This is a genomic window from Burkholderia sp. MSMB1588 (genome assembly GCF_001546925.1).
In the GTDB taxonomy this organism is placed as follows: Bacteria; Pseudomonadota; Gammaproteobacteria; order Burkholderiales; family Burkholderiaceae; genus Burkholderia; species Burkholderia humptydooensis.
This window is the reverse complement of the sequence record NZ_LNJS01000001.1, coordinates 1,076,209-1,133,879: the sequence shown is the minus strand read 5'-3', so window position 1 is coordinate 1,133,879 and position 57,671 is coordinate 1,076,209. Positions and strand designations below refer to the sequence as shown.

Annotated in this window: 41 protein-coding genes, 2 tRNA genes, 3 rRNA genes and 3 pseudogenes (2 of these 49 only partly in view); 23 read left to right on the top strand and 26 right to left on the bottom strand. The window is 65.8% G+C overall.

The features are described 5' to 3' along the window. On the top strand, nt 1-624 hold the 3' portion of the coding sequence (locus WS92_RS16905; RefSeq protein ID WP_059932788.1) for an ABC transporter ATP-binding protein. The gene continues 147 nt to the left of window position 1, outside the view; only the last 624 of its 771 coding nucleotides appear in the window; the start codon falls outside the window, past its left edge; the stop codon is at nt 622-624. Nucleotides 625-665: 41 nt separating this feature from the next. On the opposite strand, the gene WS92_RS16900 is transcribed toward WS92_RS16905, so the two are convergent. Beyond that, entirely contained in the window at nt 666-1,133 is a 468-nt protein-coding gene (locus WS92_RS16900; protein WP_009892050.1) for an Lrp/AsnC family transcriptional regulator, read from the bottom strand. A gap of 144 nt (nt 1,134-1,277) precedes the next feature. On the opposite strand from WS92_RS16900, the gene WS92_RS16895 reads away from it, so the two are divergent. Both WS92_RS16895 and WS92_RS16890 read left to right on the top strand, forming a co-directional pair. Beyond that, the gene (locus WS92_RS16895; RefSeq protein ID WP_059932756.1) at nt 1,278-1,907 is read left to right on the top strand and encodes a cysteine dioxygenase family protein; all 630 of its coding nucleotides are present in this window, start codon (nt 1,278-1,280) and stop codon (nt 1,905-1,907) included. A gap of 69 nt (nt 1,908-1,976) precedes the next feature. After that, nucleotides 1,977-2,384, top strand: a pseudogene (locus WS92_RS16890) (NADPH-dependent FMN reductase); the annotation flags it as partial. 102 nt (nt 2,385-2,486) lie between these two features. Here the strand turns inward: WS92_RS16890 and WS92_RS16885 are convergent. From WS92_RS16885 to WS92_RS16870, 4 genes and pseudogenes are all read right to left on the bottom strand, one after another. Next, a pseudogene (locus tag WS92_RS16885) lies at nt 2,487-3,194 on the bottom strand (mechanosensitive ion channel family protein); the annotation flags it as partial. A 271-nt stretch (nt 3,195-3,465) separates the two neighbouring features. Next, entirely contained in the window at nt 3,466-4,107 is a 642-nt protein-coding gene (locus WS92_RS16880; RefSeq protein WP_059932758.1) for an NAD(P)-dependent oxidoreductase, read from the bottom strand. A gap of 138 nt (nt 4,108-4,245) precedes the next feature. Next, nucleotides 4,246-4,707, bottom strand: coding sequence for an Rrf2 family transcriptional regulator (locus WS92_RS16875; protein ID WP_015601183.1), 462 nt, complete (start codon nt 4,705-4,707; stop codon nt 4,246-4,248). Nucleotides 4,708-4,796: 89 nt separating this feature from the next. Further along, nucleotides 4,797-5,252 (bottom strand): BCAL1086 family glycoprotein, encoded by a 456-nt coding sequence (locus tag WS92_RS16870; protein ID WP_059932760.1) that lies wholly within the window; start codon nt 5,250-5,252, stop codon nt 4,797-4,799. Nucleotides 5,253-5,572: 320 nt separating this feature from the next. Between WS92_RS16870 and WS92_RS16865 the strand changes: the two genes are divergently transcribed. The 6 genes from WS92_RS16865 (at nt 5,573) to WS92_RS16840 (ending at nt 17,883) form a co-directional block, all read left to right on the top strand. Beyond that, entirely contained in the window at nt 5,573-7,534 is a 1,962-nt protein-coding gene (locus tag WS92_RS16865) for a PhoX family protein (RefSeq protein ID WP_059932762.1), read from the top strand. Between the two features lie 503 nt (nt 7,535-8,037). Beyond that, nucleotides 8,038-8,865 (top strand): IclR family transcriptional regulator, encoded by an 828-nt coding sequence (locus WS92_RS16860; protein ID WP_059932764.1) that lies wholly within the window; start codon nt 8,038-8,040, stop codon nt 8,863-8,865. A 291-nt stretch (nt 8,866-9,156) separates the two neighbouring features. Beyond that, nucleotides 9,157-10,485, top strand: coding sequence for an MdtA/MuxA family multidrug efflux RND transporter periplasmic adaptor subunit (locus WS92_RS16855; RefSeq protein WP_006029458.1), 1,329 nt, complete (start codon nt 9,157-9,159; stop codon nt 10,483-10,485). 13 nt (nt 10,486-10,498) lie between these two features. After that, a complete protein-coding gene (locus WS92_RS16850) occupies nt 10,499-13,609 on the top strand; it encodes an MdtB/MuxB family multidrug efflux RND transporter permease subunit (RefSeq protein WP_006029457.1) in 3,111 nt (1,036 codons plus the stop codon). Beyond that, nucleotides 13,610-16,912, top strand: a complete 3,303-nt coding sequence (locus WS92_RS16845; protein ID WP_059932766.1) for an efflux RND transporter permease subunit — start codon at nt 13,610-13,612, stop codon at nt 16,910-16,912. A gap of 341 nt (nt 16,913-17,253) precedes the next feature. Continuing rightward, nucleotides 17,254-17,883, top strand: coding sequence for an SDR family oxidoreductase (locus tag WS92_RS16840; RefSeq protein ID WP_015600710.1), 630 nt, complete (start codon nt 17,254-17,256; stop codon nt 17,881-17,883). Between the two features lie 81 nt (nt 17,884-17,964). Here WS92_RS16840 and WS92_RS16835 read toward each other — a convergent pair whose 3' ends face one another. Beyond that, a complete protein-coding gene (locus WS92_RS16835; RefSeq protein ID WP_015600667.1) occupies nt 17,965-18,513 on the bottom strand; it encodes a peroxiredoxin in 549 nt (182 codons plus the stop codon). Between the two features lie 290 nt (nt 18,514-18,803). Between WS92_RS16835 and cdpA the strand changes: the two genes are divergently transcribed. Together cdpA and WS92_RS16825 are read left to right on the top strand one after the other, a co-directional pair. Then, nucleotides 18,804-20,546, top strand: a complete 1,743-nt coding sequence (gene cdpA, locus WS92_RS16830) for a cyclic di-GMP phosphodiesterase CdpA (RefSeq protein WP_082743783.1) — start codon at nt 18,804-18,806, stop codon at nt 20,544-20,546. A gap of 34 nt (nt 20,547-20,580) precedes the next feature. Further along, on the top strand, nt 20,581-22,038 hold the full coding sequence (locus WS92_RS16825; RefSeq protein WP_059932770.1) for an HDOD domain-containing protein: 1,458 nt from the start codon (nt 20,581-20,583) through the stop codon (nt 22,036-22,038). 209 nt (nt 22,039-22,247) lie between these two features. Here WS92_RS16825 and WS92_RS16820 read toward each other — a convergent pair whose 3' ends face one another. From WS92_RS16820 to WS92_RS16785, 7 genes are all read right to left on the bottom strand, one after another. Then, the gene (locus tag WS92_RS16820; RefSeq protein ID WP_059932772.1) at nt 22,248-23,036 is read right to left on the bottom strand and encodes a c-type cytochrome; all 789 of its coding nucleotides are present in this window, start codon (nt 23,034-23,036) and stop codon (nt 22,248-22,250) included. Continuing rightward, on the bottom strand, nt 23,033-24,658 hold the full coding sequence (locus WS92_RS16815) for a b(o/a)3-type cytochrome-c oxidase subunit 1 (RefSeq protein WP_059932774.1): 1,626 nt from the start codon (nt 24,656-24,658) through the stop codon (nt 23,033-23,035). The genes WS92_RS16820 and WS92_RS16815 overlap by 4 nt, the downstream gene beginning before the upstream one ends. Continuing rightward, complete coding sequence (locus WS92_RS16810) at nt 24,645-25,202, bottom strand: cupredoxin domain-containing protein (protein ID WP_006029448.1); 558 nt, start codon at nt 25,200-25,202, stop codon at nt 24,645-24,647. Before WS92_RS16810 ends, WS92_RS16815 begins: the two co-directional genes overlap by 14 nt. A 27-nt stretch (nt 25,203-25,229) precedes the next feature. Continuing rightward, the gene (locus WS92_RS16805; protein ID WP_004526488.1) at nt 25,230-25,412 is read right to left on the bottom strand and encodes a hypothetical protein; all 183 of its coding nucleotides are present in this window, start codon (nt 25,410-25,412) and stop codon (nt 25,230-25,232) included. A 7-nt stretch (nt 25,413-25,419) separates the two neighbouring features. Then, nucleotides 25,420-26,712 carry a c-type cytochrome gene (locus tag WS92_RS16800; protein ID WP_006029447.1) on the bottom strand — a complete coding sequence of 431 codons (1,293 nt, stop codon included), beginning with the start codon at nt 26,710-26,712 and terminating at the stop codon, nt 25,420-25,422. After that, the gene (locus tag WS92_RS16795) at nt 26,712-27,428 is read right to left on the bottom strand and encodes a c-type cytochrome (RefSeq protein WP_059932776.1); all 717 of its coding nucleotides are present in this window, start codon (nt 27,426-27,428) and stop codon (nt 26,712-26,714) included. The genes WS92_RS16800 and WS92_RS16795 overlap by 1 nt, the downstream gene beginning before the upstream one ends. A gap of 411 nt (nt 27,429-27,839) precedes the next feature. Then, on the bottom strand, nt 27,840-29,084 hold the full coding sequence (locus WS92_RS16785) for an aspartyl protease family protein (RefSeq protein WP_006029445.1): 1,245 nt from the start codon (nt 29,082-29,084) through the stop codon (nt 27,840-27,842). Nucleotides 29,085-29,601: 517 nt separating this feature from the next. Here WS92_RS16785 and WS92_RS16780 point away from each other — a divergent pair. Beyond that, nucleotides 29,602-30,627, top strand: a complete 1,026-nt coding sequence (locus WS92_RS16780; protein WP_059932793.1) for a sulfonate ABC transporter substrate-binding protein — start codon at nt 29,602-29,604, stop codon at nt 30,625-30,627. 152 nt (nt 30,628-30,779) lie between these two features. Here the strand turns inward: WS92_RS16780 and WS92_RS16775 are convergent. The 3 genes and pseudogenes from WS92_RS16775 to WS92_RS16765 all read right to left on the bottom strand — a co-directional run bounded on the left by WS92_RS16775 (nt 30,780) and on the right by WS92_RS16765 (nt 34,221). Then, nucleotides 30,780-31,329 (bottom strand): annotated as a pseudogene (locus WS92_RS16775) (transposase). A 334-nt stretch (nt 31,330-31,663) separates the two neighbouring features. Beyond that, nucleotides 31,664-32,938 (bottom strand): phosphoglycerate dehydrogenase, encoded by a 1,275-nt coding sequence (gene serA, locus WS92_RS16770; protein ID WP_041861891.1) that lies wholly within the window; start codon nt 32,936-32,938, stop codon nt 31,664-31,666. Between the two features lie 239 nt (nt 32,939-33,177). Further along, complete coding sequence (locus WS92_RS16765; protein WP_059932780.1) at nt 33,178-34,221, bottom strand: AraC family transcriptional regulator; 1,044 nt, start codon at nt 34,219-34,221, stop codon at nt 33,178-33,180. Between the two features lie 185 nt (nt 34,222-34,406). Here WS92_RS16765 and WS92_RS16760 point away from each other — a divergent pair, with 185 nt between their 5' ends. Further along, nucleotides 34,407-35,480, top strand: coding sequence for a fatty acid desaturase (locus WS92_RS16760; RefSeq protein WP_006029440.1), 1,074 nt, complete (start codon nt 34,407-34,409; stop codon nt 35,478-35,480). Between the two features lie 155 nt (nt 35,481-35,635). Here WS92_RS16760 and WS92_RS16755 read toward each other — a convergent pair whose 3' ends face one another. The 7 genes from WS92_RS16755 to WS92_RS16715 form a co-directional block, all read right to left on the bottom strand. Continuing rightward, complete coding sequence (locus WS92_RS16755) at nt 35,636-37,486, bottom strand: M24 family metallopeptidase (protein ID WP_015601382.1); 1,851 nt, start codon at nt 37,484-37,486, stop codon at nt 35,636-35,638. Between the two features lie 491 nt (nt 37,487-37,977). After that, complete coding sequence (locus WS92_RS16750) at nt 37,978-39,192, bottom strand: M24 family metallopeptidase (RefSeq protein WP_059932782.1); 1,215 nt, start codon at nt 39,190-39,192, stop codon at nt 37,978-37,980. A gap of 621 nt (nt 39,193-39,813) precedes the next feature. After that, nucleotides 39,814-39,926 (bottom strand): 5S ribosomal RNA (gene rrf, locus WS92_RS16740). A gap of 183 nt (nt 39,927-40,109) precedes the next feature. After that, a 23S ribosomal RNA gene (locus WS92_RS16730) occupies nt 40,110-42,989 on the bottom strand. A gap of 395 nt (nt 42,990-43,384) precedes the next feature. Continuing rightward, nucleotides 43,385-43,460, bottom strand: a tRNA-Ala gene (locus tag WS92_RS16725). Between the two features lie 38 nt (nt 43,461-43,498). Further along, a tRNA-Ile gene (locus WS92_RS16720) sits at nt 43,499-43,575 on the bottom strand. Nucleotides 43,576-43,639: 64 nt separating this feature from the next. Next, nucleotides 43,640-45,170 (bottom strand): 16S ribosomal RNA (locus WS92_RS16715). Together the 16S, 23S and 5S rRNA genes with 2 tRNA genes alongside form the textbook arrangement of a ribosomal RNA operon. Nucleotides 45,171-45,782: 612 nt before the next feature. Here WS92_RS16715 and WS92_RS16705 point away from each other — a divergent pair. From WS92_RS16705 to WS92_RS16690, 4 genes are all read left to right on the top strand, one after another. Next, nucleotides 45,783-47,000: a DUF2863 family protein gene (locus WS92_RS16705; RefSeq protein WP_006025136.1), complete on the top strand. Its 1,218-nt coding sequence runs from the start codon at nt 45,783-45,785 to the stop codon at nt 46,998-47,000. A gap of 202 nt (nt 47,001-47,202) precedes the next feature. Then, nucleotides 47,203-48,042, top strand: coding sequence for a response regulator transcription factor (locus tag WS92_RS16700; RefSeq protein ID WP_059934748.1), 840 nt, complete (start codon nt 47,203-47,205; stop codon nt 48,040-48,042). A 66-nt stretch (nt 48,043-48,108) separates the two neighbouring features. Continuing rightward, complete coding sequence (locus tag WS92_RS16695) at nt 48,109-48,783, top strand: energy-coupling factor ABC transporter permease (protein ID WP_015600792.1); 675 nt, start codon at nt 48,109-48,111, stop codon at nt 48,781-48,783. 169 nt (nt 48,784-48,952) lie between these two features. Then, nucleotides 48,953-49,576 carry a BspC domain-containing protein gene (locus WS92_RS16690; protein ID WP_059934747.1) on the top strand — a complete coding sequence of 208 codons (624 nt, stop codon included), beginning with the start codon at nt 48,953-48,955 and terminating at the stop codon, nt 49,574-49,576. A gap of 224 nt (nt 49,577-49,800) precedes the next feature. Here the strand turns inward: WS92_RS16690 and WS92_RS16685 are convergent, their stop codons facing one another. Together WS92_RS16685 and yaaA are read right to left on the bottom strand one after the other, a co-directional pair. Then, complete coding sequence (locus WS92_RS16685) at nt 49,801-50,955, bottom strand: M14 family metallopeptidase (protein ID WP_059934746.1); 1,155 nt, start codon at nt 50,953-50,955, stop codon at nt 49,801-49,803. A gap of 58 nt (nt 50,956-51,013) precedes the next feature. Next, nucleotides 51,014-51,796, bottom strand: a complete 783-nt coding sequence (gene yaaA, locus WS92_RS16680; protein WP_059934745.1) for a peroxide stress protein YaaA — start codon at nt 51,794-51,796, stop codon at nt 51,014-51,016. A gap of 57 nt (nt 51,797-51,853) precedes the next feature. On the opposite strand from yaaA, the gene WS92_RS16675 reads away from it, so the two are divergent. Both WS92_RS16675 and WS92_RS16670 read left to right on the top strand, forming a co-directional pair. Next, entirely contained in the window at nt 51,854-52,444 is a 591-nt protein-coding gene (locus WS92_RS16675; RefSeq protein WP_059934744.1) for a PIN domain-containing protein, read from the top strand. Between the two features lie 38 nt (nt 52,445-52,482). Next, nucleotides 52,483-53,655 (top strand): pyridoxal phosphate-dependent aminotransferase, encoded by a 1,173-nt coding sequence (locus WS92_RS16670; RefSeq protein WP_015601606.1) that lies wholly within the window; start codon nt 52,483-52,485, stop codon nt 53,653-53,655. A gap of 44 nt (nt 53,656-53,699) precedes the next feature. Here WS92_RS16670 and WS92_RS16665 read toward each other — a convergent pair whose 3' ends face one another. Continuing rightward, nucleotides 53,700-54,356 (bottom strand): glutathione S-transferase, encoded by a 657-nt coding sequence (locus WS92_RS16665; protein ID WP_059934753.1) that lies wholly within the window; start codon nt 54,354-54,356, stop codon nt 53,700-53,702. Nucleotides 54,357-54,609: 253 nt separating this feature from the next. Between WS92_RS16665 and WS92_RS16660 the strand changes: the two genes are divergently transcribed. The 4 genes in view from WS92_RS16660 to WS92_RS16645 are tightly spaced (at most 45 nt apart) and all read left to right on the top strand, a layout consistent with a single transcriptional unit that may run on beyond the window. Continuing rightward, complete coding sequence (locus WS92_RS16660; protein ID WP_015602198.1) at nt 54,610-55,401, top strand: oxepin-CoA hydrolase, alternative type; 792 nt, start codon at nt 54,610-54,612, stop codon at nt 55,399-55,401. 9 nt (nt 55,402-55,410) lie between these two features. Next, nucleotides 55,411-56,124, top strand: a complete 714-nt coding sequence (locus WS92_RS16655; RefSeq protein ID WP_006025126.1) for a histidine phosphatase family protein — start codon at nt 55,411-55,413, stop codon at nt 56,122-56,124. A gap of 27 nt (nt 56,125-56,151) precedes the next feature. After that, the gene (locus WS92_RS16650) at nt 56,152-57,258 is read left to right on the top strand and encodes a phosphotransferase (protein ID WP_059934743.1); all 1,107 of its coding nucleotides are present in this window, start codon (nt 56,152-56,154) and stop codon (nt 57,256-57,258) included. A gap of 45 nt (nt 57,259-57,303) precedes the next feature. Continuing rightward, nucleotides 57,304-57,671 carry the 5' end (the start) of an acyl-CoA dehydrogenase family protein gene (locus WS92_RS16645; protein ID WP_059934742.1) on the top strand. Its footprint extends 859 nt past the window's final position, so 368 of the gene's 1,227 nt are visible here — the first part of the coding sequence; the start codon lies at nt 57,304-57,306; the stop codon falls past the right edge of the window.

Below are 57,671 nucleotides of genomic sequence, written 5' to 3'. Positions count from 1 at the left end.
CGCGCGATCGCGGGCTTCGAGCCGGTGCGCGCGGGCGAGATCGTGCTCGCGGGCGCCGCGCTCGCGAGCCGCGACGCCGACGTGCCGCCCGAGAAGCGCCGCGTCGGGATGATGTTTCAGGACTACGCGCTGTTTCCGCACTTGTCTGCGCAGCAGAACGTCGAATTCGGGCTGCGCCGCACGCCGAAGACGTCGCGCCGCGCGCGCGCCGCGCAGATGCTCGAGCTCGTCGGCCTGGCCGACGCGGCGAACGCGTACCCGCACGAGTTGTCCGGCGGCCAGCAGCAGCGGATCGCGCTCGCCCGCGCGCTCGCGCCGTCGCCGGAGCTGCTGCTGCTCGACGAGCCGTTCTCGAATCTCGACGTCGACACCCGCGAGCGGCTCGCGTTCGAAGTGCGCGACATCCTGAAGGCGGCGGGCCACACGGCGCTCTTCGTCACGCACAACCAGGCGGAAGCGTTCGCGCTCGCGGACCGCATCGGCGTGATCGACGACGGCCGGCTCGCGCAATGGGATACGCCGTACAACCTCTATCACCGCCCGGCGAACGCGTTCGTCGCGGATTTCGTGCGGCGCGACGCGCTCGCCGACGAGCGCCGGCGCGCGCTCGAGCGCGGGCGCTGAGCCCCGCGCGCCGGGCGCAGCGCGCCGCCCGCCCGGTTCGATCAGCCCGCGCCGCCGTCGCGCACCGGCAGCGCGGTCGAATACTTGATCTGCTCCATCGCGAACGACGAGCTCACGTCGAAGAGCGGCACCGAGCGGATCAGCTTCTTGTAGATGCGGTCGTAGTCGTCGATGTCGGCGACGACTACGCGCAGCAGATAATCCGTCTCCCCGCTCATCCGGTAGACCTCGACGACTTCCGGCATGTCGCGCACCACCTGCGTGAAGCGTGCCGCCCACTCCTCGGTGTGCTGGTTCGTGCGCACGGCGACGAACACCGTCGTCCCCACGCCGAGCTTGCGCGGGTCGCACAGCGCGACCTGCGCGCGAATCGCGCCCGTCTCCTTGAGCCGCTGAATCCGCTTCCAGCACGGCGTCTGCGACAGATTCACCCGCTGCGCGAGCTCGGCGATCGGCAGCGTCGCGTCCTCCTGCAGCAGTTCGAGCAACTTACGATCGATCGCGTCCATTTCCCCAGTCCCTAGCGAATAGAAAATTATTCTATTCATTATCCGCATGAGGGAACAATATGGAATCCGTTTCTCCAGGTCGACCGGTATAAATACGTACCGACCCGCGCAAGTCGCCGCGGGCAATGGACGACCGAGTCAACGATGAATCACGCCGCCTCCTCCCCCCCGCATGCACCGGATACGCATCCGAAGCCGCGCGAGCGCGCCGCGCCGGCGCCGACGCCGATCGCGCGTTTTTGCGCGCGGCTCGACGCCGCATTCGACGCGCTCGCCAACGAAGCCGCGCCGTCGCGGCATCCGGCGTTCGCGCGCGAACTGCGCGCCGCGCTCGCCGAAGCCGCCGCGGCGCCCGACCTCCTCACGCCCGCCCAGCGCGAGAGCGGCGCGGAGGGCTATCGCCGCCACCTGCTCGCCGCCGATCCGGCCGGCCGCTATGCGGTCGTGTCGCTCGTCTGGGAGCCGGGCCAATGGAGCCCGGTGCACGGCCATCATGCTTGGTGCGGCTACGCGGTGCTCGAAGGCGGGCTCACCGAGATCGTCTACCGCTGGAGCGACGCGGCCTGCTGCGCGATCGACGCGCGCAAGCGCGCGCGGCCGACGGGCGCGGTGTCGTATGTGCGCGCGGGGCGCGAGGCGATCCACCGGCTCGGGCATGCGGGCGCGAAGCCCGACGCGCCCGCGATCTCGCTGCACGTGTACGGCGTCGCCGGCAAGCAGGTGGCGACGCACGTGAACGACGTCGTCGCGGTCGACGCCGGCGCGTATGCGTGACGAGCCCGCGCTTGCCGGCGCTCGCGCGAGCACTGCGGCGGCGCGCCCCACGCGGCGCCGCGCCGCCTGATAGACTCCGGCGCGTCCTTCACGAAGCGATCCCCCAGCCCCACGGCGCACACCATCGACATCCTGGCCATCTCGGGCAGCCTGCGCGCTGCGTCGACCAACACCGCCCTGCTGCCAGCGGCCGCCGCGCTGGCGCCCGTCGGCATGCGCGTCGCGCTGTTCCAGCGGCTCGGCGAATTCCCGCTGTTCAATCCGGATGTCGAGCATCCGATGCCGGAACCGGTCCAGGCGTTTCGCGACCGGCTGAACGCGGCCGCCGGCGTGCTGATCGCGAGTCCCGAGTATGCGCACGGCGTGACGGGCGTGATGAAGAGCACGCTCGACTGGATCGTCGGCTGCGAAGCGATGGTGTACAAGCCGGTTGCGGTGTTCAACGCGTCGGCGCGCGCGGCGCACGCGGACGCGGCGCGCTAATTCCGCGCCGCGGCGCGCGAGCGTGCTCGAACAGGCCCGAGCCCGGCTTCGCCGCGCACGCGCGGGCGGGGCGGCGAACCGGGCACAGCATGCGCGTCACGCGCCTTGCGCGCCCCGCTTGCCCGCCGCATCCGCGCGGACATCGGCATGCGGTCCGACGCGGCCGTCGCCCGCTTCGGCACTCGTCTCGGCGCGCCCGGCCCGCCCTTCGCCGCCGCGCGTCGCGTCACCGACAGCCGCGACGCCGCCCGCCGCCGTCGTATAGACATGCATTCGCGGCAACGGAATCTCGATCCCGGCATCGTCCATGCGCTGCTTGATCCGCGCATTGAACGCGCGCATCACCGTCGATTGCTGCTGCGGGCGCGTGCGGATCTGCCCCTTGACGACCATCCAGTTCGGCTCGAAGCGATCGAGCCCCCAGACCTCGACTCCGCCGAGCATCGACCGGCGCACCGCGGCGTCGCTCCACAGATCCGCGCCCGCGTCGCGCACGATCCGCAGCACACGGTCGAGATCCGCGGAGAACGGCGCGCGCACTTCGAACACCGCGTAGCCGTAGTCGCGCGACAGGTTCTTGACGATCTTGATCTGCGAGAACGGAATCGAATGGAGCGCGCCCTGCCCGTCGCGCAGCCGCACGGTGCGGATCGTCAGATGCTCGACGGCGCCCGCGTGGCCGCCGTCGACATCGATCCAGTCACCGACCGAGATCGTGTCCTCGACGATAATGAAAAGCCCGGTGATCAGATCGGACACGAGCGACTGCGCGCCGAAGCCGACCGCGAGCCCGATCACGCCCGCGCTCGCCGGCGACGGCGCTGCCGCCGCCGCGCCCGACGCCGGCGCGGCGGCGTCCGACGCGGCGGCGGGCGCGATCAGCTTCTGGAACGCGGCAAGGCCCGGATTGGCCGCGGCCCGCGCGGCGTGCGGCGCAACGGCGAGGGCGAAGCCGGCGAGAACGATCGCCAGCGCGGCGCCGCGAGCGAAGAGCAGGCGAGGCGAAATCGGCATGCGATCGTACAAGTGGTGACGACGATCGCCAGTGTAGCCCCAACGGGCGCCCGCGCCGCGATCAGTAAGCGGCCGTCGCGATCTGCCGGACGAAGCGGTTCTGCTCGATCTCGTCGACGAACGCGATCGCATAGTCCTCGGCCGAGATCTTGCTGTTGCCTTGCGCATCGACGATCAGCCTGCCCGCGCCGGTGCGGAACCGGCCGGTGCGCTCGCCGGGCGCGATCAGCGCGGCGGGCGAGAAGAACGTCCAGTCGAGGTCCTGCACGGTCGACAGGTAGTCGTACGCGTCGCGGTGCGCGAGCGCGACGGCCCTGTACGCGTCCGGAAAGCCCTCGGTATCGACGAGCTGCCTGCCGGGCGCCACTTCGAGCGTGCCCGCGCCGCCCACGACGACGACGCGCGTCACGCCCGCCTTGCGCGCCCCGTCGACGAGCGCCTTCGCGACCGCGACGACCTTCGACGCATCCTCCTGCTTCGGCCCGTAGGCGCTCGCGACGACGTCCTGGCCTTCGAGCGCGGCGGCGATGCTCGCCGGATCGAACAGGTCGGCCGCTTCCGCGGCAACGTTCTCGGCGCTCGCCGCCGGATTGCGCGACAGCGCCGTCACCCGATGGCCGCGGCGCGCCGCTTCGGCCGCGATCCGCGAGCCGATCATGCCGGTTGCGCCGAACAGGGCGATGTTCAAAGTACGTTGCGTCATGTCGATTCTCCTGGTTGGCGAATATGTAACTCAAATAATTACATATTCATTCGAAAAAAGAGGGATCCACGATCCCCATCATAGTCAACTCGACCCGGCAGCGGCGCGATCACGCCGCGCGCCGGCGGCCGAATGCGCTCAACCGCTCGCCTGTTGCCCCCGGCCCGGCTGCCCGGACGCTTCCGAGCGCAGCACGTCGGCCGTCACGTCGGCGAGCGTGCGCGTAGCGAGCGACGCCTCCATCGCTCGCTGCGCGTCGCCGATGTAGCCGGTCAGCACGCCCTGGATGTGCCGCCCGACGAGGCACGCCGGATTCGGCGCCTCGCGGTGCAGCGCGAACAGTTGCGCATCGTCGACCGCGCGGCAGACGTCGAGCAGCGTGATGCGCGACGGCTCGCGCGCCAGCAGCGCGCCGCCGCCCGCGCCGAGCTGCGACGTCGTGAGCCCCGCCGCCGCCAGCATCGACAACAGACGGCGAATCAGCGCCGGGTTCGTGTTCACGCTGCCCGCGATCATGTCCGACGACAGCGGCACACCTTCCTGCAACGACAACAGCGCGAGCACGTGGACGGCAAATGCGAACCGGCTGCTCGTATTCATGATTCACCTGCGGCGGCATGCATTCGCACCCCGCCTTGACGACAATATGTAACCATCATAATTACATTTAGGCGGACAGGCAAGTGGATTTATTGACTCGCCGCGGCGCCACTCGCGGCGGACGCGCCCGACGCGCCGAGCGCGGCCGTCTGGCTCCACTGCTGCAGCTTGCGGCCGGCCGCCTCGAGGCTCGTGCCGGCCGCGGCGGCCGCCTGCCCGAGCACGGCGGACGCAGCGCCCTGCGCGGCGGCCGACACCGAGCTCGCCGTGACGAGCGGCACGGCGGACGCCGCCGATGCGACGCCCTGCTTCGCCGCCTGGATCTGCTGATTGACGAAGCTCGCGACCTGATCGAGCTGCCGAGTCGTCTGCTGGGCCGCGTGGGCGGCGGCGCTTGCCGCGTTGTCGGGCGGCGCGCTCGCCTCCTCCGGCTTCTTGCAGCCGGCAAGCGCGGCGGCGACGGCGGCCGCGAGCGCGACGGCGCGCAGCCGGCGGCGGCCGGCGCGGGAGAGATTGGCGGTTGCGTGGGCGATCTCGATCGTCATGGCGAATGGCGCGGCAAAGCGGCTCCGAGTGGCGAAAGGGCCATGATACGACGCGCCGGCGCGCCCTCGGCGGCTTCCGGTTCTTTTTTACATGTCGTTGCCGCACCGGTAGCGGCGCGCGCGGCGCTCCGCCCGGACGGCATCCTCCCGCGAAATCCACGCTGGCGCGCACGGCGCGAGACGTCCGCCAATCCGTACAAAATCAATTCAAAAAACTTTCATTTATGAAAATTACACTTTCAGCTTGTTTTCGTCGCCGTCCGCCGCGCCCGCCGCCGGCGCGCCGTCGATTTCCGTCGCCCACAACAACTGGATTTCCCATGCCCGCGCTGCCCAATCCCTCCCGCCGCCATGCCCTGAAGATCCTCGCCGGCGCGCCGATGCTGCCGCTCTCCGGCGTCGCGCTCCCCGCCCTGCTGTCCGGCTGCGGCGGCGACGACGACGTCGCCGCCGCGCCGCCCGCCGCCGGCTTCGCGGCGGCCGCGTTCTCGTCGATGGCCGCGCCGACGCTCGCCGACCCGGCCGCGATGGCGACGACGACCGTCGGCTCGACGCTGTCGGTCTCGTTTACCGACGGCTCGACGCGCAACTACAAGCTCGCGTACCGGCCATTCTTCGTGACGGGCGATCGCGTGCCCGACGGCAAAGGTGGCACGATCCTCGCGGGCGGCTATTACGACGCCAACAACCAGCCGATCATCGATCGCTCGGTTCCGGGCCGGGAGCGCCAGTTCTATTCCGACTGCCCGGACGGCAGCTCGCTCCTCACGCTCGAGAACGCGAGCGTAGCGGGCGTGAAAGGCAGAACGGTATTCGCCGTCGTGCAGTTCGAATACACGACGCGCGACCTGGCAAGCGCATCGCAATACGGCCGGCTGCCGTCGCCGATCGCCGTGCTGACGCTCGACCAGGATCCGGCGACTGGCGCGCTCAAGCTCGTCAAGTACCACAACGTCGACACGTCGGCCGCGCACGGCCTCTGGATCACGTGCGGCGCGAGCCTGTCGCCGTGGAACACGCATCTGTCGAGCGAGGAGTACGAGCCGGACGCGACAAAGGCCGCGAGCGACGCTCAATTCAAGGCGTTCAGCAAGAACACGTTCGGCAGCGAGACGGCCGCGAACCCCTATCACTACGGCCATCTGCCGGAAGTCACGGTGAACCCGGACGGCACGGGCTCGATCCGCAAGCACTACTGCCTCGGCCGGATCTCGCACGAACTCGTGCAGGTGATGCCGGACCAGCGCACGGTGCTGATGGGCGACGACGCGACGAACGGCGGCCTCTTCATGTTCATCGCCGACAAGGCGGCCGACCTGTCGGCGGGCACGCTGTACGTCGCGAAATGGACGCAGACGTCGTCGGCGGGCGCAGGCGCGGCAACGCTCACGTGGATCAATCTCGGCCACGCGACGAGCGCGGAGATCAAGGCGCTCGCGAACCAGTTGAAGGCGGCCGACATCATGGACGTCGCGACGAAGGACCCGGGCGACGCGTCGTTTGCGAAGATCAACTTCAGCGGCGCGTTCAACTGGGTCCGCATCAAGCCCGGCATGACGAAGGCCGCGGCGTTCCTCGAGACGCACCGTTATGCCGCATACGCGGGCGCCAGCATGGGCTTCACGAAGCTCGAAGGCACGACGGTCAACGCGAAGGACAAGGTGCTGTATTCGGCGATGTCGTACATCCAGAAGTCGATGGTTCGCGGCAACGCGGCCGCGTCGCCGGACATCGCGCTCGATCGCGCGATCAACGCGGGCGCGGTGTACGCGCTCAACATGCGCGGCGGCCAGCGCGACACGTCGGGCGCCGCGATCGCGAGCGACTGGGTGCCTGTCGACATGAGCGCGCCCGCGGCGCTCGTCGGCGAGGATCTCGCCGCGGCCGACGCGCTCGGCAACATTGCGCACCCGGACAAGATCGCGAATCCGGACAACCTGAAGTTCTCGGAAAAGCTGCGCACCCTCTTCATCGGCGAGGATTCGGGGATGCACGTGAACAACTTCCTGTGGGCGTACCACGTCGACACGAAGCAGCTCTCGCGCGTGCTGTCGTGCCCGGCGGGCGCGGAATCAACGGGCCTGCACGCGGTCGACGAGATCAACGGCTGGACCTACGTGATGAGCAACCTCCAGCACGTCGGCGACTGGGAATCGCCGCTGCACGACAAGGTGAAGGGCGTGCTCGATCCGCTCGTGCGCGCGAACTACAAGGACCGCTTCGGCGCGAGCGTCGGCTATCTGACGGCAGAGCCCACGGCGATCCAGCTCAAGAAGGCGTGATACCGGATTTTCTTCGTCGTCACGGCTGATTCGCCGGCGCCTGGCACCGGATTGGCGCGATGCCCTCGTGGCGTCGCGCTTTTTTTATGCGCGCTTGCCGCGCGCCGCCCATTCAATCCCAATATATGGGAACACCCTTCGGGCTGCGAACAGGTAAAAAAAAGCGCCACGGAGACCGTGGCGCTAAAAAAGTTCTAGCCATTCCGAGGGCCGTGCTAGAACCTGAGAGACTGCATCGAACGTCGTTCCCATCTAAACTAGCGAAACAACGTTTCGAAATTAGGAGACATTTTTTCCGTTTCCGGACGACAAGTCAAGCGAAAAATACATGCCTCCATCTCATTTTCGGCGCTGCACGATCCGACATTTCCCTAATAAACTCGGGGTAATCCAGTAAATATTGCGCATTGCGAAAGAAAGTGGCAAGCCGCGCACACTTTCTCGACATTCGTCTTACAATTGATAAGAATCTGAAATCAAGTTTCGAAAAAAGAGAGATTCCCGTGACGACACGCTCCAACGCCCAAGCCCTCTCCCGAGAACGGGAAGCCACCACCGACGAAATAACGGCCCTCGCGCGCGGTTTGGCGGTCCTGCGCCGCATCGCGATCTCCGATGCTCCGGTCAGCAACCGCGAACTGGCAGAATTGACAGGCATCCCGAAGCCAACCGTGTCGCGCATCACGGCGACGCTCGTCAGCGCGGGCTTCCTGTTCCAGTTGCCTGACAGCGAGCGCTTCGTGCTGACGGCGTCGGTGCTCGAGCTCAGCAACGGCTTCTTGCGCAACTTCGACATCCGTGCACGCTCGCGGCCGTTCCTCGTCGAACTCGCCGAAAAGACATCGCTGTCCGTCCACCTCGCGGTGCGCGACCGCCTCGACATGGTCGCGATCGACGTGATCCGCCCCCGCTCGGCCGTGCTCGTCACGCGGCTCGAAACGGGCTCGCGGATGGACGTCGCGCGCACGGCGGTCGGCCGCGCGTACCTCGCCGCGCTCGAGGACGCCCCGCGCCGCGAGCTGATCGGCGCGCTGCAGGCGGCGGCGGGCGACGACTGGCCATTCGTCGTGTCGCGGCTGAATGCCGCGCTCGCCGACATCGCCCAACACGGCTACGCGATCGCGATCGGCGAATGGCGCGAGGAACTGAACGCGATCGCAGCGGGCTTCGTCGCGCCGACGGGCCAATGCTACGCGGTCAACTGCGGCGGCTCCGCGCACCAGTGCACGCCCGACTTCCTGCGCTCGGTCGCGGTGCCTGCGCTGCGCGAGTGCATCGCGAAGATCACGCGCGAGATCGGCGGCGCCGCGTGGCCGAATCTCGCACGTTGACATGGATGGCGCAGTGCCGCGACAGACCGCGCCGCGCACGCGGGCCCGCGTCATCGCCGCATGTCATCGCCCGTTCATCTGTAACGATCGTAATTCGCGGAAAGATAGGGTGCTGGACTGTAACCGTCGTAGGGACGTAGCATCATGCAACCCCGCGCCACAACCGGCGCGCCCCGCTCTTTTCTCTTTTACGTCGCGGCCGGGCCGCAAGCCGGCCCGGTCGCGACGACCGCGAACGCGGCCCGTGCGCGCCTGTCGTATGCACTGCACGCCGACCTCCAGATCGAACCGATGGACAATCAAGAAAAGCCCACGCCCCGCTCTTCCGCTCACCCGCCGTCCGGTCCCAGCCCGCGCCGCCCCCGCCGCAAGCTGATCGCGCTCGGCGCGCTCGCGGCCGTCGTGATCGGCGGCGTGCTGTGGTGGCATCCGTGGAAGAGCGGCGGCAGCCCGAGCGCCGAGAGCCAGCCAGGCGGCGCACGCAAGCGCGGCGGCCCCGCCGCGCTCGCGAACCTGCCGCAGCCCGTCCAGGTCGCCGCCGCCGTGCGCGGCGAGATGCCCGTCGTCCTCAACGCGCTCGGCACCGTCACGCCGCTCGCGAACGTGACCGTCAGGACCCAGTTGTCCGGCTATCTGCAATCGGTGTCGTTCCAGGAAGGCCAGATCGTGAAGAAGGGCGACGTGCTCGCGCAAGTCGATCCGCGCCCGTACCAGATCTCGCTCGCGAACGCGCAGGGCGCGCTCGCGCGCGACGAGGCGCTCCTCGCGACCGCGCGCCTCGACCTGAAGCGCTACCAGACGCTCGTCGCGCAGGATTCGATCGCGAAGCAGACGGCCGACACGCAGGCGTCGCTCGTCAAGCAGTACGAAGGCACCGTGCAGATCGACCGCGCGGCGATCGATTCCGCGAAGCTCAATCTCACGTACGCGCGGATCACGGCGCCCGTGACGGGCCGCGTCGGCCTGCGTCAGGTCGATCCGGGCAACTACGTGACGCCGTCGGACACGAACGGCATCGTCGTCATCACGCAATTGCAGCCGATGAGCGTGATCTTCACGACGTCCGAAGACAACCTGCCCGCGATCCTCAAGCAGATGAGCGCCGGCGGCAGGCTGTCGGTCACCGCGTACAACCGCAACAACACGACGCCGCTCGAGACGGGCGCGCTCGACACGCTCGACAACCAGATCGACACGACGACGGGCACCGTGAAGCTGCGCGCGACGTTCGAGAACAGGAACAGCCTGCTGTTCCCGAATCAGTTCGTCAACGCGCGCCTCCTCGTCGACACGATCCGCGACGCGACGATCGTGCCGACGTCGGCCGTGCTCACGGGCTCGATCGGCCAGTTCGTCTACGTCGTGAAGCCGGACAACACGGTGAGCGTGCGCAAGGTGAAGCCCGGCCCCGTCGACGGCGAGCGCACGAGCATCGTCGAGGGGCTCGCCGTCGGCGAGCGCGTCGTGACGGACGGCTCCGACCGGCTGCGCGAGGGCTCGGCGATCACGATCCCGGCCAACCAGCCGAAGCAGGCGTCGGGCGCGAAAGGCGCATCGGCCGCGTCGGGCGCGCACGGCGGGCGCCGCCACGGCGGCGCGTCGCAGGCCCAGTCGCAATGACGCCGGCTGACCGATGAATCCGTCCCGCGTCTTCATTCTTCGTCCGGTCGGCACCGCGCTCCTGATGGCGGCGATCATGCTCGCCGGCCTCGTCGCGCTGCGCTTTCTGCCGCTCGCCGCGCTGCCCGAGGTCGACTATCCGACGATCCAGGTCCAGACCTTCTATCCGGGCGCGAGCCCCGAGGTGATGACGTCGTCCGTCACCGCGCCGCTCGAGCGGCAGTTCGGGCAGATGCCGTCGCTCAACCAGATGTCGTCGCAAAGCTCGGCGGGCGCGTCCGTGATCACGCTGCAGTTCAGCCTCGACCTGCCGCTCGACGTCGCCGAGCAGGAAGTGCAGGCGGCCATCAACGCGGCGGGCAACCTGCTGCCGTCGGACCTTCCCGCGCCGCCCATCTACGCGAAGGTCAATCCGGCCGACGCGCCCGTGATCACGCTCGCCGTCACGTCGAAGACGCTGCCGCTCACGCAGGTGCAGGATCTCGCGGACACGCGTCTCGCGATGAAGATCTCGCAGGTGTCGGGCGTCGGCCTCGTCAGCCTGTCGGGCGGCAACCGGCCGGCCGTGCGGATCCAGGCGAACCCGCTCGCGCTCGCGTCCTACGGCCTGAACCTCGACGACCTGCGCACGACGATCTCGAACCTGAACGTCAACACGCCGAAGGGCAACTTCGACGGCCCGACGCGCGCGTACACGATCAACGCGAACGACCAGTTGACGAGCGCCGACCAGTACCACGACGCCGTCGTCGCGTACAAGAGCGGCCGGCCGGTGATGCTCACCGACGTCGCGAAGATCGTCGCCGGCTCGGAGAACACGAAGCTCGGCGCGTGGGTCGACGCCGAGCCCGCGATCATCCTGAACGTGCAGCGGCAGCCGGGCGCGAACGTGATCCAGACGGTCGACAACATCAAGGCGATCCTGCCGAAGCTGCAGGAATCGCTGCCCGCCGCGCTCGACGTGCAGATCGTCACCGACCGCACGACGATGATCCGCGCCGCCGTGCGCGACGTGCAGTTCGAGCTCGGGCTCGCGGTCGCGCTCGTCGTGCTCGTGATGTACCTGTTCCTCGCGAACGTCTACGCGACGATCATCCCGAGCCTGTCGGTGCCGCTGTCGCTGATCGGCACGCTCGCCGTGATGTACCTGTCGGGCTTTTCGCTGAACAACCTGTCGCTGATGGCGCTCACGATCGCCACGGGCTTCGTCGTCGACGACGCGATCGTGATGATCGAGAACATCGCGCGCTACGTCGAGGAAGGCGATTCGGCGCTCGAGGCGGCGCTGAAGGGCTCGAAGCAGATCGGCTTCACGATCATCTCGCTGACGGTGTCGCTGATCGCCGTGCTGATTCCGCTCCTCTTCATGGGCGACGTCGTCGGGCGGCTGTTCCACGAGTTCGCGATCACGCTCGCGGTGACGATCGTGATCTCGGCCATCGTGTCGCTCACGCTCGTGCCGATGATGTGCGCGAAGCTGTTGCGCCACACGCCGCCGCCCGAAAGCCACCGCTTCGAGGCGAAGGTGCACGCGCTGATCGACCGCGTGATCGCGCGCTACGGGCTCGCGCTGCAGTGGGTGCTCGACCGGCGGCGCTCGACGCTCGTCGTCGCGGTGCTCACGCTCGCGCTCACCGCCCTCCTCTACGTCGTGATTCCGAAGGGCTTTTTCCCGACGCAGGACACGGGCGTGATCCAGGCGATCACGCAGGCGCCGCAGTCGGTGTCGTACGGCGCGATGGCCGAGCGCCAGCAGGCGCTCGCCGCCGAGATCCTGAAGCATCCGGACGTCGTGAGCCTCACGTCGTTCATCGGCGTCGACGGCTCGAACATCACGCTCAACAGCGGCCGGATGCTGATCAACCTGAAGCCGCGCGACGAGCGCAGCGAATCGGCGAGCGACGTCATCCGCTCGCTGCAGCGGCAGGTGGCGAACGTCACGGGCATCTCGCTGTACATGCAGCCGGTGCAGGATCTGACGATCGACTCGACAGTCAGCCCGACGCAGTACCAGTTCATGCTGACGAGCCCGAACCCGGACGAGTTCGCGACCTGGGTGCCGAAGCTCGTCGACCGGCTGAAGAAGGAGCCGTCCCTCGCCGACGTCGCGACCGATCTGCAGAACAACGGCAAGTCGGTCTACATCGAGATCGACCGCGCGAGCGCCGCGCGCTTCGGCATCACGCCCGCGACCGTCGACAACGCGCTCTACGACGCGTACGGCCAGCGGATCGTGTCGACGATCTTCACGCAGTCGAACCAGTACCGCGTGATCCTCGAAGCGGAGCCGCGGATGCAGCACTACACCGATTCGCTGAACGGCATCTACCTGCCGTCGGCGGGCGGCGGCCAGGTGCCGCTCTCCACGATCGCGACGTTCCACGAGCGGCCCGCGCCGCTCCTCGTGACGCACCTGTCGCAGTTCCCGGCGACGACGATCTCGTTCAACCTCGCGCCGGGCGCGTCGCTCGGCGAGGCGGTGAAGGCGATCGACGCGGCCGAGCGGGAAATCGGCCTGCCGGCGTCTTTCCAGACGCGCTTCCAGGGCGCGGCGCTCGCGTTCCAGGCGTCGCTGTCGAACCAACTGTTCCTGATCCTCGCCGCGATCGTCACGATGTACATCGTGCTCGGCGTGCTGTACGAGAGCTACATCCACCCGATCACGATCCTGTCGACGCTGCCGTCGGCGGGCGTCGGCGCGCTGCTCGCGCTGATGATCACCGGGCACGACCTCGACATCATCGGGATCATCGGCATCGTGCTGCTGATCGGCATCGTGAAGAAGAACGCGATCATGATGATCGACTTCGCGCTCGAGGCGGAGCGCGTCGAGGGCAAGCCGCCGCGCGAGGCGATCTACCAGGCGTGCCTGCTGCGCTTTCGGCCGATCCTGATGACGACGCTCGCCGCGCTGCTCGGCGCCGTGCCGCTCATCGTCGGCTCGGGCGCGGGCTCCGAGCTGCGCCAGCCGCTCGGCATCGCGATCGCGGGCGGGCTCATCGTGTCGCAGGTGCTCACGCTCTTCACGACGCCCGTGATCTACCTCGGCTTCGACGCGCTCGCGCGCCGCATCCGCGGCTTCTTCGAGCGTTCCGGCCGCCCGGCCGCGCATCCGGACGCGTAAATGAACCTGTCGCGCCCGTTCATCACCCGCCCCGTCGCGACGACGCTGCTCGCGCTCGGGATCGCGCTCGCCGGCCTGTTCGCGTTCGTCAAGCTGCCCGTCTCGCCGCTGCCGCAGGTCGATTTCCCGACGATCCTCGTGCAGGCGTCGCTGCCCGGCGCGAGCCCGGAGACCGTCGCGACCAGCGTGACGAGCCCGCTCGAGCGGCATCTGGGCTCGATCGCGGACGTCGCCGAAATGACCTCGATGAGCTCGGTCGGCAACGCGCGGATCGTGCTCCAGTTCAACCTGAACCGCGACATCGACGGCGCCGCGCGCGACGTGCAGGCCGCGATCAACGCCGCGCGCGCGGATCTGCCCGCGAGCCTGAAGAGCAACCCGACGTACCGCAAGGTCAACCCGGCCGATTCGCCGATCATGGTCGTGTCGCTCACGTCGAAGACGGCGTCGCCCGCGAAGCTGTACGACGCCGCGTCGACGGTGCTGCAGCAGTCGCTGTCGCAGGTCGACGGGATCGGCCAGGTCAGCCTGAGCGGCTCGGCGAACCCGGCCGTGCGCGTCGAGCTCGAGCCGCAGGCGCTGTTCCACTACGGGATCGGCCTCGAGGACGTGCGCGCCGCGCTCGCGTCCGCGAACGCGAACAGCCCGAAGGGCGCGATCGAGTCCGGCCCGCACCACTATCAGCTATACACGAACGACCAGGCGTCGAAGGCCTCGCAATACAAGGATCTCGTGATCGCGTACCGCAACGGCGCGGCCGTGAGCCTCTCGGACGTGTCGAGCGTCGTCGACTCGGTCGAGGATCTGCGCAATCTCGGCCTCATGAACGGCGAGCGCGCGGTGCTCGTGATCCTGTACCGGTCGCCCGGCGCGAACATCATCGACACGATCGAGCGCGTGAAGGCCGCGCTGCCGCAACTGACGGCCGCGCTGCCCGCCGACATCCAGGTCACGCCGGTGCTCGACCGCTCGCGCACGATCCGCGCATCGCTCGCCGACACCGAGCACACGCTGCTCATCGCGGTGAGCCTCGTCGTGATGGTCGTGTTCCTGTTCCTGCGCAACTGGCGCGCGACGCTGATCCCGAGCGTCGCGGTGCCGATCTCGATCATCGGCACGTTCGGCGCGATGTATCTGCTCGGCTTCTCGCTGAACAACCTGTCGCTGATGGCGCTCATCGTCGCGACGGGCTTCGTCGTCGACGACGCGATCGTCGTGCTCGAGAACATCGCGCGCCACATCGAGAACGGCACGCCGCGGCTGCAGGCCGCATTCGACGGCGCGCGCGAGGTCGGCTTCACGGTGCTGTCGATCAGCCTGTCGCTCGTCGCGGTGTTTCTGCCGATCCTCCTGATGGGCGGCATCGTCGGGCGCCTGTTCCGCGAATTCGCGCTCACGCTGTCGCTCGCGATCGCCGTGTCGCTCGTCGTGTCGCTCACGCTCACGCCGATGATGTGCGCGCGCCTGCTGCCCGAAGCGCACGATCCGCGCGACGAGGGCCGCGTCGCGCGCTGGCTCGAGCGCGGCTTCGAGCGGATGCAGCGCGGCTACGAGCGCACGCTGTCGTGGGCGCTGCGCCATCCGCTCACGATCCTGATGACGCTCGTCGCGACGATCGCGCTCAACATCGCGCTGTACATCGTCGTGCCGAAGGGCTTCTTCCCGCAGCAGGACACGGGCCTCATGATCGGCGGCATCCAGGCCGACCAGACGACCTCGTTCCAGGCGATGAAGCTCAAGTTCACCGAGATGATGCGCATCGTCCGCGCGAATCCGAACGTCGCAAACGTCGCGGGCTTCACGGGCGGCGCGCAGACGAACTCGGGCTTCATGTTCGTCGCGCTGAAGGACAAGCCGCAGCGCAAGCTGTCGGCCGATCAGGTGATCCAGCAACTGCGGCCGCAGCTCGCCGGCGTCGCGGGCGCGCGCACGTTCCTGCAGGCCGCGCAGGACATCCGCGCGGGCGGCCGGCAGAGCAACGCGCAGTATCAGTTCACGCTGCTCGGCGACTCGACGGCCGAGCTGTACAAGTGGGGGCCGATCCTCACGGAGGCGCTGCAAAAGCGCCCCGAGCTCGCCGACGTGAACTCCGACCAGCAGCAAGGCGGCCTCGAGGCGATGGTGACGATCGACCGCGCGACCGCCGCGCGCCTCGGCATCAAGCCGGCGCAGATCGACAACACGCTGTACGACGCGTTCGGCCAGCGCCAGGTGTCGACGATCTACAACCCGCTCAACCAGTACCACGTCGTGATGGAGGTCGCGCCGCAGTACTGGCAGAGCCCGGAGATGCTCAAGCAGATCTACGTCAGCACATCGGGCGGCAGCGCGAGCGGCGCGCAGACGACGAACGCGGCGGCGGGCACCTACGTCGCGACCTCGACGCGCGCGTCGACGGCCGGCGCGGCCGCGCAGAGCGCCGCCGCGATCGCCGCCGATTCGGCGCGCAACCAGGCGCTCAACTCGATCGCGTCGAGCGGCAAGTCGAGCGCGTCGTCGGGCGCGGCGGTGTCGACGTCGAAATCGACGATGGTGCCGCTCTCCGCGATCGCGAGCTTCGGGCCGAGCACGACGCCGCTCGCGGTCAACCATCAGGGCCTGTTCGTCGCGACGACGATTTCGTTCAACCTGCCGCCCGGCGTGTCGCTGTCGAAGGCGACGCAGGTGATCTACCAGACGATGGCCGAGGTCGGCGTGCCGCCGACGATCCAGGGCAGCTTCCAGGGCACCGCGCAGGCGTTCCAGGAGTCGCTGAAGGATCAGCCGATCCTGATCCTCGCCGCGCTCGCGGCCGTCTACATCGTGCTCGGGATTCTGTACGAGAGCTACATCCATCCGGTCACGATCCTGTCGACGCTGCCGTCGGCGGGCGTCGGCGCGCTGCTCGGCCTGCTGCTCTTCAAGACCGAGTTCAGCATCATCGCGCTGATCGGCGTGATCCTGCTCATCGGCATCGTGAAGAAGAACGCGATCATGATGGTCGACTTCGCGATCGACGCGTCGCGGCAAGGCAAGTCGTCGTTCGACGCGATTCACGAAGCATGCCTGCTGCGCTTCCGGCCGATCATGATGACGACGATGGCGGCGCTGCTCGGCGCGCTGCCGCTCGTGTTCGGCCACGGCGACGGCGCGGAGATGCGCGCGCCGCTCGGGATCGCGATCGCGGGCGGGCTCATCGTGTCGCAGATGCTGACGCTCTATACGACGCCCGTCGTCTATCTGTACATGGACCGGCTGCGCGTGTGGGCCGAGAAGCGCCGGAATCGCCGGTCGTCGGGCGGCGCGGCGGTCGCGAGCGAGTGACGCGGGCGATGCCGCCGTGTCACAAATGCTTACGCCTGATACGAAGCCCATCGCCTATTCATAAATGACGGGCAACGATGCGCGCGTGTGCGCGGCGAAAGCCTCACCCGCCATTGACGAACAGGCGGCGCACCGCCCGCGAGCGCCGCCCGCAGCCGCGATCGGCCGGGTCCGGGCGCGCGCCGCCATGTGCGCGAGGCCGCCTTCGCGCGCCGGACCTTGATCCGAATCTCGTTTCGGCACCACCGATCGGACGCGAATTCGGCATACACTTGGACGTTCGACGTCAGCCCCTCGCCTGGAGGGCGCCATTGACGCAGCGCAATGCAAGGAGCGGTTTCATGTCGATGAAGGTACTGCTGATTGGCGCGTCCGGCCGCACGGGCCGCGCGCTCGCGGACCTGCTGCTCAAGCAGCAGGATTTCGAGGTCACGGCGCTCGTGCGCCGGCCGGATTTTGCGCTGCCGGGCGCGAAAGTCGTCGTTGCCGATCTGACGGGCGACTTCTCGTCCGCGTTCGACGGCATCACGCACGCGATCTACGCGGCGGGCTCCGCCGAGTCGGAAGGCGCGACCGAAGAGGAACAGATCGACCGCGACGCCGTCGCGCGCGCGGCCGACTATGCGAAGGCGCACAACGTGCAGAAGCTCGTCGTGATCAGCTCGCTCACCGCGTACTGGCCGCAGCGCAGCCCCGAGTTCCTGCGCCACTACTCGCAGATGAAGCGCGAGGGCGACGACCGCGTGATCGCGTCGGGCATCGACTACGTGATCCTGCGCCCAGGCCCGCTCACCGACGATCCGGGCGTCGGCAAGATCGCGCTCACCGAGGAGCGGCTCGACAACGCGCCGCCCGTCGCGCGCCAGGACGTCGCTTGGGCGGCGATCGAGGCGATCAAGCTCGGCATCTCGAAGAAGATGGTCGGCTTCGTCGGCGGCGGCGTGCCGATCGAGCAGGCGCTGCGCGCATAAGCGGGCGCGCGGCGGGTTTACCGGCGCCCGCGCGCCGGACCTTCGCCGCCCAGGCCGCATCAAAGCCGCATCAAAGCCGCATCAAGGCTGCCGGTGCGACGCCGCCCACGCCTTCACCGCGTTCAGCGTGTTCTCGACGTGCTTGTCGGGCGACAGGCTCGTGTACTCGTAGAGCACCTTCCCGTCCGGCGAAATCACGTACGACACGCGGTTCGCCTTCGAGATCGCCGGCAGCTTCGCGTCGTACTCGCGGATGATCTTCGCGTCCGGATCGGCGGCGACCGGGAACTTGCTGCGGCATTCGCTGACCGAAAACTTCGTCAGCGTGCCGATGTCGTCCGCCGACACGCCGATCACCGTCGCGCCATACTGTTTGTAAGCGTCGACCGCATCGGCGAACGCATGCGCCTCGATCGTGCAGCCGGTCGTGAACGCGGCCGGATAGAAGTACAGCACGACGGGGCCTTTCTTCAGCGCGTCGGCGAGCGAATACGTGTAAGTCTTGCCGCCGAGCGACGCCTGCGCGCTGAAGTCGGGCGCCGCGTCGCCCACCTTCAGTACCGCGTGCGCCGCAACCGCGTACAGCGCGAAGAGCGCGGCAGCCGCGCCTGATGCCAGTTTTCGATTCATCTGAGTCCTCGTCTTCGAATGTCCATATGTTCAACAGGGTTTAGCGCCCGGCAAGCCGTCCGATCGCGTTCGCATCCCGAACTGACGCACGTGACGAAATGCGCCAGTTCCTTTCTTCCCTGACACTAAAGAATCGGCACAATGCGCCGTTATTGCGTCCGGACACCGGTTCCAGCCCCTTCACGCCAGCGAGATACATGGAAGCCATCAGGAACAAAACGCCCCGCAAGGGCTCCTGGCGCGCCGCACTTCACAAGCTCCGCCGCTTCGCTTGGTCGGGCGGCGCGCTGATGCCCGCGCGCGCCGGCACGCCGCGCGCCGACGATACGGTCCGAAGCTGGCTGGAGCAAACCGTCGGCGCGGTCGATTTCCTCGCCCACGTGGACCGCGATCTGCGCTTCCTGTACGTGTCGGACGCAAGCCTGCGCTTCATCGGCTATCACCGCGACTATCTGCACACGCTGACGCTGCGCGACCTGATCCCCGAGCAGGATACCGCGGCGCTCGACGGCCTGCTCGCGCGCGCGTCGGCGACGGGCGACGTCGAGAAGGCGACGCTGTGCCTCGTGAAATCGCTGACCTACCCGCTCGACGTCGAGGTGCGCGCGGTGAAAAGCCGCCACCACGGCGTCGACGGCTTCGCGATCGCCGCGTTCGACGTGTCGTCGTGGCGGGCGATCGAGGCGCGGCTCACGTACGAGCTGCACCACGATCCGATGACGGGGCTCGACAACCTGTCGGCGCTCTTGCCCGCGCTGATGCGCGCGCAGAAGATGGCCGACGAAGGCGGCGGCTGCACGGCGCTCCTGCTGCTCGATCTCGACGATTACCAGCGGATCAACCGCGCGCTCGGCTACGACGCGGGCGACGCGCTGCTGCGCGACACCGCGCAGCGGCTGCAGCGGCTCGCGACGCGCGGCGAGCGGCTCGCGCGCGTCGCGAGCGACAAGTTCGCAGTGATGCTGAGCGCGCCCACGCGCATCGCCGCGATCGACGCGGCCGAAGCGCTCGCGCGCCAGTTGCAGACGGCCGTCCAGCAGCCATACGCGTATGACGGCCAGGCGGTGCACCTGTCAGCGAGCGTCGGCATCGCGATCGACCCGGACACGCGCGCCGCGTCGAAGCACGCGCAGCACCACAGTCCGTTGTTGCGGCGCGCGGACCGCGCGCTCGCGCAGGCGAAGGCGGCGGGCGGCAACGCGCTCGCGTTCCATCAGCCGACCGACGATCCGGCCGACGCCGAGCGCCTGAAGCTCGAGGCCGATCTCTACAACGGCGTGCGCAACGGCGAGTTCTCGCTGCATTTCCAGCCGATCACGAAGAGCCACACGGGCGCCGTCGTCGGCGTCGAGGCGCTGATCCGCTGGCACCACCCGGTGCACGGGCTCGTCGCGCCCGCGACGTTCATTCCGCTCGCCGAATCGATCGGCCTCATCAACTATCTCGGCAACTGGGTGCTGAAAGCCGCGTGCATGCAGCTCGTGTCGTGGGACCGGCAGGGGATCGCGCTGCAGTACGTGGCCGTCAACGTGTCGCCGCAGCAGTTCCGCGACCCGCGCTTCACGCAGAGCGTGCGCGACGCGATCAAGCTGACGGGCATCGATCCGCGCCGCATCGTCCTCGAAATCACCGAGAGCCTGCTGATGCACGATCCGAACCATGCGAAGACGCTGCTCGAGGAAGTGACCGAGCTCGGCATCCGGTTCGCGGTCGACGATTTCGGCACCGGCTATTCGAGCCTCGCTTACCTGCAGAGCTTCCCGCTCGCGAAGCTGAAGATCGACCGCAGTTTCGTCGAAAATCTGTTGACGTCGAGAAACGACCGCGCGATCGTGTCGGCGGTCGTCGGCCTCGCGCAGACGCTCGAGCTCGAGCTCGTCGCGGAGGGCGTCGAGACCGAGGCGCAGCGCACGCTGCTGACCGAGATGGGCTGCAACCACATTCAAGGCTGGCTCGTCTGCCAGGCGCTGCCGTCGGACGAACTCGCGCAACGCTTCGAGGCGCAGGAGCTCTATCTGCACGCAGCCGCATGACGCACGCAGCCGGCTTTCTCAATCACTGATTCGTATGTCAATCACCGCACAACTGCCGCGAACGGCGCTGCTCGACAAGCTCTGGGCCCGGATGAACGAGCGCGGCGATTTCCCGCTGCTGTCGGACGCGCTGCGCGCGACGATGGCCGCGATGAAGAGCGACGATCTCGACTTCACCGCGCTCGTGCGCGTCGTGCTGTCGGACTTCGCGCTGACGCAGAAGGTGCTGCGGCTCGCGAATTCGGCGATGTACATGGCGTTCGGCGGCAACATCACGACCGTCACGCGCGCGCTGATGGTGCTCGGCATGGACGCCGTCGGCCATCTCGTCGTCGGGCTCAAGCTCGTCGACCACTTTCATCACAGCGCGCCGCGCCGCATCGACGCGAAGCTCGAACTGAACCGCGCGCTGCTCTCGGGCTGCGTCGCGCGCAAGCTGACCGAGCACGTCGATCTTCGCGCGGGCGAGGAAGCGGTCGTCTGCACGCTGATGCGGCAGGTCGGCAAGCTGCTCGTCGTCTGCTATCTCGACGCGGAGTGGGAAGAGATCCGCCAGCGCGCGGCCGAGCACGACGACGACGACGAAGCCGCGTGCCGCGCGGTGCTCGGCGTGGACTACGACGAGATCGGCCTCGAGGCGGCCTCGCGCTGGCGGCTGCCGGAGCTGATCCGCGCGGGCATGACGCGCTTCGACGCCAACGACAGCGCAACGCAGGACGTCCAGTGGCTGCGCGCGGTCAGCCACTGCTCGACCGACGTCGCGACCGCGCTCACGTCGATGCACGCGCAGCAGCGCGACGCGCGGATCGCGGCGCTCGCGCACCGCTTTCACGGCGTGCTCGGCACCAGCGCCGACGAGCTCGCCGAGATCGCCGCGTCGCTGTCGCGCGAGGAGACGAGCGACACGGTGATGCGCGAGATCGTCGAGCTGCGCGCGAGCGCGGACGAAATCGCCCGCGGCGCGTCGACCCCGCAGGCGTGCCTCGAGGCGGGCCTCGCGGATCTGCGTGCGCTGCCGTCCGAGCACGTGCTCGGCCCGGTGCTCGCGCTTGCGTCCGAAAGCGTGCTCGCGGGCCTCGCGTTCACGCGCACCGTGATGTTCGTGCGGCATGACGACGGCGTGTTCGCCGCGCGTCTCGGCTTCGGGCCGGACGTCGACGCGGCGCTCGAGCAGTTGCGCTTTCACGAGACGTTCGAGCCGGACGTGTTTCATCTCGCGATCACGAACTCGGTCGGCATCTTCATCGAGAACGCACACGATCCGAAGATGGTCAAGCGGCTGCCCGCGTGGTATCTGGACGCGTTCGACGATGCGCGCGCGTTCGTGCTGCTGCCCGTCGCCGCGGAGCAGACCACGGTCGCGTTGCTGTACGGCGACTGGGCGGTCGGCCAGCCGGCGCGCAAGATCTCGCAGCAGGAAATGGGCGTGCTCAACGAGCTCGCGGCCGAGCTCGGCCGCTTCTTTCACGGCGCGCAGGGCGACGGCCGGTAACGCGCGCGATCGCGCTCGGCCGACGGGCGATCATGCCTCGCCGCCGCCCCGCCCTCTCCGATCGACGCCCAACAGGAACGGCAAACGGACGCCTTCCCGTTTGCCGTTCCTGTTCGCACCGGCGCGGTCGATCGCACGGCACCCTCCGCCGCTCCGGCGCTGCGCGGCCTCCACGGCCTGCGCCGAAGCGCAACCGCGGCCGCGCCCCGCTACGGCCGCCCCGCGTAATACCGCGCGGCCGCCGCGATCTCGGCGGGCGTCATCTGCCGCGCGACGTTGCGCATCTGCTCGCTGATGTCGTTGTGCCGCGCGCCCGTCGCGAACGCCTGCAACTGCGCGTTGATGTAGACCTCCGGCTCGCCTTCGAGCCTCGGCCCGCCGACCTTGTTGTCCATTCCGCCATGACACGACGCGCACGGCGCGATGTTGCGCATCGGCGCGCCGCTCGCGACGATCTTCGGCGGCGTCGCGGCGAGCGGCGTCACGGTGCGCGGCAGATATGAGTAGAACGCGGCGAGATCGCGCATGTCCTGGTCGCTCAGATTGACGACCATCGGCGCCATCACCGCGTTGGTGCGCGCGCCCGTCTGGAAGTCCTTCAACTGCTTGTAGATGACGGCCGCGTACTGGCCCGCGAGGTTCGGCGAATTCGCGTCGCTCATCCCGCGCGCGCCGTGGCACATCGTGCAGCGCATCGCGAGCGTCGCGCCGCGGCCGATCGACAGGCTGTCCGCGCCCACCATCATCTGCGGCGTGACGACGACCGTGCTCGTCTTGACGGCCGAAGGCGCCGGCGCCTGCTGCGACGGCAGCCACGCGCGCGGCACGCCGGCCGCGCTGCAGATCGCGTTCCAGATGCCCTGGAACTGCGCGTCCTTCTGCACCGACGGCAGCCAGACGAAGCCGATCAGCACCGACGCGGCCACCGCGAACAGCGTGAGCCCGACGCTGACCGTAAACCAGCGGTTGCGAATCGAAAACAGACGTTCCGTGCTCATCGCTGCGCCCCCATGTAGATCGCCGGCACCGACGGTTGCTTGAGCGACATCAACTGCGCGATCGGATAGCCGTAGTTGACGACCGTGAGGCCGATCATCAGCGCGATCCACAGCCCGAAGCTGTTGAGCGCGACGGGCAGCGTCTTCGGCTCGTGGACGGCCGAGCTGAACGTGAACTCGGCCGGCTTGACCTTCGCGCCGCGATGGCTGCGTATCAGCACGACGAAGAACAGCACGGCCGACGCGACGAGGATCAGCGCGCCGACGACCGACATGGTCACCCACGCCGCCTGCGGCGCGAGCGCCGGATCGCTGTAGTCGTAATAGGCCATCCGGCGCGGCATGCCGAGGATGCCGACGTAGTGCCACGGGAACGTCGTGACGATCATCCCGACGAACCACAGCCAGAGCTGCGTCTTCACGAGCCGCAGGCTGCCGAGCGCGCGGCCCGTCAGGTGCGGCCACAGTTCGTACGCGATCGCGAAGTACATGATGACGACGGCGCCGCCGAAGATCAGGTGGAAGTGCCCCGTGATCCACTGCGTGTTGTGGATCGTCGAATCGAGCTGATAGCTCATGTTGATGAGCCCGCCCGCGCCGCCGAAGCCGAGCATCACGAACGAGAACGCGACGGCGAGCATCATCGGTTCATGCCACGGCAGCGCGCGCAGCCAGCCGAACGCGCCCTTGCCGCCGCGCAGGCGCGCAGCGATCTCCACCGACGCGCATACCGTGAACACCGTGAGGAGCGTCGGCACCGCGACGAGCGCGGTGAACACCGATTGCAGGAACTTGAAGCCCGAGCCGACCTGCGGATCGGCGAACAGGTGGTGCACGCCGATCGGCATCGCGCCGACGAGGAACAGGATGAACGAGATGCGCGCCATCCCGTCGCTGTACAGCTTGCCGCCGATCGCGCGCGGCACGAGCGTGTAGTACGCGATGTACGCGGGAATCAGCCAGAAGTAGACGATCGCGTGCAGCGTCCACGAGAAGAACACGCGCGCGAGGCCCGCGTCGATCGTCGAGCGGAGCCCGACCGCGACGGGCAGGATCTGGAACAGGATCTCGATCGCGGCGCCGACCGCGGTCCAGCCCCACAGATACGCGCCCGCGACGTTCGCGAACATCGCGAGCGGAATCGGCGTGCCGGGATTGCTCTTCTTCCACGCATAGAGGTTCACCGACATCAGCGCGACCCAGATCCACGAGCCGACGACGACGAGCACGACGCCGAGGTAGTAGAACGGATTGCCGATCATCGGCGGATAGAACGTGTAGAGCACCGACGACAGGCCGAGCGACACGGGCGTCATCGCGACGACCGAGCCGACGGCGATCAGCCAGAAACCCGTCCACGCCCAGCGGCGGCCGACGAGCGGCATCTTGAGCGCGAGCTCGCTGATCGCGTAGCCGAAGCCCATCGCGATCAGCGTCGGGAACACGTAGCCCATCACGGAGCCGTGCGCCGTCACCGAACGGTAGTAGAGCTCGGGATTGCCGAGCCACGGATGCAGCGGGCTGCGCGCGAGCATCTGCCACGCGCCGAGCAACAGCGCGACGCCGAAGACCGCGAACGCGAGCCAGAAATGGGCGAGCACCAGTCGATTATTCTTTAACACAGCTCAGTCTCCGCGCGCTGGACGCCAGTTTGTCGAATTCCGCACGGTCAATGACCTTGACGTGCGCCCACATCCCCTCGTGGCCCGTGCCGCAATACTCGTGGCACGGCATCAGGTGATCCCTCGGCGTGTCGAAGGTCGTCCTGAACGTCGCGACGTAGCCGGGCTCGAGCATCGAATTGATGTTGGTATCGGTGATGAGAAAGCCGTGCACGACGTCCGCGCTCGTCGCGCGGAACGTGACGGGCGTATTCGCCGGCACGAGGATGCACTGCGGCGTGAACGAGTACTGCTGGCCGATCACGCGCACCGTGACCGAGCCGTCCGGCTCGCGCGCGGTGCCGAGGTTGCTCTCGACGAATTCGCCGGAAACGTGCAGCGTCGTCGGATCGATCGTCTCGACGCGCGACGGCGGCATCATCGCCCAGTGCAGGCCGGTGTACACCATCATGGCGACGAGGACGATCATCAGGCCGACGGCCAGGATCGCCCACCTGCGCTCGATCCGGGCCGCGAGCTGCGCGCCGTCGAGACGGTCTGGCATAGGTTGTTTGGACATGGGAGCCGCTTTTTATTGGATCACGCCGCGAGGCAGGAAGACGAGAAAGTAAAAGGCGAACCACAGCGCGATCACGATCGCGGTCGCGGTGCCGGCGAGCGCGAGCGCGCCGCGCGGCCCCGACCGGACGATCTCGTCGACCGCGTCGTCGTGCGGTTCGGGGTCGCCCCCGTGTCGTTGGGAAGTGTCGCTCATGATGTCCTCAATAGAGCGGAGCGGAGCGCAGCGCGTTGGCTTCCTTCGCGGAAACCGGCGTGCCGCGGTTGCCCCAGGCGGTGCGAATGAACGTCGTCACGGCGGCCACCTCGTCGTCCGACAGCGACTGGGCGAAAGGCGGCATGCCGTAGGGCTCGGGATTCTTCGCGGTGCCGGGCGCATAGCCGCCGTTCAGCACCATGCGGATCGGATTCACCGCGGACGTCATCTGGATCGACTGGTTGCCCGCGAGCGGCGGGAACGCCGGCGTCTTGCCGCGCCCCGTCTTGCCGTGGCAGCTCGCGCACTGCGTGTCGTAGATCTTCGCGCCGATCTTGTAGAGGCGCGCCTGCTCCGATGCGGCCATCGTCGTCTTCGGCGCGGACTCGGCCTCGCTGCCGCGCTGCGGCAGCGACTTCAGATAGACGGACATCGCGCGCACGTCGTCGTCCGACAGGTACTGCAGGCTGTCGTAGACGACCTCGGCCATCGGCCCGTACACCGCGCCGCGATGCGACGCGCCCGCCTGCAGCAGGCCCGTGATGTCGGCGATGCTCCAGTCGCCGAGCCCAGCTTCCCGGTTCGACGTGAGCGACGGCGCATACCACGCCTGCATCGGGATCAGCCCGCCTTCGAACGCGTTCGACTCGGAGCTGCCGCCGAGCGCGTTGATCGCGGTGTGGCACATCGAGCAGTGGCCAAGCCCCTGCACCAGATACGCGCCGCGGTTCCATTCGGCCGATTTCGCGTGGTCCGGCTGATACTCGCCTTCCTTGAAGTACAGCGTGCGCCAGCCGATCAGCAACTGCCGGTTGTTGTACGGAAAACGCATGTCGTGCGGCCGGTTCGCGAGCTTCACGGGCGGCACCGAGCGCAGGTACGCAAAGATCGCGTCCGAATCCGCGCGCGTGACCTTCGTGTACGCGGCGAACGGCATCGCCGGATACAGCAGCGAGCCGTCGCGCGAACGGCCGGTGTGCATCATCGCGTAGAACTCGTCGGCCGTCCATTTGCCGATGCCCGCGTCGTTGTCGGGCGTGATGTTCGGCGAGTACAGCGTGCCGAACGGCGTCGGCATCGCGCGGCCGCCCGCGAAGAGCTTCTCGCCCGGCACCGTGTGGCACGCGACGCAGTCGCCCGCGCGGGCGAGGTACTCGCCGCGCTTGAGGGTCGCCGCGTCCGCGGCGGGTTGCGCGTGTGCGGCGGATGCGGCGAGCGTCGCCGCGAGCAGCCCGAGCGCGGCATTCGCGCACGCGCTGCGGAGTTTGACGATCCAATGCTTGTGCACCGAGGCCTCCATTAACGCGGTTCGCTACCGCATGCGAGCGGCATGTCGAGCGAGCCCGCGGGGGCGGGCGACGGGTTCGCGGGCGCGGGCTGCGAAGCGAGCCACGCGGAGATGGCGGTCACGTCCGTGTCGGTGAGGCGCGACGCGACCTGCTGCATGCAGTCGGGCGCATACGACGTGCGCGTGCCGTAGCGCCATGCGCCGAGCTGCGCGCTCAGGTATTCGGCATGCAGGCCGAGCAGCCCCGGCACGGCGGGCTCCATGCCCGTGAGCGACGCGCCGTGGCACGACGCGCACGCTGGAATCTTGTGCGACGGATCGCCCGACTTGACGAGCTGCCGCCCCCGCTCGAGCACCGCCGGCGCGGCGGCGGGCGCCGCGATCGTTGGGAACGGCGGCCGCCGGCTCGCGAAGTGATCGGCGATCTTGCGCAGGTACGCGTCGGGCAGATACGCGAGCAGGTAGTTCATCGGCGGATACTTGCGCCGGCCGTCGCGGAACGCGACGAGCTGGTTGTACAGATAGCCGGCGGGCTTGCCGGACAGGCGCGGAAAGTAGTCGTTCGACGTCCCCTCGCCCTGCCGGCCGTGGCAGGCGGCGCAGGCGAGCACGCGCGCCTCCATCGAGTCGGGCGCGCGCTCGGCCTGCGGTTCCTGGGATAGCGCCGTCTGGCTCAGCAAGCCGCACAGTACGGCGAGTACAGCGGTGGGTCTCGAGGTCACTGTCATCCTCTCCGGGAAGGCGTGCAGTTCCCGCCGGCGACGCGAGCCGCCCCTGCGGCTCGTGAGGTAAGCGGGTACGCCCGGCACCATCGCTTTCATTGGTCTCATGGGAACTTGTTGTTCAAATTTTCGATGTCGCGAAAATCTCATGAGCGCCGTTGCTTTGCGTTGATTCATGTCAATCTAATACTTCTTTACATTGGTAGTCGATTGGCCGAGCGATCGCAAATCTCATGTCTTCTGGAATTTAGCCGGTCGCGGGAAAAGCGCAATGTTTCACGGCGCGCCGCGCGGCATTTCGATTTTTCTCTTATGCGGCAATGCGTTACGCGCGCCAAACGCGCACGTGCCGGGGGCGTCGCGGCAAGTGAAACGCGGCGCTTTCGGCCGCGTGCGCGGCCCCGTTCGTGACGTGCGTCAAATTCGCACGGCGCGGCGCGAACCACCGCGCTCGATCACGATATCGAGCGAGCCCGCGGGTGCGGTGCTCAATCGGTCGCGCACGTCGTCGATCGCCGACGGGTCGACGCGCTTGCCGTCGATCTCGACGAGCACGTCGCCGTTCTCGAGACCGTAGCGGCCGAGGTCCTCCGGCCGGTTGTGGAACAGCTCGACGCGGCCGTCGACGAAGCGGATCGCGATCGTGCGCAGCGGCCGGGAATCGTCCTGCGTGAAGCCGCTCGCGTCGTAGCAGAACTCCATCGTGCTCGGCACGAACATGTAGCGGTCGAGCCGCGCGAGAAAGTTCATCCCGAGCATGTCGCCGCCGCCTTCGGCGACGCGCAGGCTGCCGACCGGCCGGCCGTCGAACGACAGCCCGCTCACGAAATGGTCGCGCGACTGGCCGACGCCGTTCGCCGACATGCTCGGCACCGCGCCGCCGAGCGGCGTCGCGGCCTTGCGGCTCGCGAGGTACGCGAGCGTCGGCGCGGACGCGATCGAATAGCGCGCGCCGGTATCGAAGCGGAACATCGCCCACTGATCGCGGAAGTCGACGCTCACGGCGGGCGACTGACCGAAGCTGTCCTGGTACGGGACGCAATGCGCGAAACGCTGCCCGGCGGGCGGATGGCGCCAGACGGTCAGCGTGCCGCTGCGATTGTCGGCGACCCAGCTCAACTGGCGAAAGATCTCGATGCCGACGATGCCGTCGATCTGCGTGCCGAACACCTGCGACAGCAACGACAGATCGAGGCCGAGCCAAGGATAGAAGCTCGGCACCTCGTAGCTGCCGAGCGCGATCGGCAGCGGCTGCCACAGGCGCACGCGCGCTTGCGGCAGCACGCCGTCCGCGGTCGTCAGGCCTTTTTCGAGCATCGTCCGGTACGCGATCGGAATCTGATCGTCGGTCGACGGCTGCGTGATCGACTGCGCGAGCCGATTGTCGATCGCCGTGTGGCTCGCGCCCGTGTCGACGAGAAAGTGATAGGTCTTGCCCGCGATCGCGACGGGCACGACGAACCCGCTCTTCGGCTTGAACGATACGCTCAGCACGGGCGTGGCGCCGCCGCGCTGCGGCTCGGCGCGCTCGCCGCAACCCGCCGCGAGCAACGCGGCGAAGCAGACGAGCGCGACGGCCGCCGACGCGCGCGGCGCGCGGCGGCGGAAGGCGGAGGCGGCGCGACTCGGCGCCGGCGTCGAAGCGAATGCGTGTCGAACCATGGATGACGGATGCGTGATGCGAAGTGAAGGTGGACGGAGATTGCGTGAGGCGACGGATCGCGACGAATCGCTTCGGATGCCGCCTGCCGCGCCGCGCGGGCAACGCGCGTCCGCTCGATGAAAACCATATGTAAGGATCGACGATTCTATAGAAACGCGCCGCCGCGCGTTGTCGACTTTTGTTCGCCGGCTTGCGCGGGTTCTCCGTATCGAAGCCGGCATTTGACGCGTGCGGCAACGCGTCGTGACGTTCGATGCGCGGACAGACGCACATTCGACGCCGCCACGAGTTCGATCGATATCGGTCGCTATGGGCCCCGCATGTTCGCCCGCGCCCGCGTCGCGCGCAAATTCCCTTGCGCGAAATCGATAGCAGAACAAAGTTGAAGCCGGCCATTGACCCCGTCCGCGCGCGCCGACGATGATGGCAGCGGATGCGCGACGTGGCCGCGCAATCGCGGATTACGCCGCGGCGCGCCGCATCGCGCGCAAGAACCGCATCGACCGACAAAGCCACATGACCGCTCACGACACGCCCCGCACCACCCCTTCCCCATCCGCGCGCGACGGCGCGCGACGCTCGCTGCTGAAAGCCGCAGGCGCTGCCGCACTTGCCGCGCCACTGTTGGGCGGCCTCGCCGCGCTATCGGCGAGCGGCGCCGCACACGCGCAACGCAGCGCGAAGACGCTGCGTATCGGCTATCAGAAGTACGGCAACTTCGTCGTGCTGAAAGCGCGCGGCTCGCTCGAGAAGCGGCTCGCCGATCAGCATGTGTCGGTCCAGTGGATCGAGTTTCCGGGCGGCCCGCAACTGCTCGAAGGCCTGAACGCCGGCGCGATCGACGTCGGCACGGTCGGCGAGACGCCGCCTGTGTTCGCGCTCGCCGGCGGTGTCGATTTCGTCTACGTCGGCAGCGAGCCGCCCGCGCCGCAGGGCGAAGCGATCGTCGTGCCGCACGATTCGCCGATTCGCGCCGTCGCCGATCTGCGCGGCAGGAAGATCGCGCTCAACAAGGGCTCGAACGTTCATTATCTGCTCGTCAACGCGCTGCAGCGCGCGAAGGTCGATTACCGCGACGTCGCGCCCGTCTATCTCGCGCCCGCCGACGCGCGCGCGGCCTTCGCGCAGCGCGGCGTCGACGCCTGGGTGATTTGGGATCCTTATCTTGCGGCGATCGAGCGTCAGGCGAACGCGCGCGCGATCGCAAACGGCAAAGGGCTCGTGAACAACACGCAGTACTATCTCGCGAGCCGGAAGTTCGCCGAAGCCGAGCCGCAACTCGTGCGCGCGCTGCTCGACGAAGTCGGTGCGGTCGATCGCTGGGCGCGCGCGAACATCGCCACGGTCGCCGCGCAACTATCGCCGCTCGTCGGCCTCGACACGGGCACGCTCGAGCATGCGTTGAAACGCGCGAGCTACGGCGTTCAACCGATCGACGATGCGACGCTCGCGTATCAGCAGCAGATCGCCGATACGTTCGCCGCCCTCAAGCTGATTCCGCGCAAGATCGACGTTGCCGCCGCGCGCTGGCAAGCGGCATAGGCGCTCGCATCGCAATCTCGCGGGCAAAGCGCCGAGCCTCGGCCGGCTGTCGCGGGCGAGCCGCTGACGATCAATCGGTTGCTCTCGGGCGGCCGATCACGGCACTACCGCGACGACGGATTCCCCGGCGCGCGCGACACGCGTGCCGTCCGTCAATTCGCACTGCCCTCGCCAAGTTCGGGCGCGCGATCGTCCCTGCCTGCCTCGATCACGCCACCGACGACGGATGCGCACCAGGATTCAGGGCTGCTCCAGAACACGTTGTGCTGAAACCGGCGGCGCGCCCGCGCATGCGGCTTCACACCGATCGGGCCGATCCGCTCGCGCGACTCGACCTGTCGCCCGCATCCCCGCAACCGCTCGACGATCGCGGCAAGCGTGCCGTCCGCAGACCATTCGTCGAAACGACGGCGGCAAGTCGGCGACGACGGATAGCGGCGCGGCAATGCGGCCCAGCATTCGCCGGTCGCGAGCACCCACAGCACTGCGTTCACGACCGCGCGCGCCTGCGCCCGCGGTCGGCCGCAACGCGTGTTGCGCGCCGGCTGGGCGGAGAGCAATTCCTCGATACGCGCCCATTCGTCATCGCTCAACTCTTCGAACTGCATCGTCGGCCCTCTTCGAGAAATCGGCGCGAACGCGCACGCACGCGGCATGCACGACGCCGATGAAACGTGTGTCGACCGCGGCAAGCGGCGTCATGCCGACGCCGAATGAAACGCCCACAACGTACTGGCGAAAAGCCGCACGATACACGAACCCTCTTCCCCGGATAAATACATCGTTGTTCTAAGTAAATCTCAGGATTCCGACTCGATTCCGCGGCGGGACGCAGTTGGGCGAACACGTTCGTTCGCGCGCTCCGGATTCGGCGATCCGTTCGAGCGCCGCCGGCGCGGGACGATTCGATTGGTGCGCAATATTACACGCGGGCCGCGAGAAATCCAACGCTGTCAAAATCGACAGGGTGCGGCGGCGCATCAACCGCGTGGCAGACATCGCACGCGAACCCCACGCCGGCGGCCCGCGCGTCGCATCATGCGCTGCGAAGCAGCCGGCTGCGCGTAAATGCGCGGTTGCCGCTCAGCTTGTCGAGAAACGCATCGGACGGCACGCGGTCGAGATCGGTCACCACGTAGCCGATATCGCCGCGCGTTTGCAGATGTTGCGCGACGACGTTCGCGCCCTCTTGCGCGAGCAGCGTGTTGAGCCCCGCGAGCACGCCCGGCGTATTGCCGTGCACGTTCAAGAGCCGCGCAGCCGACGTGCATTCGCCCGGGCTCACCTGCGGGAAATTGACGGCGCCCGCGGTATCGCCTCGCGTCAGGAATGCGACGAGCTTCGACGACACCTCCGCGCCGATGTTCTCCTGCGCTTCCTGCGTACTGCCGCCGATATGCGGCGTGAGGATCACGTTCGGCAGCCCTTGCAGCACGGATTCGAAGCGGTCCGCATTGCTCTTCGGCTCGCGCGGGAACACGTCGATTGCCGCGCCGCTCAGGCGCTTCTGCACGAGCGCATCGCGCAGCGCATCGATATCGACGACGGTGCCGCGCGACGCATTGATCAGGATTGCATTCGATTTGAACTGCGCGAGGGCGCTCGCGTCGATCATGTTGTGCGTCGAGGCGTTCGCGGGCACGTGCAGCGTGACGACGTCCGCGATCGCGATCGCTTCGCCGAGCGAGCGCGCCGGCTGAGCGGAACCGAGCGACAGCTTCGCTTGCACGTCGTAATAGACGACCTTCATGCCGAGCGCCTCGGCAAGCACGCCGACTTGCGCGCCGATATTGCCGTAGCCGATGATCGCGATCGTCTTGCCGCGCGCCTCGAACGATCCGCCCGCGCCTTTCGCCCATTCTCCCGCATGCGCGAGGACGCTCTTCTCCGGTACGCGCCGCAGCAGCAGGATCGCCTCGGCGATCACGAGTTCCGCGACCGATCGCGTATTCGAGAACGGCGCGTTGAACACCGGAATGCCGTGATGCGCGGCAGCCGGCAAATCGACTTGCGACGTGCCGATGCAGAAGCATCCGATCGCGAGCAGATGGCGCGCGGCGTCGATCTCGTCGCGCATCAGATGCGTCGCGGAGCGAATGCCGACCAATTGATGCTGCTGCAGCGCGCGCCGCAGTTCGTCGCCGGCGAGCGCGCCCTTGCGCCGCTCGATGTCGACGTTCGCGTCGGCGAAATGCCGGGACGCGCTGTCGTGAATGTTTTCGAGGAGGAGAACGGAAGTCATGTTGTCCAGCGTGATGGTCGAATCGAAGCGGAAGCCGGAAATCCCGGCGAGGTACGCGAGCGCCGCTATGCGGCGTTCGCGCCGATCGCACGGCACGCGATGCATGCCGCGTTGCCGTTCAAAAATCGTATGCCTGGCGGGAGCGCAGCACAAGCCGGCCGGCACGTCCTGCTGTGCGTGGGGAATTGCGACTTGATATCGCTGAAGGAATGCCTGCGTAGTGTCGCAAAATTGCGTCGGCACATGCGAACATCCCTGCTGCCAGCAGGTGTACCCGCATTGCGCGATGCGCGCCCGGAAGGCGCGTTTCACATCCGGCGCCGGCCGCTCGGCGACGTGCCGGTCCAGCGCCGGAACGCACGGCTGAAGTTGGCTCGATCCGTATAGCCGACGCGCGCCGCGATCTCCTCGACCGTCAGTTGCGTACCCTCGAGCAGGCGCAGCGCATCGCGCAGCCGGATCTCGTCGAGCAGCGCCGAATACGTCGTGCCGTAGTCGCTCAGCTTGCGCTTGAGCGTGCGCTCGGAGAGATGCAACTCGCGCGCGAGCGCATCGAGCGACGGATAGCCGTCGCTGCCGCGGATCAGCAGATTGCGCACGCGCTCGACGATGCTCTCCGCATAGCCGAGCCGCGCGAGTTCCGCCTCGCACTGCTGGACGATCATCTGCGCCGTGTGCGCGTTCGCGGTCTTGATCGGCTCGTCGAGCAGCGCGGCCTCGCAACGGATCTGATTGGCGGACGCACCGAAATGGCAGCGCGGCAGACGGTCACGATAGCGCGCGAAATAAGGCGGCTCGGGCCACTCGAAGCATAGCTCGGCGTTCGACTTCATCGTCTTGTCATGCGACGGTGTCAGCAGCGAGTTGAACAGGATCGCCGTCTCGACCATGAAGTTCTCGACGGCGAACTGCCGCAGCCTGCCGAGCGGAAACGCTTCGAGGATGTCGATCTGCACTGTATGCTCGAGTTCCGTCAGCCGCACCGAAAAGAACGGCACGCGCGTCGGCAGATAACGGATGCCGAGCTGGATCGCCTCGCCGAGCGTGGCGCAGCTCATCAGGCCGAAGCCGATGAGCCCCGACTTCGTCAGGCTGCTTCGCAAGCCGATCTCGACCGCGATCGACGGATCGTTCGTCATCCCGATCAAATTGAACACGATTGCCGCCTGCTGCAACGGCGTGATGCGCGTGTCCGGCTCCTCGAGCTTCGCGCGCGTGACACCCGTGTTCGCGAGAAGGTCCGCATCGGCGATGCCGCGCTCTTCCGCGAGCATCAGCATGAAGAGCGCGTAGGCGGACGATACGGTCGCCTTGTTCAATTGCCTCGTGGGGTCCGGAACAGACATGGCCATGCTTCGACTCCGTGCAGTGACCGGCCGATTATAGCGACGGATGGCCTCAGATGACACATCGCAATGCCGCAAATTGGCCTCAAATGACTCGCTCTTTGGCACGACCGGCTATCACGGCGAAGATGCGGACGGCTCTAAGATGATCTCATCGGCAAACCGCCGATTTCAGGGAACGGATTCGAACAATGAACAAGACTTTGCGCTTCAAGAATGACGCGGAGAAGGTCGCGTATGTCCGCAACGAGGTCAACGCCGCGAGCGATGCGCTGCGCGCGCAATATCCGTTGCTCGACCACCAGAATCTGATCGGCGCGGCCGTGATGGCGCTGTGCGTCGCGACGCTGCTCGGCGGCGCGTATCTGTACGCGACGGGCATGATCGCGTGGTACATCGCGCTGCCGATCGCGACGCTCGCGACGTCGCTGATCCACGAGCTCGAGCATGATCTGATCCACTTGATGTACTTCAAGAAGACGCCGTGGGCTTATCACCTGATGATGACGCTCTGCTGGCTCACCCGGCCCGGCACGATCAATCCGTGGACGCGCCGCCGGATGCATCTGCACCATCACAAGGTGTCGGGCGGCGAATCCGATCTCGAAGAGTACGGAATCACCAATGGCGAGCGCTGGGGCCTGAAGCGTCTGCTGATGCTCGCGGACGGCATGCTCGCCGTCGCGCTGCGGCCGCTCGGCATGCGCCGCAAAGTGTTGCAGTACGTCGCCGCGCAGCCCGCGCAGGAACGCGCCGATCGGGTGCGGCTGCGCATCGAGCAGCTCATGTCGTACATGCCGGTCGGCCACGTCTACTACGTGCTGTGGCATGCGTTCATCGCCTATCACGTCGGACTCTTCACACTGCACGCGCTCGGCTACCAGCCGGACGTGCCGGCGCTCGCCCAGCAGGCGATGCATGTCGTCGACTTCCTCGCGGTGACATGGCTCGGGCCGAACTTCGTGCGCAGCTTCTGCATCAACTTCATCAGCTCGAACATGCACTACTACGGCGACATCGATTCGCGCAACGTCATTCAGCAGACGCAAGTGTTGAATCCGTGGTGGCTGCTCCCGGTGCAATTGTTCTGCTTCAACTTCGGCAGCACGCATGCGATTCACCACTTCGTCGTGCGCGATCCGTTCTACATTCGGCAATTGACCGCGAAGCGGGCGCACGCGGCAATGCGCGCGGTCGGCGTGCGCTTCAACGACATCGGCACGTTCCGACGCGCGAACCGCTGGAACGAGACGCGCGTCGCGTGATGCGCACGGACGGCGACACGAGGCCGAGTCGTCGCGCCTCGTCGCGCCGTCATCGGTCTGCTCGTCGATCGCTCGAAAAAGAACGCTGCCGAGCAATTGTTCGGCAGCGTTCTTTTCGCCATGCGGCGCGCACCCGGCCGCGCACAGGTTTGTCGCTACAGCAGCGGACAATCCGTCACGTGCGTCCCTCGCTCGACGCACAACCGCTCGTAGTCACGCAGATAAGCGCGCTCGTCGTCGGTGAGCAGATCGACATCGACAAGATCCCAGTCGTAGCCGACGGTCACGAGGTTCTCGAACTCCATCATGCCCGGCTCCCGTTCGCTCGGGTGGATCACGACGATGTTCTCGATGCGCACGCCGCCCTTGCCCGGCAAATAGATGCCCGGCTCCACCGAAATCACGGCGTTCGGCACGAGGCCATATTGGGCGCCCAGGTTGAACCGCACGCCGCCTTCGTGCACGTGAATACCGATCCCGTGCCCGGTGCCGTGGTTGTAGTCGTAGCCGTGCTCGCGGCAGACGCCGCGCACGGCGGCGTCGACGTCCGCGCCCGTCGCCGCTTCCGGAAAGCGCGTAACGAGCCCCTTGATGCACGCCTTCAGCGCGACCGTGTAGATCTCGCGCTGCCACGGCTGCGGCCGCGTATCGGCGCGCGTGCGGCGCAACACGACGCGCGTGCAGTCGGTCGCGAAACCGCCGTCGAAGTAAGCGCCGCTATCGAGCAGCACCAGTTCGCCTTCAGTCAGATCGACGTCAGGGCTCACCGCCGTATAGTGCGCGGACGCGCTGTTCGCCCCGTTCGCCGCGACCGTCGTGAAGCTCAGCGCCACGGCCGAACGCGCGGCGTATGCGTCGCTGATCACGTGCGCGAGATCGTATTCGGAGTGCCGCTTGCCAGGCTCGCCCGTCTTCGCCCAGCGCATCGCCTCGGCAATCGCCTCGGAACTGCGCGCGAACGCGTCGCGGAACTGGCCGAGCACCTCCGGCGTCTTGCTCACGCGCATTGCTTCCACCGGGTTGTAGTCGACATGACGGGCGTCGGGCCATACGCTGCGCACCGTGTCGGGTAGCGCGCAGTTGACCGCCTGGAAACCGTAGCATATGTGCTCGACGTCGAATTGCGCGAGAAAGTGCTCGAGCGCGGCGGCGTCGTTGCGGATCACGTGCAGCGCCGGATACGAGTCGATCTGTACCGGACAGCGATCGAAGCCCTCCGGCAGGAACAGCGCGACCGCTTCGCCGACGACGAACAGAAAGCCGACATGCGACGAGGCATACGGCAGATGGTAGCCACGACTGTTCAACAGATAGCTCAGATCGTCCGCTGCGCAGGTCACGAACGCGACCTTCGCGCGCGGTCCGCCGAGATGCTCGCCAATCCGCTTGTTCAGCGTCGCGATGTTCTCCGCGATGCCGACGCCCGTCACCGATCGCGGCAACTCGAAGATCGGTCGCTCGACGCGCCAGCCTGGCAGCGCGATCGCCTTGTCGATCTCGCGGCCGGCGAGGCTCGACCATTGCAACCCGGCGCGCTCCGTTTGCGCAAACAGGCACGCGCGCTGAGCGACGCTCATGCGCGGCGCATCGTAGCCGACGCGGCCGATGTCGGCCGCATGGGTCGCGAGCCAGTCTCCAATCGCCGGCCACATCGCAACGTTGAGCCCCAGTTTCTCGACGCGCACGAGTGCCGGATCGCACTGATTCTCCGCCTGCAGATGGTAGCGGCCGTCGACGAACAACACGAATTGCGGCGTGCCGATCCGCTTCGCGGCCGCCACGCTCAGAAACACGCCGGAGCCGACCGACCCGTCGAATCCGGACAACGCGTAGCGCGGATTATTGCAGCGCGGCAACCATTCCGAGATGTACTCGTCCTGCGACGTGATCACGAGCGCGTCGAGTTGCAACGCGTCGATCAGGCGCGAGAGGCCCGCGTGCGTGTCGACAACCGATGCGTTGTATCGTGCGAGGTCGGTGAAACTGTATTTCAGTCGGTCAATCATCGGATGTCCAGATTGATGTCAATAAGCGCACGCAGCCGTTTGTTGGCGGCCGGCTGTAGAAAAAACTACCTTTCGCCCCAAATTGCGTCAAGCTTAAATTTTCGTCGCGCTTAAACAAATGCAACCTTCAGTCAGAACGGACGATCGACGTCGGCATGCGCCCATGTTTCGCCGATGTTTCGCCCATGTGCCGCGCGAATCCGCCCGTCACGCGTCTGCGGAGCCATGCGATGCGCGTCGCGCCCCGGAAACGCGATACCTGCCGTACAAGCCAGTTACCGTTGTGGGCATGGGCCGCTGCAGACGGTTAGCAGTTCGACGCTTCTCGTCGCCACGGCCTCTACGAAGCGCGCTCCCCGATCGATCCGCCGGTCGGCTGCATGACGCGGCGAGCGGGTCGGCATGCTCGTCACGGCGAGTGGCTGCCCGGCAAAGACATCGCGCGAGCGATATCGATACCGTCGGCACCTCACCTGCGGCGGCGCAGACGTTCAACCGAGCTCGAACGGATCGTCGATGCTTTTTGCCGGTTGCGTGAACCAGCGCGGACCGTCGGCCGTGATGTATACGTGATCCTCGTGACGAATTCCGAATTCGTTCGGAACGCAAAGCATCGGCTCGATACTGAAGCACATGCCCTCGTCGAGTACTGTTCGATCGCCTCCGACGAGATAGGGCCATTCGTGGATGTCGAGCCCGATTCCGTGGCCCGTTCGATGCGGTAGACCCGGCAGCGCATAATCCGGGCCATAGCCGACGGATTTCAGATAGTCGCGGACCGCGAGATCGCCCTCTTCAGCCGCCATGCCGGCCCTCACGCGTTCGAAGGCGACGCGTTGCGCCTGCTTCTCGTGCGCCCAGACTTCGCGCTGACGTGCGCTCGCCTCGCCGAACACATATGTGCGCGTGATGTCGGAGTGGTAGTCGTACAATTGGCAGCCCGTATCGATCAGTACCATGTCGTTGCGCTCGAGCCGCTTCGGATGCTTGACGCCATGAGGATACGCAGTATCGGGCCCAAACAGCACGATGCAGAATGTCGATCCGCGCCGCGCGCCCACCGCTCGATGTGCGGTGTCGGTGAAATCGAGCACCTCGTCGGCACTGATGCCCTCTCTCAAGATCGCGGCCACCGCTTGATGAACGCGCAGCGTCATGTCGTTCGCGCGCTGCATCAGCGCGAGCTCGGCTGCCGATTTGCGGATCCGGCACGCGCGCGTGATCTCCATTGCGCTGCGAATCCGCAGTGCCGACGCTCGTTCGCGAATGCCCTCATACATGAAATATGGCGCGGATTCGTCGAATCCGAGCGTGCCGGCACCGATCCCGAGACGCTCTACGACGTTCGCGAGTAGCCGATGCGGATCCTCGTCTTCGTTCCAGCAATGGATGTCGCCGGGAATCTGCATCATGCCTGTGAACGTGCCGCGTTCGAACGCCGGCAGGACGTATTGCAACGGTCCGGATGCGGGAATCAACGCCCCTGTCAGGCGTTCGCTGCGACGCCATGCGACGCCGGTGAAATACAGCAGGTTCGTCCCCGATTCGATATAAATCGCATCGATCCCTTGCTGTCTCATCGACGCTCGTGCCCGTTCGATTCGTGCTGTGTACTCAGCGGGCTGAATCGGCGCGACGCCATTCGCCATGTTCTCGAGTTTCGCCAGTTCCGCTGCGGGGGTCGATCCGCCGATGCCGATAGCCATGTCTCGTTTCCGATCGCATCAAGATTCGCAAAATGATCCGCGCCAGGAGCCAGCTACCGACACTACCCATGACCGAAACGTGCAGCCAACGGCATTTCGTTCCAAAGGGATGCGCGCGGGATCCGCTGGCATGGATTGACACAATCGGATCAAGTGCTTGGAAGAGCGTGCGGCTGTAATCGATTCGGCAGTCTGCTCAATGGCCATCTGGGTCGGGCACTCGACGCCGGTTCTTTGGTGACTGAGATGAATCTAGATCACATGAAAATTTCGGTCAAGCTTAAATTTAAGTATAGCGAAAATTTCTGCCATGACCGGGCGGACTGTAATCCTGTAGATGGGCAAGCAATCGCCCAAGGCGACAGAACCAGCGGCGGTCCGGAAGACGAGCACCCACCCCACCGAGGGGATCGGCGCCGGAATGAAGCGACGCGAGAGCGCCTCACGCGAAGGAATGGAGGAATGCCCGGTCGACATTCGCCGGCCTATGCTCGAATCCGGACGAACTCAAGGCTGGCGTGAGGAGTGATGAGAGAGCGCGGTGCGCGCGTTGTTTTTGTTGAGGCGGGGGGTAAAAGGCGAAACCCCCGCCTGTGAGGGGCGGGGGTTTCAAGAGGAGGAGCCTGACGATTACCTACTTTCACACGGGGATCCGCACTATCATCGGCGTGGAGTCGTTTCACGGTCCTGTTCGGGATGGGAAGGGGTGGGACCGACTCGCTATGGTCATCAGGCAAAGAGGGTTGTTGCGCTGCTTCGCAGCGCAACCAATCTTGGAAGAAGCAGTAATTTTGGGTTGTGAGGTTGTATCTCACACATATGCGGTACTTCAACCGCTGTACGTCGAGTGCCTTGCACTCGACGCTCGATATCCGTAAGCGCTGAAGCGCTAACGGCTATCGAGACAGACTTGTTATAGGATCAAGCCTTACGGGCAATTAGTATCGGTTAGCTGAACGCATTACTGCGCTTACACACCCGACCTATCAACGTCCTGGTCTCGAACGACCCTTCAAGGGGATCAAGTCCCCAGGGAAGTCTCATCTTAAGGCGAGTTTCCCGCTTAGATGCTTTCAGCGGTTATCTCTTCCGAACATAGCTACCCGGCGATGCGACTGGCGTCACAACCGGTACACCAGAGGTTCGTCCACTCCGGTCCTCTCGTACTAGGAGCAGCCCCCTTCAAACTTCCAACGCCCACGGCAGATAGGGACCAAACTGTCTCACGACGTTTTAAACCCAGCTCACGTACCTCTTTAAATGGCGAACAGCCATACCCTTGGGACCGGCTACAGCCCCAGGATGAGATGAGCCGACATCGAGGTGCCAAACACCGCCGTCGATATGAACTCTTGGGCGGTATCAGCCTGTTATCCCCAGAGTACCTTTTATCCGTTGAGCGATGGCCCTTCCATACAGAACCACCGGATCACTATGACCTGCTTTCGCACCTGCTCGACTTGTCGGTCTCGCAGTTAAGCACGCTTATGCCATTGCACTATCAGCACGATTTCCGACCGTACCTAGCGTACCTTCGTACTCCTCCGTTACGCTTTGGGAGGAGACCGCCCCAGTCAAACTGCCTACCATGCACTGTCCCCGACCCGGATCACGGGCCAAGGTTAGAACCTCAAACAAACCAGGGTGGTATTTCAAGGACGGCTCCACCGAAACTAGCGTTCCGGTTTCATAGCCTCCCACCTATCCTACACAGATCGGTTCAAAGTCCAATGCAAAGCTACAGTAAAGGTTCATGGGGTCTTTCCGTCTAGCCGCGGGTAGATTGCATCATCACAAACACTTCAACTTCGCTGAGTCTCGGGAGGAGACAGTGTGGCCATCGTTACGCCATTCGTGCAGGTCGGAACTTACCCGACAAGGAATTTCGCTACCTTAGGACCGTTATAGTTACGGCCGCCGTTTACCGGGACTTCAATCAAGAGCTTGCACCCCATCATTTAATCTTCCGGCACCGGGCAGGCGTCACACCCTATACGTCCACTTTCGTGTTTGCAGAGTGCTGTGTTTTTATTAAACAGTCGCAGCCACCAGTTTATTGCAACCCCTTCACCCTCTGCGCGCAGGCGCATCAAGCTACCAGGGCGTACCTTATCCCGAAGTTACGGTACCAATTTGCCGAGTTCCTTCTCCCGAGTTCTCTCAAGCGCCTTAGAATACTCATCTCGCCCACCTGTGTCGGTTTGCGGTACGGTCATCGTTAGACTGAAGCTTAGAGGCTTTTCTTGGAACCACTTCCAATTGCTTCGCTCCCGAAGGAGCTCGCGCCACACCCTTGAATCCTGCGCCCGGATTTGCCTAAGCGCCTTCTCCAATGCAGCGACCGGGACTTCCAACACCCGGACAACCTTCCGCGATCCGTCCCCCCATCGCATCTAACGACGGTGCAGGAATATTGACCTGCTTCCCATCAGCTACGCATTTCTGCCTCGCCTTAGGGGCCGACTCACCCTACGCCGATGAACGTTGCGTAGGAAACCTTGGGCTTACGGCGAGGGGGCCTTTCACCCCCTTTATCGCTACTCATGTCAGCATTCGCACTTCCGATACCTCCAGCACACCTTACAGTGCACCTTCGCAGGCTTACGGAACGCTCTCCTACCATGCGTGCAAGCACGCATCCGCAGCTTCGGTATATGGCTTAGCCCCGTTACATCTTCCGCGCAGGACGACTCGATCAGTGAGCTATTACGCTTTCTTTAAAGGGTGGCTGCTTCTAAGCCAACCTCCTGACTGTTTTAGCCTTCCCACTTCGTTTCCCACTTAGCCATATTTGGGGACCTTAGCTGGCGGTCTGGGTTGTTTCCCTCTTGACACCGGACGTTAGCACCCGATGTCTGTCTCCCGTGATTGCACTCTTCGGTATTCGGAGTTTGCTATGGCGGGGTAATCTGCAATAGACCCCCCAACCATGACAGTGCTCTACCCCCGAAGGTGAGACACGAGGCACTACCTAAATAGTTTTCGGAGAGAACCAGCTATTTCCAGGTTTGTTTAGCCTTTCACCCCTATCCACAGCTCATCCCCTAACTTTTCAACGTTAGTGGGTTCGGACCTCCAGTACGTGTTACCGCACCTTCATCCTGGCCATGGATAGATCACCTGGTTTCGGGTCTACGCCCAGCAACTGAACGCCCTATTCGGACTCGCTTTCGCTACGCCTGCCCTATTCGGTTAAGCTTGCTACTGAACGTAAGTCGCTGACCCATTATACAAAAGGTACGCCGTCACCCCCGAAGAGGCTCCGACTGTTTGTATGCATGCGGTTTCAGGATCTATTTCACTCCCCTCCCGGGGTTCTTTTCGCCTTTCCCTCACGGTACTGGTTCACTATCGGTCGATCACGAGTATTTAGCCTTGGAGGATGGTCCCCCCATCTTCAGACAGGATTTCACGTGTCCCGCCCTACTTGTCGTACACCTAGTTCTTTCATACTGTTTTCGCCTACAGGGCTATCACCTGCTATGGCCGCACTTTCCAGAGCGTTCGGCTAACAATACAAATAAAGAGTACAGGCTCTTCCCATTTCGCTCGCCACTACTTTGGGAATCTCGGTTGATTTCTTTTCCTGCGGTTACTTAGATGTTTCAGTTCACCGCGTTCGCCTCACATGACCTATGTATTCAGTCATGGATACTCCAAAAGGAGTGGGTTTCCCCATTCGGACATCTACGGATCAAAGCTCGTTTGCCAGCTCCCCGTAGCTTTTCGCAGGCTACCGCGTCCTTCATCGCCTGTGATCGCCAAGGCATCCACCACATGCACTTGTTCGCTTGACCCTATAACGAGTCTGTCTCATGTCGGCCATCGTTAGCGCTTTAGCACTTACGATGGCCCCATCCCCGAATGGGGATGACAGCCGCTACAGGTTGAGTTCTCGCGTTGTGCCGTATTCCAATTTGATGTCGACCAGTGTTAGCGCTTTAGCGCTTACTCTGGTCCCACTCCCGTAGGGAGCCGAACATGAAGTTCGAATCATCTTGAGATACATCGATACAATCACAACCCGGATAACTTCCACGTCCATCTCAAAGACGCTTCCGCTATCCAAATTACTTACTTCTTCCAGATTGTTAAAGAACGACAGCCGATACAGTTGCCTGCATCACTCTGACTGGCTCAATCGCCAAGGACAAAGATTCGACTCAAGTCGAACGCTTGCCATTGAAGATTGTGGTGGAGGCAGACGGGATCGAACCGACGACCCCCTGCTTGCAAAGCAGGTGCTCTCCCAGCTGAGCTATGCCCCCCGTACAGAGACACTCAGGTTCCCTTCTCGCCAGACAATTGGTGGGTCTGGTTGGATTCGAACCAACGACCCCCGCCTTATCAAGACGGTGCTCTAACCGACTGAGCTACAGACCCCTGAGTCTGTCCTGATTTACAGCCGATAAGCGTGAGCGCTCAACTTCGCGGATTTAAGCTCGAGAAAGGAGGTGATCCAGCCGCACCTTCCGATACGGCTACCTTGTTACGACTTCACCCCAGTCATGAATCCTACCGTGGTGACCGTCCTCCTTGCGGTTAGACTAGCCACTTCTGGTAAAACCCACTCCCATGGTGTGACGGGCGGTGTGTACAAGACCCGGGAACGTATTCACCGCGGCATGCTGATCCGCGATTACTAGCGATTCCAGCTTCATGCACTCGAGTTGCAGAGTGCAATCCGGACTACGATCGGTTTTCTGGGATTGGCTCCCCCTCGCGGGTTGGCGACCCTCTGTTCCGACCATTGTATGACGTGTGAAGCCCTACCCATAAGGGCCATGAGGACTTGACGTCATCCCCACCTTCCTCCGGTTTGTCACCGGCAGTCTCCTTAGAGTGCTCTTGCGTAGCAACTAAGGACAAGGGTTGCGCTCGTTGCGGGACTTAACCCAACATCTCACGACACGAGCTGACGACAGCCATGCAGCACCTGTGCGCCGGTTCTCTTTCGAGCACTCCCGCCTCTCAGCAGGATTCCGACCATGTCAAGGGTAGGTAAGGTTTTTCGCGTTGCATCGAATTAATCCACATCATCCACCGCTTGTGCGGGTCCCCGTCAATTCCTTTGAGTTTTAATCTTGCGACCGTACTCCCCAGGCGGTCAACTTCACGCGTTAGCTACGTTACTAAGGAAATGAATCCCCAACAACTAGTTGACATCGTTTAGGGCGTGGACTACCAGGGTATCTAATCCTGTTTGCTCCCCACGCTTTCGTGCATGAGCGTCAGTATTGGCCCAGGGGGCTGCCTTCGCCATCGGTATTCCTCCACATCTCTACGCATTTCACTGCTACACGTGGAATTCTACCCCCCTCTGCCATACTCTAGCCCGCCAGTCACCAATGCAGTTCCCAGGTTGAGCCCGGGGATTTCACATCGGTCTTAGCGAACCGCCTGCGCACGCTTTACGCCCAGTAATTCCGATTAACGCTCGCACCCTACGTATTACCGCGGCTGCTGGCACGTAGTTAGCCGGTGCTTATTCTTCCGGTACCGTCATCCACCCCGGTTATTCGCCAGAATGATTTCTTTCCGGACAAAAGTGCTTTACAACCCGAAGGCCTTCTTCACACACGCGGCATTGCTGGATCAGGCTTGCGCCCATTGTCCAAAATTCCCCACTGCTGCCTCCCGTAGGAGTCTGGGCCGTGTCTCAGTCCCAGTGTGGCTGGTCGTCCTCTCAGACCAGCTACTGATCGTCGCCTTGGTAGGCCTTTACCCCACCAACTAGCTAATCAGCCATCGGCCAACCCTATAGCGCGAGGCCCGAAGGTCCCCCGCTTTCATCCTTAGATCGTATGCGGTATTAATCCGGCTTTCGCCGGGCTATCCCCCACTACAGGACATGTTCCGATGTATTACTCACCCGTTCGCCACTCGCCGCCAGACCGAAGTCCGCGCTGCCGTTCGACTTGCATGTGTAAGGCATGCCGCCAGCGTTCAATCTGAGCCAGGATCAAACTCTTCAGTTCAATGCCTGTTACTGTTTTCGGTTGTTTCCAACCGGTCGCTCACTCAAAGCTGACAGGTCGTGAATTGCTTCACAAACCTGACTTACTTTAGTGTGAGACTCTTGATACTTTTGCTCGCGATCCGAAGATCGTCCGCCACATCAAGCGCCCACACTTATCGGCTGTTCATTGTTAAAGAGCACATCTGCGAGAAGATTTCACTACTTGCCACCGTCTTCTCAGCAGCGCTGCGTTGTCAGCAGCAGAGAAATGAAATTATGATCACTTATTCGCAGCGCGTCAACAACTTTTTTACCTCCGCGCCACCGAAACCGCGTCATCGCCGTCTCGCGCTCCCGTTCGTCCTCGCGGTCGACCGGACTGCCCGAGCTCAAGACTTCCCACTCCCCCCTTCGCGCCGCGTTCGCCGCAGCGCGAAAGAGGCGTGATTTTAGGCATAAGCTTCGTACCCCGCAAGAGGGTTTCGAAAATTTTTTTGCTCCCCTATATATTCACACTTCGAACGCGCTCGCCTATCTTCCATAAGGAAGACTGCCGGAAGGTCGGCAAACCGCTGAACAAACGCGGAACGGACTAAAATGACAGGTTCCTCGCATCCAACCATGTCAATCTATGCGCCAGCGAACCGCTAAACGCCTCCCCCCCGATGCCGACAAACTGGTCGGTCTGTCGCTCGCGCTGTTTGCGTCCGGCAGCCGCGTCGAAGATCGCTTCTGGGAAGCCAAGCTCGACGCCTTGCTCGCAAAGATCGTCCGCAACGGCAACCAGACCACGCTCGACGCCGCGCTCGATCATCTCCAGCAGAATCACCCGGACGCCTACGGCGCTCTCGCCGACATGGCCGAGACGCACAGCGAGTCCCTGTCCGTCGAGCATGACGGCAAGCCGTACGAAGCGCTCCTCGTCGCGATCCCCGTGCTCGCGTGGACCCGGTACATGATTCCGTCCGGCGCGCTCAAGACCGAGATCGCCGACGTGTTGCGCACCCATTTGCAAGCGCACGTGCTCGCGCAAGGCACGCTCGTCGCGATGGCGCCCTTTCTCTACAGCATCGATCAACTGCCGCGCCATCACGTCGAAACTTACCGCCTCGCGCAACAGCTCGCGCACGCGGCGCTCGGCAACCATCCGGTCAAGCTCAACTACGGCGACCTGCCCGAGACGTCGCCTATCCTGGCTGATCCGCGCTTCCTGCTCGCCGTCGTCGCCGCGCCCGCCGGCGCCCCGCTCTTCCGCTGGCAGGAAGAAGAGCACGGCTCGCGCATCGAGCGCGGCCAATGCCTCGAGCAGTGGGCCGCACAGGGCGGCGTCAACTTGTCCGCCGCGCTCCCCGGCTGCGAATTCGAGTGCCTGCTGCCCGACGCGTACTACTCCGCGTGCCGCGACGCCGACGAGCGAATCCGTCCGCACACCGTGCGCACCGCGATCCGCTATCTGTTCGACACGATCGGCGCCGCGCCGCAGGAGTTGAGAGCTGTGATCGCGGGCTTCGGCGAGCGGCGGATCGACGAATATCGCGTCGCCTTCACTCGCCGCGGCAACAACGACGTCATCTACGGGGTCGTCTGGCCGCTCTACGGCCGCGAGAACGGCGAGGCATCGATCGACGAGGCGACGCTCGAAGCCGAGGCCCCCGCCGACGGCCCGCTCGAAGAGATCGCCTCGCTGCTGAAGGAAGCGGGAGTGACCGACATCCGCCGCCACGCCGGCCGCTTCGAACCCGAATATTGCGACGATTGCGGCGTCCCGTTGTACGCGGACCCGCTCGGCGAGATCGTCCATGCGGAGATGCCGGAGGACGCGACGCCCGCGCAGCCGCACTTCCACTAAAGCCTGCCCGGCGCCGCGCCGCCGGGCGCAAGCGCTCCGTCGAAGGCCGCTCCGAGCTCCCGCTCGGGCGGCCTTCGCGCTTTCGCTTGTCCGAATTTTTCTTATGACTTTCAGCTAGGCCGACATCCTGTAATGTCTTTGTCATTATTGCGGAGATGGCACTCGTCGTTTTCTCGATCAATCGGATAAGCGGAGGCATAACATGAGGTTTCTGGTGCTCAATTCGAACGCGGAGCGTCGCGACGGCTTGAAAACCCTGCTGCGTCAAATCGACCGACACGCCGGCTACAACGACGCCAAGGACTGGCGGCAGGCGCAACGGCTCATCAAGCTGCAAAGCTTCGACTTGATCGCGGTCGACTGGCAGGACATCAAGCGGCTCGGCGATCTGCGTGCGCTTTGCCAGGCTTGCGCGCCCACGCCCGTCGCCGCACTCACCGACGACGCCTCGCCCGAGCACGCGCAAGCGCTCTTCGACGCCGGCGTGCTCGGCGTCATTCCGCGTTCCACGCGCCCGCACCTCATCGTCCGCGCGCTCGAAATGGTGCTGCTCGGCGGACACTACGTGCCGCCGAGCGCGCTCAATCTCACCGAGCCGGCCGCGCGCGTTAGGGACGGCCGCGTCGAGGCGATCATCAGCCAGTTGCCGCGCAGAAAGCGCTCGCCGTGCAGTTTGCTGTCGCCGCGCCAGGCGCAAATCATGCGGTTCGTCCACATGGGCAGCACCAACAAGATGATCGCGCGCACGCTCGGCATCAGCGAAGGCACGGTCAAGATCCATCTGGCCAGCATCTTCCAGCAGTTGGGTGCGACAAATCGCGCCGCCGCGGTCGCGATCTACAACGGCTGGCTGCCGCCGCATCTCGAAGTGCTGCTGTCCGCACGCGAGACTTCGCCCAAACCCGTACACGGCGCGCCCGGCCCCGTGCCGCTGCGCCCGGCGAAAGCCCGCCACCCGTACCCGCTCGCAGCCGAAAACGAATCGTCTGCCCAGCCACTCATCGCAGCCGAACCGGACGCGCTGTTCAAGGCGAACGAATAGCCGGTAAAACCCGCGTAGAGGGTGAATCCATTCCCATCTTTTGTATTCAACGAGTAATATAAAAATATGGGTTTCCTCTACACGCCGCTTCCGTTCTGGGTTGCTGTCGGTGGCTGGATCGCCGCCGTGGGCCTGCTCGCCCTCGCGCTGTGGAAACGCCCGTTCGGCCGCCTGCAGGACGCGACGCTGCAACACGTGTGGCTCGCGCTCGTGACCACGATCACGGTGCTGTGGGCATCCAACGCTTGGCTCGACGACGGCCTCGTCATGCATCTCCTCGGCGCGACGCTGCTTGTCACGCTGTTCGACTGGACCCTCGCGCTCGTCGGGATGGCGGCCGTGATCGGCGTCGCGGCGATCGTGTTCGATGCGACGTGGCAAGGCGTCGGACTCACCTATCTCGTCTATGGCGCACTGCCCGTCGCCGTATCGACGCTGCTGCAACGCGCCGCGCTCGCATGGCTGCCGCACAACCTGCCCGCGCTCATCGTCGGCCAGGGCTTCGTGTCGCCTGCGATTGCGGTGGGCGTCGTCGCGGCGGCGGCGGCCGGCGTGCAGATCGCGCTCGCCGAGGGCACGCTCGTCGTCGTGCCGTCCGGCTATGCGCTGAACGCATTGCTGCTCGCCCTCGGCGAGGCGTGGTTCACCGGCATGGCGACCGCGCTGATCGCGGTCTACCGGCCCGCGTGGGTCACGACCTCCGACGTGCGCCGCTATCGTCTCGGCGGGCCGCGCGCGTGAGCGCGGCCGTCTGACCGCCTGATCGCCGGCGCGAACGCACGCGCACGCCCCGGCCATACGGGCAATCGCTCTACTGCGACGCCGAAAAATTACGCTAAGATGGAACCCTGCTCTTCATCGGGCATCTCATGTGCCTGGTGTCTCTATCGCGCTTATCTCATACCTCCAGATGGACAGCTTTCCCGCCTCGCATCGCCTGCTCGGCGCGCTCGGCAAGCTGACGGCCTGTGTCGCGGGCCTGTCGCTCACGTTCGCCGCGCCCGCGTCCGCCGACTTGCTCGATCAACGCACCGAACTCGTCAACAAGTACGTCAACGAAATGCATGCCGATCCGCTCGTCGCGGATTGCGCCGCGCACGGCAACTTCATCGCCAGCACGTCGAGCGCTTTCGATCACGTCGAGTTTCCCCCGAACGCATTCGACACCGGAAGCGCATCGATCACGCCCTGGAACGATTCGTTCGACGAAGGCAAGCAGCGCGTGAAGGTCGACAACATCGTGACCGTCGAGGGCCTCGGCGTGCGCGGCAGCGGCGGCGAGCCGGAGCATCTGAAATTCCGCTGCGGCTACGTCGGCACGCAAATGCTCGCGTTCAGTTGGAACGATCCGGTGCCGCCCGCGAAGCCGCGTGTCGAGCGCGCGACATCGTCGAAGAAGAAACTGCGCGCGCACTCGGGCAAAAGCAAGGTCAGCGCGAAAGCAACGGGCAAGAGCAGCAAGCGCGCGGCATCGACGAAAAAATCGAGCACGACGAAGAAAGCCGTGAAGAAACGCTCGGCGCGCAAGTCGTGACGCGTCCGGTCGGACGCCGGGGCGGACATCGGATCGAGCCGGCCTCGACGGACGCGGCCCACGCGTAGAACGCGCCGTCATCGGCCCATCTGCTCATCCGCATACCGACCCATCGGCCCATCGGCCGGATGCAAAAAAGCCGGAGCGCAACGATGCGGCTCCGGCTTTTTCATGCGCGCCCGATCCGCGCATCCGCCGCACCGGGGCGAGCGCTCAGGCGGCGCTCAAGCGAAAGCCCGCACGTGCTCGAGGATCGCGCCCAACATCGCCGCACCGAGCGACGCGCTGCGCGCGCCGTTCCAGCCGACGTGCTCGTCGGGCAGATTCGCGTTGTCCTTGAACGGCATCTCGAGCGTCAGCGACAAGCAGCCGAACCGGTGGCCAATGTACTTCGACGCGAGCTTGAGCGCATCTTCCCTGTACTTGCCGGGCGGATAGCCGCGCTCGTCCTGAAAATCAGGGCTCGCGCGCTTGAACGCCTCGATGAACGCGTGCTGCTCGACGCGCTGCCGCTCGGTGAAGCCCGGCAGCATCTCCGAGCCGGCCGCGAACACGTACGGCAGATCCTCGTCGCCGTGGATGTCGAAGAACAGATCGCAGCCGATCGCATGAATCGCGTCGCGCACGGCGAGCACTTCGGGGCTGCGCCCGGCGTCCGGCTCCATCCATTCGCGATTCAGGTTCGCGCCTGCCGCGTTCGTGCGCAGGTTGCCGTGCACGCTGCCGTCCGGATTCATGTTCGACACGATGTAGAACGTCGCGTGATCGTACAGCTTGCGCGCGACCGGATCGCCCGACCAGTCGCCCCAGCCGGCGAGCCGCTTCACGAGCCCTTCGACGAACCATTCCGCCATCGACTCGCCCGGATGCTGGCGCGCGATGATCCACACCTTCTTCTTCGCGACGCCCGCTTCGTCGGGCGTGCCGAGCACGACGAGCGACATCGGCCGCCCTTCGACCGTACGGCCCAGCTCGACAACGCTCGCTTGCGGCATCTGCTGGACCGCGCCGAGAAACTCCGAATGGCGCTCTTCGCTGTACGGCTCGAAATACGCGTAATGGATGCTGTCGAAATCGGGCGTATGGTCGATCGTCAGCACCTGGCCGTCGTAGGACGTCGGCACGCGGAACCAGTTGACCCGGTCGTAGCTCGCGACCGCGCGGTAGTCGCGCCAGCCCGCCGGATACGCGCAGTCGTTCGCGTTCTCGAACGTCATCACGCAACGCTCGCCGCGCGCGCCCGTCAGCCGGAAGTAGAACCACTGCGCGAACTCGGCGCGATTGTCGCCGCGCACGCGCAGCCGGATCGCGTCCGCGCGCTCGCACGACACCACGTCGATCGCGCCCGCGTCGAAATTGCTCGTAATCGAGAGAGTCATTGCATCTCCTGGTTGCGGCGGCCGCACCGGGCCGCCGGATATGCCGGTCGCCGTCCGCTCAAGCGCCGACACGGCGGCGAAACACGTAGGTATCGTCGTTCGACGCCGCTTCGTCGAACGCATAGCCTTCCGATGCGAAATCCTTCAGCGCGTCGGGCGAGCCGATCCGCCCTTCGACGACGTAGCGCGCCATCAGTCCGCGCGCGCGCTTCGCATGGAAGCTGATGATCCTGTAGCGGCCGTCCTTCCAGTCCTCGAACACCGGCGTGACGACGCGCGCGTCGAGCAGCTTCGGCTTCACCGACTTGAAGTACTCGGCCGACGCGCAATTGACGAGCACGCGCGAGGCGCCGCCGCGCGTCTTCAGCTCGGCGTTCAGCGCGTGCGTGATCCGCTCGCCCCAGAACGCGTACAGATCCTTGCCGCGCGCGTTCGCGAAACGCGTGCCCATTTCGAGCCGGTAAGGCTGCAGCAGGTCGAGCGGCCGCAGCAGCCCGTAGAGCCCCGACAGCACGCGAACGTGCCGCTGCGCGTAGTCGAGATCGTCGGACGACAGCGAGCGCGCGTCGAGGCCCTCGTAGACGTCGCCGTTGAATGCGAGCACCGCCTGCTTCGCGTTCACCGGCGTCGACGTGCGCGACCAGTCCGCGTAGCGCTGGAAATTCAGGCGCGCGAGCGGATCGGAAATGCTCATCAGCGTGCCGATCTGCTGCGGCGACAGCCGGCGCAGCTCGTCGATCAGCGCGGCCGCGTCGTCGGCGAACTGAGGCAGCGTGTGGTGGGAAACGTGGGGCGGGGTTTCGTAGTCGAGCGATTTCGCCGGAGAGAGAACGATTATCATAGAGGCTCGCCGGCACGCCGTGCCGTGCAGTCAGACGAAAACCACCGATTGTAACGAATGCCCAGTTCCGACGCTCCCCGCGCCGGTCGCCGCGTAGTGCTCGATTCGAACGTCTGGATCGACATCCTCGTGTTCGACGACCCCGACGCCCGCCCGATCCGCGATGCCCTCGAAACGGGCGCCATCACGGCGCTCATCGACGTCCGCTGCCTGGTCGAGCTCGAGCGCGTGCTCGACTACCCGCAGTTCAGGGCGCGCGCGGTCGACAAGGCCGCCGCGCTCGCAACGGTCGCGCGCCTGTCGGAGCGCGTCGCGGAGCCCGATCGCGGAAATGCGCTGAACGGAACGGACCTGCGGCATGCGCCGCCCGCGCAAGCGGGCCGCGCGGGCCCGCCGTCGCCCGCCGGCCCGGCCACGCCTTCGCCCGACGACGACGCGCCGCCGCGCCCGCTGCCGAAGTGCCGCGACCGCGACGACCAGAAATTCCTCGAACTCGCGTATGCGGCGCGCGCCGACTGGCTCGTATCGAAGGATCGCGCGCTGTTGAAGCTCACGCGCCGCACCGAGCGCGACTTCGGTTTCCGGATCGCGCAGCCCGCGCCGTTCGCCGCCAGTGCGCTCGCAGCCGGCGCATCCGAGCCGGCGTAAGCGACGCGCCCGCCCAACCCCTTTTCGCGCAAGCCACGATGAACGCACCGCACGACATGCCTACGACGCCCACTCTCCTCTCGCGCCTGCCCGACGTCGGCACGACGATTTTCACGGTCATGAGCGCGCTCGCCGCGGAAAACGGCGCGGTCAATCTCGGCCAGGGCTTTCCCGATTTCGACTGCGATCCGCGCATCGTCGACGCGGTCGCGCACGCGATGCGCGACGGCCACAACCAGTATCCGCCGATGGCGGGCGTCGCGCCGCTGCGCGAAGCGATCGCCGACAAGATCGAGCAGCTTTACGGCCGCCGCTACGATGCCGCCACCGAGATCACCGTGACGGCGGGCGCGACGCAGGCGCTCCTGACGGCGATCCTGTGCGCGGTGCATCCGGGCGACGAGGTGATCGTGATCGAGCCGACCTACGACAGCTATCTGCCGTCGATCGAGCTGGCGGGCGCGACGCCCGTGTTCGTCACGCTGAACGCGCCCGACTACGCGATTCCGTTCGACACGCTCGCCGCGGCGATCACGCCGAAAACGCGCGCGATCCTGATCAACACGCCGCACAACCCGACGGGCACCGTCTGGCGCGAGGCGGACATGCGCGCGCTCGAGGACATCGTGCGCGGCACCAATCTGCTGATCGTGTCCGACGAGGTCTACGAGCACATGGTCTACGACGGCGCGCGGCACGAGAGCGTCGCCCGCTACCCGGAGCTCGCCGCGCGCAGCATCGTCGTGTCGAGCTTCGGCAAGACCTTCCACGTGACGGGCTGGAAGGTCGGCTACGTCGCCGCGCCCGCGCCGCTCATGGCCGAGTTCCGCAAGGTGCACCAGTTCAACGTGTTCACGGTCAACACGCCGATGCAGTTCGGCCTCGCCGATTATCTGCGCGATCCCGAGCCGTATCTGACGCTGCCCGCGTTCTATCAGAAGAAGCGCGACTTCTTCCGCGCGGGGCTCGCGAACACGCGCTTCGAGTTGTTGCCTTGCGCGGGCACGTATTTCCAGTGCGTCGATTATTCGGCGATCAGCGATCTGCCGGAAGCGGAGTTCGCGAAATGGCTGACGACCGAAATCGGCGTCGCCGCGATTCCGGTGTCGGCGTTCTATCACGAGCCGCATGAATCGGGCGTCGTGCGCTTCTGCTTCGCGAAGCGCGAAGACACCCTCGCCACCGCGCTCGAACGGCTCGCGCGCCTGTAGTCCCGAGCAACGCGGCGCAGGCGCGGGGCATCACGCCCGCCGCATCAACCCTGCTGCGCGAGCCCCGCGATGAACGCCTTGCGCTCATCTCTCACGCGCTTCGCAGCCGGCCGCTCTTCCTCGATGCGCTTCACGTATGCCTTCCAGTCGATCCCGGCGTCGGCGATGAAATCGCGGCCGTAGATCGCCTTCGTCGCGAGCGCGACGATCGGCAGATGGACGAATGCGGCGATGTCGGCAATGCAGAACGTATCGCCGAGCACGTAGGGCGAGAACTTCGCGAGCCGCTTGAAACCGTCGAGCGCGCGCGGCATGCGCTTCTCGACGTGCGCCTTCGTGCCGTCGCTCACCTTGCCGCCGAAGAACGCCTCCGGAAACAGCTCGCGCACGTTCCATTCGAGATACAGTTCGAGCACCGTCGTGATCTCGCGCGCCTTCGCCGCGTCGAACGGGTCGGCCGGGAAAATGCGCTTGTCCGAATGGATCGCGGCAAGATATTCGACGATCGCCTGCGATTCGCAGAGCGAGCCGTGTTCGGTCAGCAGAAACGGCACCTTGCCGAGCGGCATGTCGGCAAGTAGCGCGGGATCGTCGATCGGAAGCTTGACAAGCGTTTCGTCGAACGGAATATCGTGCTCGAGCAGGACGAACTTGACCTTGTTGTAATAATTGGACAACGGTGAGCCACAGAGCCGCAGCATCAAAGTCTCCTTCTTCATGGGAAAAGGGCCGCGCGCGATGTGTCCCGCGCGTCGGTCGGCGTAACGCCGAAAAGCACGTTCATGCTAGTCTAAAGCAACTTCGCAGCGCGCCGCGACGTTTGCGTCGCGACGCGCTTCGCGCCTGGCTTCAAAATACGCCGGCCCAACCGGCCCCGGGACGATGTTCGATCGCGCGACGCACGGGCGCGACGCACCGCTGCCGACGCCTGTCGAATTCAAGGAGACTCACTGCATGAGCGCAGAACTGCTCGCGTCGCGCCCGCCGGAAAGCGAATCGACGCTCGTCCTCACGCTGTCCAACCCCGGCGCGCGCAACGCGCTGCATCCCGACATGTATGCCGCCGGCCTAGAAGCGCTGAACACGGCGGAACGCGATCCGTCGATCCGAGCAGTCGTGCTGACGGGCGCAGACCGCTTCTTCTGCGCGGGCGGCAACCTGAACCGGCTGCTCGACAATCGCGCGAAGGAGCCGTCCGTGCAGGCGGCGAGCATCGATCTGCTCGGCGAGTGGGTCACCGCGATCAACACGGTGACGAAGCCCGTGATCGCGGCGGTCGAAGGCGCGGCTGCGGGCGCGGGCTTCTCGCTCGCGCTCGCGTGCGACCTGCTCGTCGCCGCCGACGACGCGAAGTTCGTGATGTCGTATGCGCGCGTCGCGCTCACGCCCGACGGCGGCGGCTCGTGGTTCCTCGCGCGCGCGCTGCCCCGCGCGCTCGCGGCCGAGATCCTGTTCGAAGGCAAGCCGGCCGCCGCGACGCGGCTGCGCGAGCTCGGCGTCGTGAACCGGCTGACGAAGCCGGGCGCCGCGCGCGACGAGGCGATCGCCTGGGCCGACGAGATCGGCAGGATGTCGCCGAACGCGCTTGCGCGAATCAAATCGCTGATCGCCGACGCGCAGACGCAGCCGCTCGCCGCGCATCTCGCCGCCGAGCGCGATCACTTCGTCGCGTCGCTGCATCACGCGGACGCGCTCGAAGGCATCACCGCGTTCCTCGACAAGCGCGCCCCTGTCTACAAACGCTGACGCCCACCCATGTCCTATCAATTGCCGAAACGCCGCCGCATCTATCTGATGCGGCATGGCGACGTCACCTACTTCGACGCGAGCGGCCGCCCGTTCGACCAGGACGCCGTGCCGCTCAACGAGCGCGGCCGGATGCAGGCGGCCGCGGCCGGCCGCGTGTTCGCCGAACAGAACGTGCACTTCGACCGCGTGATCGCGAGCGGCCTGCCGCGCACGATCGAAACCGCGCAGCGCGTGCTCGCCGAGACCGGCCAGCCACTCGGCATCGACATCGAGCCCGCGTGGCGCGAAATTCGCGGCGGCTTCCTCGCCGACATTCCGCCCGAGGAGCAGGAAGCCGCGTTCCTGCGCGTGCTCGACGGCATCGTCGCCGAGCACACGCGCTTTCTCGGCGGCGAGACGATCGGCGAGCTGATCGACCGCGTGCTGCCGCCGCTCGCCGCGTTGCGCGCCGATCCGTCGTGGGACACGGTGCTGCTCGTGCTGCACGGCGGCGTGAACTGCGCGCTGCTGTCGCATGCGACGGTGCCCGGGCACCGGCTCTTCATCGGCACGCTGTCGCAGTCCGCGGGCTGCATCAACGCGCTCGACGTCGGCGAGCGCGACGACGACTGGGTCGTGCGGCTCGTCAATTATTCGCCGCCCGAAGCGCTGCACCGCGACGTCCGCAACACGACGATGGAAGTGCTGTATCACCAGTTCTTGCAAAGCGCGCGAGAGTAGGCGCGTCGCGCGGATCCGGAGGAGACGATGGCAGCCGGGCACGATCCGAAATCCAGGCAGACCGATTACGCCGCATTCGAAGGCACGCGCCCCGTCGGCGACGCGCAGCGCTTCGACGTGGACGCGCTCGCCGCGTGGCTCGCGAAGCATGTCGACGGCTTCGCCGGCCCGCTTGCCGTCGAGCAGTTCAAGGGCGGCCAGTCGAATCCGACGTTCAAGCTCGTCACGCCCGCGCACAGCTACGTGCTGCGCGCGAAGCCCGCGCCCGCGGCGAAGCTGCTGCTGTCCGCGCACGCGATCGAGCGCGAGTATCGCGTGATGGCCGCGCTCGCCGGCACCGACGTGCCCGTCGCGCCGATGCTCGCGCTTGGCGACGACGAATGCGTGATCGGCCGTGCGTTCTACGTGATGGCGTTCGTCGACGGCCGCGTGCTGTGGGATCCGTCGCTGCCCGGCATGACGCCCGCCGAGCGCGGCCGCCATTACGACGAGATGAACCGCGTGATCGCCGCGCTGCATTCGATCGATCCGCAGGCGGTCGGGCTCGCCGATTACGGCAAGTCCGGCAACTATCTCGCGCGCCAGATCGCGCGCTGGAGCAAGCAGTATCTCGCGTCGGAAACCGAGCCGATCGATGCGATGCATCGGCTGATCGACTGGCTGCCTCGGCATCTGCCGCCCGAGTCCGAGAACGGCGCGCGCGTGTCGATCGTGCACGGCGACTATCGGCTCGACAATCTGATATTCGATCCGCACGCGCCGCGCGTGCTCGCGGTGCTCGACTGGGAACTGTCGACGCTCGGCGATCCGCTCGCCGATTTCGCGTACCACTGCATGGCGTGGCACGTCGCGCCCGAAAGCTTTCGCGGCATCGCCGGGCTCGATCTGCGCGCGCTCGGGATTCCCGACGAAGCGCATTACGTCGCGCGCTACTGCGAGCGCACGGGCCTCACGATGCCCGACAACTGGCATTTCTATCTCGCATACAACATGTTCCGGATCGCCGCGATCCTGCAGGGCATCATGAAGCGCGTCGTCGACGGCACCGCATCGAGCGCGCAGGCGCTCGATGCCGGCCGGCGCGCGCGGCCGATGGCCGAGCTCGCGTGGCGCTACGCACGGCACGCGCGCTAGCCGCGCCCCCTCCTCTTACCGAACCGTCCGACCAGCGAGGCAGCCATGCATTTCGATTACGCCCCGAAAGTCGAAGCGTTGCGCGCCCGGCTCAACGCGTTCTTCGACGAGCACATCTATCCGAACGAGCGCGCGTTCTACGAAGAAATCGCGCGCAACCGGCGCGCCGGCAACGCATGGCGGCCGGTCGAGCTGATCGAGACACTGAAGGCGAAAGCGCGCGCCGCGGGCTTGTGGAACCTGTTCCTGCCCGATTCGGCGCGCGGCGCCGGCCTCACGAACCTCGAATACGCGCCGCTTTGCGAAATCATGGGCCGCGTGCCGTGGGCGCCGGAGGTCTTCAACTGCAATGCACCCGACACCGGCAACATGGAGACGCTCGAGCGCTACGGCACCGATGCGCACAAGGCGAC

Bases quoted from the DNA above. Each gene is read 5' to 3' on its own strand.
- WS92_RS16900 (WP_009892050.1), bottom strand. From the start codon at position 1,133: ATGGACGCGATCGATCGTAAGTTGCTCGAACTGCTGCAGGAGGACGCG.
- WS92_RS16895 (WP_059932756.1), top strand. From the start codon at position 1,278: ATGAATCACGCCGCCTCCTCCCCCCCGCATGCACCGGATACGCATCCG.
- WS92_RS16880 (WP_059932758.1), bottom strand. From the start codon at position 4,107: ATGACGCAACGTACTTTGAACATCGCCCTGTTCGGCGCAACCGGCATG.
- WS92_RS16875 (WP_015601183.1), bottom strand. From the start codon at position 4,707: ATGAATACGAGCAGCCGGTTCGCATTTGCCGTCCACGTGCTCGCGCTG.
- WS92_RS16870 (WP_059932760.1), bottom strand. From the start codon at position 5,252: ATGACGATCGAGATCGCCCACGCAACCGCCAATCTCTCCCGCGCCGGC.
- WS92_RS16865 (WP_059932762.1), top strand. From the start codon at position 5,573: ATGCCCGCGCTGCCCAATCCCTCCCGCCGCCATGCCCTGAAGATCCTC.
- WS92_RS16855 (WP_006029458.1), top strand. From the start codon at position 9,157: ATGGACAATCAAGAAAAGCCCACGCCCCGCTCTTCCGCTCACCCGCCG.
- WS92_RS16850 (WP_006029457.1), top strand. From the start codon at position 10,499: ATGAATCCGTCCCGCGTCTTCATTCTTCGTCCGGTCGGCACCGCGCTC.
- WS92_RS16845 (WP_059932766.1), top strand. From the start codon at position 13,610: ATGAACCTGTCGCGCCCGTTCATCACCCGCCCCGTCGCGACGACGCTG.
- WS92_RS16840 (WP_015600710.1), top strand. From the start codon at position 17,254: ATGTCGATGAAGGTACTGCTGATTGGCGCGTCCGGCCGCACGGGCCGC.
- WS92_RS16835 (WP_015600667.1), bottom strand. From the start codon at position 18,513: ATGAATCGAAAACTGGCATCAGGCGCGGCTGCCGCGCTCTTCGCGCTG.
- cdpA (WP_082743783.1), top strand. From the start codon at position 18,804: ATGCCCGCGCGCGCCGGCACGCCGCGCGCCGACGATACGGTCCGAAGC.
- WS92_RS16825 (WP_059932770.1), top strand. From the start codon at position 20,581: ATGTCAATCACCGCACAACTGCCGCGAACGGCGCTGCTCGACAAGCTC.
- WS92_RS16820 (WP_059932772.1), bottom strand. From the start codon at position 23,036: ATGAGCACGGAACGTCTGTTTTCGATTCGCAACCGCTGGTTTACGGTC.
- WS92_RS16810 (WP_006029448.1), bottom strand. From the start codon at position 25,202: ATGCCAGACCGTCTCGACGGCGCGCAGCTCGCGGCCCGGATCGAGCGC.
- WS92_RS16805 (WP_004526488.1), bottom strand. From the start codon at position 25,412: ATGAGCGACACTTCCCAACGACACGGGGGCGACCCCGAACCGCACGAC.
- WS92_RS16800 (WP_006029447.1), bottom strand. From the start codon at position 26,712: ATGGAGGCCTCGGTGCACAAGCATTGGATCGTCAAACTCCGCAGCGCG.
- WS92_RS16795 (WP_059932776.1), bottom strand. From the start codon at position 27,428: ATGACAGTGACCTCGAGACCCACCGCTGTACTCGCCGTACTGTGCGGC.
- WS92_RS16785 (WP_006029445.1), bottom strand. From the start codon at position 29,084: ATGGTTCGACACGCATTCGCTTCGACGCCGGCGCCGAGTCGCGCCGCC.
- WS92_RS16780 (WP_059932793.1), top strand. From the start codon at position 29,602: ATGACCGCTCACGACACGCCCCGCACCACCCCTTCCCCATCCGCGCGC.
- WS92_RS16765 (WP_059932780.1), bottom strand. From the start codon at position 34,221: ATGGCCATGTCTGTTCCGGACCCCACGAGGCAATTGAACAAGGCGACC.
- WS92_RS16760 (WP_006029440.1), top strand. From the start codon at position 34,407: ATGAACAAGACTTTGCGCTTCAAGAATGACGCGGAGAAGGTCGCGTAT.
- WS92_RS16755 (WP_015601382.1), bottom strand. From the start codon at position 37,486: ATGATTGACCGACTGAAATACAGTTTCACCGACCTCGCACGATACAAC.
- WS92_RS16750 (WP_059932782.1), bottom strand. From the start codon at position 39,192: ATGGCTATCGGCATCGGCGGATCGACCCCCGCAGCGGAACTGGCGAAA.
- WS92_RS16705 (WP_006025136.1), top strand. From the start codon at position 45,783: ATGCGCCAGCGAACCGCTAAACGCCTCCCCCCCGATGCCGACAAACTG.
- WS92_RS16700 (WP_059934748.1), top strand. From the start codon at position 47,203: ATGAGGTTTCTGGTGCTCAATTCGAACGCGGAGCGTCGCGACGGCTTG.
- WS92_RS16695 (WP_015600792.1), top strand. From the start codon at position 48,109: ATGGGTTTCCTCTACACGCCGCTTCCGTTCTGGGTTGCTGTCGGTGGC.
- WS92_RS16690 (WP_059934747.1), top strand. From the start codon at position 48,953: ATGGACAGCTTTCCCGCCTCGCATCGCCTGCTCGGCGCGCTCGGCAAG.
- WS92_RS16685 (WP_059934746.1), bottom strand. From the start codon at position 50,955: ATGACTCTCTCGATTACGAGCAATTTCGACGCGGGCGCGATCGACGTG.
- yaaA (WP_059934745.1), bottom strand. From the start codon at position 51,796: ATGATAATCGTTCTCTCTCCGGCGAAATCGCTCGACTACGAAACCCCG.
- WS92_RS16675 (WP_059934744.1), top strand. From the start codon at position 51,854: ATGCCCAGTTCCGACGCTCCCCGCGCCGGTCGCCGCGTAGTGCTCGAT.
- WS92_RS16670 (WP_015601606.1), top strand. From the start codon at position 52,483: ATGAACGCACCGCACGACATGCCTACGACGCCCACTCTCCTCTCGCGC.
- WS92_RS16665 (WP_059934753.1), bottom strand. From the start codon at position 54,356: ATGCTGCGGCTCTGTGGCTCACCGTTGTCCAATTATTACAACAAGGTC.
- WS92_RS16660 (WP_015602198.1), top strand. From the start codon at position 54,610: ATGAGCGCAGAACTGCTCGCGTCGCGCCCGCCGGAAAGCGAATCGACG.
- WS92_RS16655 (WP_006025126.1), top strand. From the start codon at position 55,411: ATGTCCTATCAATTGCCGAAACGCCGCCGCATCTATCTGATGCGGCAT.
- WS92_RS16650 (WP_059934743.1), top strand. From the start codon at position 56,152: ATGGCAGCCGGGCACGATCCGAAATCCAGGCAGACCGATTACGCCGCA.